Source organism: Gordonia bronchialis DSM 43247 (assembly GCF_000024785.1).
Classification (GTDB): Bacteria; Actinomycetota; Actinomycetes; order Mycobacteriales; family Mycobacteriaceae; genus Gordonia; species Gordonia bronchialis.
The window spans coordinates 1,768,903-1,825,389 of sequence record NC_013441.1; the positions used below are offsets into that span (position 1 = coordinate 1,768,903).

At 67.7% G+C, this 56,487-nt stretch carries 52 protein-coding genes, 8 pseudogenes and 1 other annotated feature (2 of these 61 cut by a window edge); of the genes and pseudogenes, 33 read left to right on the forward strand and 27 right to left on the reverse strand.

Annotation, left to right across the window (positions count from 1 at the left end; all coding sequences use genetic code 11):
• The 14 genes and pseudogenes from GBRO_RS08325 to GBRO_RS08385 all read right to left on the reverse strand — a co-directional run.
• Positions 1–813: the 5' portion of a GAF domain-containing protein gene (locus GBRO_RS08325; protein ID WP_227892864.1), read on the reverse strand. It extends 414 nt beyond the left edge of the window; 813 of the gene's 1,227 nt are visible here — the first part of the coding sequence; the start codon lies at positions 811–813; its stop codon lies off the left edge, out of view.
• A gap of 51 nt (positions 814–864) precedes the next feature.
• Positions 865–2,121 (reverse strand): annotated as a pseudogene (locus GBRO_RS08330) (bifunctional 3,4-dihydroxy-2-butanone-4-phosphate synthase/GTP cyclohydrolase II).
• Positions 2,118–2,597, reverse strand: a complete 480-nt coding sequence (locus GBRO_RS08335; RefSeq protein WP_041920339.1) for a flavin reductase family protein — start codon at positions 2,595–2,597, stop codon at positions 2,118–2,120. The pseudogene GBRO_RS08330 and the gene GBRO_RS08335 overlap by 4 nt, the downstream one beginning before the upstream one ends.
• A gap of 100 nt (positions 2,598–2,697) precedes the next feature.
• A pseudogene (locus GBRO_RS08340) lies at positions 2,698–3,787 on the reverse strand (LLM class flavin-dependent oxidoreductase).
• Between the two features lie 63 nt (positions 3,788–3,850).
• Positions 3,851–4,276, reverse strand: a complete 426-nt coding sequence (locus GBRO_RS08345; protein ID WP_012833530.1) for a nuclear transport factor 2 family protein — start codon at positions 4,274–4,276, stop codon at positions 3,851–3,853.
• Between the two features lie 20 nt (positions 4,277–4,296).
• Positions 4,297–4,698 (reverse strand): LLM class flavin-dependent oxidoreductase, encoded by a 402-nt coding sequence (locus GBRO_RS08350; protein ID WP_012833531.1) that lies wholly within the window; start codon positions 4,696–4,698, stop codon positions 4,297–4,299.
• Between the two features lie 10 nt (positions 4,699–4,708).
• Positions 4,709–4,951, reverse strand: coding sequence for a hypothetical protein (locus GBRO_RS26900; RefSeq protein WP_223375525.1), 243 nt, complete (start codon positions 4,949–4,951; stop codon positions 4,709–4,711).
• Between the two features lie 77 nt (positions 4,952–5,028).
• Positions 5,029–5,301 (reverse strand): annotated as a pseudogene (locus tag GBRO_RS26905) (AMP-binding protein); the annotation flags it as partial.
• Positions 5,249–6,040 (reverse strand): SDR family oxidoreductase, encoded by a 792-nt coding sequence (locus GBRO_RS08360; protein WP_012833532.1) that lies wholly within the window; start codon positions 6,038–6,040, stop codon positions 5,249–5,251. The gene GBRO_RS08360 and the pseudogene GBRO_RS26905, both read right to left, overlap by 53 nt.
• The gene (locus tag GBRO_RS26300; RefSeq protein WP_169309843.1) at positions 6,037–6,189 is read right to left on the reverse strand and encodes an alpha/beta fold hydrolase; all 153 of its coding nucleotides are present in this window, start codon (positions 6,187–6,189) and stop codon (positions 6,037–6,039) included. Before GBRO_RS26300 ends, GBRO_RS08360 begins: the two co-directional genes overlap by 4 nt.
• A 37-nt stretch (positions 6,190–6,226) precedes the next feature.
• Positions 6,227–6,892 (reverse strand): annotated as a pseudogene (locus tag GBRO_RS26910) (alpha/beta fold hydrolase); the annotation flags it as partial.
• 226 nt (positions 6,893–7,118) lie between these two features.
• Positions 7,119–9,182, reverse strand: a pseudogene (locus GBRO_RS26915) (LLM class flavin-dependent oxidoreductase); the annotation flags it as partial.
• Positions 9,179–10,209: pseudogene (locus GBRO_RS08380) on the reverse strand (LLM class flavin-dependent oxidoreductase). The pseudogenes GBRO_RS08380 and GBRO_RS26915, both read right to left, overlap by 4 nt.
• Before the next feature lie 89 nt (positions 10,210–10,298).
• Positions 10,299–11,474 carry a YncE family protein gene (locus tag GBRO_RS08385; protein WP_012833533.1) on the reverse strand — a complete coding sequence of 392 codons (1,176 nt, stop codon included), beginning with the start codon at positions 11,472–11,474 and terminating at the stop codon, positions 10,299–10,301.
• A 190-nt stretch (positions 11,475–11,664) separates the two neighbouring features.
• Between GBRO_RS08385 and GBRO_RS08390 the strand changes: the two genes are divergently transcribed.
• Genes GBRO_RS08390 through tsaD form a run of 12 tightly spaced genes read left to right on the forward strand, consistent with a single transcriptional unit; the run spans position 11,665 to position 22,657 of the window.
• Entirely contained in the window at positions 11,665–12,006 is a 342-nt protein-coding gene (locus GBRO_RS08390; protein WP_012833534.1) for a hypothetical protein, read from the forward strand.
• A complete protein-coding gene (locus GBRO_RS08395; RefSeq protein WP_012833535.1) occupies positions 12,003–12,995 on the forward strand; it encodes a hypothetical protein in 993 nt (330 codons plus the stop codon). Before GBRO_RS08390 ends, GBRO_RS08395 begins: the two co-directional genes overlap by 4 nt.
• Positions 12,992–13,249 carry a hypothetical protein gene (locus tag GBRO_RS08400; RefSeq protein ID WP_012833536.1) on the forward strand — a complete coding sequence of 86 codons (258 nt, stop codon included), beginning with the start codon at positions 12,992–12,994 and terminating at the stop codon, positions 13,247–13,249. The genes GBRO_RS08395 and GBRO_RS08400 overlap by 4 nt, the downstream gene beginning before the upstream one ends.
• A gap of 10 nt (positions 13,250–13,259) precedes the next feature.
• Positions 13,260–14,252, forward strand: coding sequence for a dienelactone hydrolase family protein (locus GBRO_RS08405; protein ID WP_052298242.1), 993 nt, complete (start codon positions 13,260–13,262; stop codon positions 14,250–14,252).
• A 31-nt stretch (positions 14,253–14,283) separates the two neighbouring features.
• Entirely contained in the window at positions 14,284–16,146 is a 1,863-nt protein-coding gene (gene glmS, locus GBRO_RS08410) for a glutamine--fructose-6-phosphate transaminase (isomerizing) (protein ID WP_012833538.1), read from the forward strand.
• A gap of 10 nt (positions 16,147–16,156) precedes the next feature.
• Complete coding sequence (locus tag GBRO_RS08415; protein WP_012833539.1) at positions 16,157–17,608, forward strand: NAD(P)H-hydrate dehydratase; 1,452 nt, start codon at positions 16,157–16,159, stop codon at positions 17,606–17,608.
• A complete protein-coding gene (gene alr, locus GBRO_RS08420) occupies positions 17,605–18,750 on the forward strand; it encodes an alanine racemase (RefSeq protein WP_012833540.1) in 1,146 nt (381 codons plus the stop codon). Before GBRO_RS08415 ends, alr begins: the two co-directional genes overlap by 4 nt.
• Positions 18,750–19,871, forward strand: coding sequence for an alpha/beta fold hydrolase (locus GBRO_RS08425; RefSeq protein ID WP_012833541.1), 1,122 nt, complete (start codon positions 18,750–18,752; stop codon positions 19,869–19,871). Before alr ends, GBRO_RS08425 begins: the two co-directional genes overlap by 1 nt.
• Complete coding sequence (gene tsaE, locus GBRO_RS08430; RefSeq protein WP_012833542.1) at positions 19,868–20,380, forward strand: tRNA (adenosine(37)-N6)-threonylcarbamoyltransferase complex ATPase subunit type 1 TsaE; 513 nt, start codon at positions 19,868–19,870, stop codon at positions 20,378–20,380. The genes GBRO_RS08425 and tsaE overlap by 4 nt, the downstream gene beginning before the upstream one ends.
• A complete protein-coding gene (gene tsaB / locus GBRO_RS08435) occupies positions 20,356–21,087 on the forward strand; it encodes a tRNA (adenosine(37)-N6)-threonylcarbamoyltransferase complex dimerization subunit type 1 TsaB (protein ID WP_012833543.1) in 732 nt (243 codons plus the stop codon). Before tsaE ends, tsaB begins: the two co-directional genes overlap by 25 nt.
• Entirely contained in the window at positions 21,084–21,590 is a 507-nt protein-coding gene (rimI, locus tag GBRO_RS08440; RefSeq protein ID WP_012833544.1) for a ribosomal protein S18-alanine N-acetyltransferase, read from the forward strand. Before tsaB ends, rimI begins: the two co-directional genes overlap by 4 nt.
• Positions 21,587–22,657, forward strand: a complete 1,071-nt coding sequence (gene tsaD, locus GBRO_RS08445; protein WP_012833545.1) for a tRNA (adenosine(37)-N6)-threonylcarbamoyltransferase complex transferase subunit TsaD — start codon at positions 21,587–21,589, stop codon at positions 22,655–22,657. Before rimI ends, tsaD begins: the two co-directional genes overlap by 4 nt.
• Here the strand turns inward: tsaD and GBRO_RS08450 are convergent.
• Positions 22,648–23,076, reverse strand: a complete 429-nt coding sequence (locus GBRO_RS08450; RefSeq protein ID WP_012833546.1) for a MarR family winged helix-turn-helix transcriptional regulator — start codon at positions 23,074–23,076, stop codon at positions 22,648–22,650. The two genes, tsaD and GBRO_RS08450, sit on opposite strands and share 10 nt — an antisense overlap.
• A 125-nt stretch (positions 23,077–23,201) precedes the next feature.
• Between GBRO_RS08450 and GBRO_RS08455 the strand changes: the two genes are divergently transcribed.
• The 3 genes from GBRO_RS08455 to groL all read left to right on the forward strand — a co-directional run bounded on the left by GBRO_RS08455 (position 23,202) and on the right by groL (position 26,846).
• On the forward strand, positions 23,202–24,677 hold the full coding sequence (locus tag GBRO_RS08455; protein ID WP_223375520.1) for an MFS transporter: 1,476 nt from the start codon (positions 23,202–23,204) through the stop codon (positions 24,675–24,677).
• 152 nt (positions 24,678–24,829) lie between these two features.
• Positions 24,830–25,129: a co-chaperone GroES gene (gene groES / locus GBRO_RS08460; protein ID WP_006334733.1), complete on the forward strand. Its 300-nt coding sequence runs from the start codon at positions 24,830–24,832 to the stop codon at positions 25,127–25,129.
• A gap of 103 nt (positions 25,130–25,232) precedes the next feature.
• A complete protein-coding gene (groL, locus tag GBRO_RS08465; protein ID WP_012833548.1) occupies positions 25,233–26,846 on the forward strand; it encodes a chaperonin GroEL in 1,614 nt (537 codons plus the stop codon).
• A gap of 81 nt (positions 26,847–26,927) precedes the next feature.
• Here groL and GBRO_RS08470 read toward each other — a convergent pair whose 3' ends face one another.
• Positions 26,928–27,224, reverse strand: coding sequence for a WhiB family transcriptional regulator (locus tag GBRO_RS08470; RefSeq protein ID WP_012833549.1), 297 nt, complete (start codon positions 27,222–27,224; stop codon positions 26,928–26,930).
• 556 nt (positions 27,225–27,780) lie between these two features.
• Here GBRO_RS08470 and GBRO_RS08475 point away from each other — a divergent pair.
• From GBRO_RS08475 to GBRO_RS08485, 3 genes are all read left to right on the forward strand, one after another.
• A complete protein-coding gene (locus tag GBRO_RS08475) occupies positions 27,781–28,533 on the forward strand; it encodes a hypothetical protein (RefSeq protein ID WP_012833550.1) in 753 nt (250 codons plus the stop codon).
• Between the two features lie 114 nt (positions 28,534–28,647).
• Complete coding sequence (locus GBRO_RS08480; RefSeq protein WP_012833551.1) at positions 28,648–29,235, forward strand: sigma-70 family RNA polymerase sigma factor; 588 nt, start codon at positions 28,648–28,650, stop codon at positions 29,233–29,235.
• Complete coding sequence (locus tag GBRO_RS08485) at positions 29,219–30,253, forward strand: anti-sigma-D factor RsdA (RefSeq protein ID WP_012833552.1); 1,035 nt, start codon at positions 29,219–29,221, stop codon at positions 30,251–30,253. The genes GBRO_RS08480 and GBRO_RS08485 overlap by 17 nt, the downstream gene beginning before the upstream one ends.
• Before the next feature lie 31 nt (positions 30,254–30,284).
• Here the strand turns inward: GBRO_RS08485 and GBRO_RS08490 are convergent, their stop codons facing one another.
• The gene (locus GBRO_RS08490) at positions 30,285–30,674 is read right to left on the reverse strand and encodes a DUF5319 domain-containing protein (protein WP_041920347.1); all 390 of its coding nucleotides are present in this window, start codon (positions 30,672–30,674) and stop codon (positions 30,285–30,287) included.
• A 110-nt stretch (positions 30,675–30,784) separates the two neighbouring features.
• Here GBRO_RS08490 and guaB point away from each other — a divergent pair, with 110 nt between their 5' ends.
• From guaB to GBRO_RS08510, 4 genes are all read left to right on the forward strand, one after another.
• Positions 30,785–32,296, forward strand: a complete 1,512-nt coding sequence (guaB, locus tag GBRO_RS08495) for an IMP dehydrogenase (protein WP_012833554.1) — start codon at positions 30,785–30,787, stop codon at positions 32,294–32,296.
• Positions 32,297–32,354: 58 nt separating this feature from the next.
• On the forward strand, positions 32,355–33,512 hold the full coding sequence (locus GBRO_RS08500; RefSeq protein ID WP_012833555.1) for a GuaB3 family IMP dehydrogenase-related protein: 1,158 nt from the start codon (positions 32,355–32,357) through the stop codon (positions 33,510–33,512).
• 46 nt (positions 33,513–33,558) lie between these two features.
• Positions 33,559–35,322 carry a GMC family oxidoreductase gene (locus tag GBRO_RS08505; protein WP_012833556.1) on the forward strand — a complete coding sequence of 588 codons (1,764 nt, stop codon included), beginning with the start codon at positions 33,559–33,561 and terminating at the stop codon, positions 35,320–35,322.
• 73 nt (positions 35,323–35,395) lie between these two features.
• Positions 35,396–36,205, forward strand: a complete 810-nt coding sequence (locus GBRO_RS08510) for a hypothetical protein (RefSeq protein ID WP_041919809.1) — start codon at positions 35,396–35,398, stop codon at positions 36,203–36,205.
• 7 nt (positions 36,206–36,212) lie between these two features.
• Here GBRO_RS08510 and GBRO_RS08515 read toward each other — a convergent pair whose 3' ends face one another.
• The 3 genes from GBRO_RS08515 to GBRO_RS08525 are packed head-to-tail and all read right to left on the reverse strand — an operon-like array spanning position 36,213 to position 38,109.
• A complete protein-coding gene (locus tag GBRO_RS08515) occupies positions 36,213–36,815 on the reverse strand; it encodes an energy-coupling factor transporter transmembrane component T family protein (protein ID WP_012833558.1) in 603 nt (200 codons plus the stop codon).
• Positions 36,812–37,486, reverse strand: coding sequence for an energy-coupling factor ABC transporter ATP-binding protein (locus GBRO_RS08520; protein ID WP_012833559.1), 675 nt, complete (start codon positions 37,484–37,486; stop codon positions 36,812–36,814). The genes GBRO_RS08515 and GBRO_RS08520 overlap by 4 nt, the downstream gene beginning before the upstream one ends.
• Positions 37,483–38,109, reverse strand: a complete 627-nt coding sequence (locus GBRO_RS08525; RefSeq protein WP_012833560.1) for a biotin transporter BioY — start codon at positions 38,107–38,109, stop codon at positions 37,483–37,485. Before GBRO_RS08525 ends, GBRO_RS08520 begins: the two co-directional genes overlap by 4 nt.
• Between GBRO_RS08525 and guaA the strand changes: the two genes are divergently transcribed.
• Positions 38,108–39,775, forward strand: a complete 1,668-nt coding sequence (gene guaA, locus GBRO_RS08530; RefSeq protein ID WP_223373694.1) for a glutamine-hydrolyzing GMP synthase — start codon at positions 38,108–38,110, stop codon at positions 39,773–39,775. The two genes, GBRO_RS08525 and guaA, sit on opposite strands and share 2 nt — an antisense overlap.
• A 3-nt stretch (positions 39,776–39,778) precedes the next feature.
• Here guaA and GBRO_RS08535 read toward each other — a convergent pair whose 3' ends face one another.
• Positions 39,779–39,991, reverse strand: coding sequence for a hypothetical protein (locus GBRO_RS08535; RefSeq protein WP_012833562.1), 213 nt, complete (start codon positions 39,989–39,991; stop codon positions 39,779–39,781).
• Positions 39,988–41,325 carry a PspC domain-containing protein gene (locus tag GBRO_RS08540; RefSeq protein WP_012833563.1) on the reverse strand — a complete coding sequence of 446 codons (1,338 nt, stop codon included), beginning with the start codon at positions 41,323–41,325 and terminating at the stop codon, positions 39,988–39,990. Before GBRO_RS08540 ends, GBRO_RS08535 begins: the two co-directional genes overlap by 4 nt.
• A 96-nt stretch (positions 41,326–41,421) precedes the next feature.
• Here GBRO_RS08540 and GBRO_RS08545 point away from each other — a divergent pair, with 96 nt between their 5' ends.
• Positions 41,422–42,723 carry an ATP-binding protein gene (locus GBRO_RS08545; RefSeq protein WP_083775681.1) on the forward strand — a complete coding sequence of 434 codons (1,302 nt, stop codon included), beginning with the start codon at positions 41,422–41,424 and terminating at the stop codon, positions 42,721–42,723.
• A complete protein-coding gene (locus GBRO_RS08550; protein WP_012833565.1) occupies positions 42,723–43,418 on the forward strand; it encodes a LuxR C-terminal-related transcriptional regulator in 696 nt (231 codons plus the stop codon). The genes GBRO_RS08545 and GBRO_RS08550 overlap by 1 nt, the downstream gene beginning before the upstream one ends.
• Before the next feature lie 87 nt (positions 43,419–43,505).
• Here GBRO_RS08550 and GBRO_RS26530 read toward each other — a convergent pair whose 3' ends face one another.
• The 3 genes from GBRO_RS26530 to GBRO_RS08575 form a co-directional block, all read right to left on the reverse strand.
• On the reverse strand, positions 43,506–43,811 hold the full coding sequence (locus GBRO_RS26530; protein ID WP_041919810.1) for a hypothetical protein: 306 nt from the start codon (positions 43,809–43,811) through the stop codon (positions 43,506–43,508).
• Between the two features lie 194 nt (positions 43,812–44,005).
• A protein-coding gene (locus GBRO_RS08565; RefSeq protein WP_370452859.1) for an IS3 family transposase occupies positions 44,006–45,288 on the reverse strand; the annotation gives its coding sequence in 2 pieces (ribosomal slippage) (positions 44,006–45,006 and positions 45,006–45,288; 1,284 coding nt in all).
• Positions 44,882–45,010 (reverse strand) — a sequence feature (AL1L pseudoknot). (Overlaps the previous gene by 129 nt.)
• Positions 45,255–46,673: a DUF222 domain-containing protein gene (locus GBRO_RS08575; protein ID WP_227892866.1), complete on the reverse strand. Its 1,419-nt coding sequence runs from the start codon at positions 46,671–46,673 to the stop codon at positions 45,255–45,257. The genes GBRO_RS08565 and GBRO_RS08575 overlap by 34 nt, the downstream gene beginning before the upstream one ends.
• A gap of 312 nt (positions 46,674–46,985) precedes the next feature.
• Between GBRO_RS08575 and GBRO_RS08580 the strand changes: the two are divergent.
• From GBRO_RS08580 to GBRO_RS25230, 3 genes and pseudogenes are all read left to right on the forward strand, one after another.
• Positions 46,986–47,978, forward strand: a pseudogene (locus GBRO_RS08580) (ISL3 family transposase); the annotation flags it as partial.
• A gap of 53 nt (positions 47,979–48,031) precedes the next feature.
• Complete coding sequence (locus GBRO_RS08585) at positions 48,032–49,420, forward strand: IS256 family transposase (RefSeq protein WP_012833431.1); 1,389 nt, start codon at positions 48,032–48,034, stop codon at positions 49,418–49,420.
• A gap of 63 nt (positions 49,421–49,483) precedes the next feature.
• Positions 49,484–49,720: pseudogene (locus GBRO_RS25230) on the forward strand (transposase); the annotation flags it as partial.
• A gap of 183 nt (positions 49,721–49,903) precedes the next feature.
• On the opposite strand, the gene GBRO_RS08590 reads toward GBRO_RS25230, so the two are convergent.
• Positions 49,904–51,148, reverse strand: a complete 1,245-nt coding sequence (locus GBRO_RS08590) for a serine/threonine-protein kinase (RefSeq protein WP_041919812.1) — start codon at positions 51,146–51,148, stop codon at positions 49,904–49,906.
• 78 nt (positions 51,149–51,226) lie between these two features.
• Here GBRO_RS08590 and GBRO_RS08595 point away from each other — a divergent pair, with 78 nt between their 5' ends.
• From GBRO_RS08595 to GBRO_RS08610, 5 genes are all read left to right on the forward strand, one after another.
• Entirely contained in the window at positions 51,227–52,255 is a 1,029-nt protein-coding gene (locus GBRO_RS08595) for an Rv2578c family radical SAM protein (protein ID WP_012833568.1), read from the forward strand.
• Between the two features lie 127 nt (positions 52,256–52,382).
• Positions 52,383–53,132: a hypothetical protein gene (locus GBRO_RS08600; protein WP_012833569.1), complete on the forward strand. Its 750-nt coding sequence runs from the start codon at positions 52,383–52,385 to the stop codon at positions 53,130–53,132.
• A 14-nt stretch (positions 53,133–53,146) separates the two neighbouring features.
• On the forward strand, positions 53,147–54,742 hold the full coding sequence (locus tag GBRO_RS08605) for a DNA polymerase Y family protein (RefSeq protein WP_041919813.1): 1,596 nt from the start codon (positions 53,147–53,149) through the stop codon (positions 54,740–54,742).
• Between the two features lie 33 nt (positions 54,743–54,775).
• Positions 54,776–55,126: a hypothetical protein gene (locus GBRO_RS26925; protein ID WP_227892948.1), complete on the forward strand. Its 351-nt coding sequence runs from the start codon at positions 54,776–54,778 to the stop codon at positions 55,124–55,126.
• The gene (locus GBRO_RS08610; protein WP_324608864.1) at positions 55,033–55,746 is read left to right on the forward strand and encodes an amidohydrolase family protein; all 714 of its coding nucleotides are present in this window, start codon (positions 55,033–55,035) and stop codon (positions 55,744–55,746) included. Before GBRO_RS26925 ends, GBRO_RS08610 begins: the two co-directional genes overlap by 94 nt.
• Positions 55,747–55,753: 7 nt before the next feature.
• Here GBRO_RS08610 and GBRO_RS08615 read toward each other — a convergent pair whose 3' ends face one another.
• Positions 55,754–56,487, reverse strand: partial view of an alanine racemase gene (locus GBRO_RS08615; protein WP_041920351.1) — the 3' portion only. It continues 340 nt past the right edge of the window; 734 of the gene's 1,074 nt are visible here — the last part of the coding sequence; the start codon falls outside the window, past its right edge; its stop codon occupies positions 55,754–55,756.

Sequence of the window (56,487 nt, forward strand, 5' to 3'; positions counted from 1 at the left end):
CGCCCGCACCGACGGGGTGTTGCGCACCTTGGCACTGAGCACCGGCGGCGCATCGAGCTTGAGTGCCTCGGGCGCCGACCAGGTGAGGACGTCGAAGTCGTTGTTGTAGAGGACGACGGGTTTGGCGGACAGCTCGCTCAGCAGTTGCACGACGCGCGCGATGTTGGCACCTTCGAGAACCGCGTTGGTGAGTCGGGTGTGTACGTCGGCCAGATACGCGAGAGTGGCGTTGTTGCGGGCGATTTCGGCGGCCTGCCGACGTAGCCGGGAGTTGAGCATCGCCTGGCTGATGAAAATCGCCGAGAGCCGGGCGAACAGGGTGGCGACCTCGATGTCCTCGGTGGTGAACTCGTGGCCGCGGCCGCGGCTGTCGACGAAGATGAGGCCGATCACCTCGTCGTCGAAGATCAGCGGTACACCGAGCATGGCACGCACATCCCAGTGCGCCATGGTCCGGTGATGCGGGCGGGGGTCGTTGAGAGCGTCGGTGATCACCACCGGCTGGCGGGTGGTGATCACCTCCTGGCTGAACCGATCGCCGTCGAAGCCGGACTCCTGGCGCCGCACGGCCTGGGTGATGTCGCCCGCCTCCTGGCAGTAGCCGGCGGCGCCGCGGTAGCGCCCGCTGCCGTGCCGGAGGTAGACCGAGCACCGGGTCACCCCGAGCAGTCGGCACAGCCGGCGGCCCACCAGGGTGAGCAGGTCCTCGAGCTTTGCGTCGGTGATGGCCTCGGTGGTGACCTGCGAGAAGGCCGCGATGACCGCCCGTTCCCGGCTGAGGAGGGTCGAGGGCGGATCAGCGGAGACGGTCATCCTCACCTCGGAAGTACAGCGTTGTGGTCACCATCACAGTAGCAGCGGGCCTCATGCGCCGGTGACGGCCTGATCCAGGGTGTGGCCCATCCGCTCCTGCTTGGTGCGCAGGTAGCGGACGTTGTGCGGGGTGATCACGGTCGGCAGGCCGAAGCGGCCGACGATCTCGAGGTCGAAACCCTCGAGTCCGCCGTACTTTTGCCGGGTTGTTGGTGATGAGGCGGAGCCGCCGGGCTCCGAGGTCGGCGAGGATCGCAGCACCCACACCGTAGCTGCGGGAATCCACCGGCAGCCCCAGCGCGGTGTTGGCGTCGACGGTGTCGAGACCCTGTTCCTGCAGCGCGTAGGCGCGGATCTTGTGCGCCAGACCGATCCCGCGGCCCTCATGCCGCGCAGGTAGACCACGGCGCCGCAGCCCTCCTCGGCGATTGCGGACAGGGCCTGTTCGAGCTGGCTGCCGCAGTCGCAGCGCAGGGAACCGAGGATGTCGCCGGTGAGGCATTCGCTGTGCACGCGGACCAGCGCGCCGCGGTCGGTTCGGCTCGCGGCGGCGAGATCGCCCATCAGCAGGGCGAGATGTTCGGTGCCGTCGAGTTCGCAGCGGTAGGCGACGGCACGGAAGTCGCCGAAGGCGGTGGGCATCGCCGCCGATGCCACCTGCGCGACCAGCGAGGTCGACGTACTGCGGTGGTGCACGAGGTCGGCGATACGCAGTACCGGCAGATCATGGTCGGCGGCAAAGGCGAGCAGGTCGTCGCCGGAACGCATCGACCCGTCTTCGGCGACGATCTCACCGATCACCCCGACGCCGCCGAGACCCAGATCGTCGACGCCGGCCATGGTGACCAGGTCGACGGCGGCCTCGGTGTGCCCGGCGCGGGTGAGCACGCCGCCGTCGCGTGCCCGTAGCGGGAACACGCGACCGGGACGGCGCAGATCAGTGGGGGCAGTGGCGTCGTCGGCCAGTGCCCGGACGGTGCGGGCACGGTCGGCTGCCGACACACCGGTGCCGGTGTCGACGTGATCGACGGTGACGGTGAAGGCCGTGCCGTGGTTGTCGGTGTTGTGGGTGACCATCTGCGGCAGGTCGAGGTGACGTGCCCGTGCGGCGGTCATCGGCGCGCAGATGATCCCGGTGGTGTGGCGCACCATGAAAGCCATCGCCTCATCGGTGATCAACGACGCCGCGTCGATCAGGTCACCTTCGTTCTCGCGGTCGGCGTCGTCAACGACCACTGCGAGACCACCCGCCGCGATGGCCGCGACAGCAGCCGAGACCGCCTCGGTCTGCGGGAGCACCGCGGTCATGATGCGACCTCCAGCGCCCGGTGGGTCCCGAAGATGCGCGCGTGATAGGTGAGCGGGTCGGCGGCGGCCAGAGCGGTGGCGACGACGTTGCCGAGGGCGATCACGTGATCGCCGCCGTCGACGAGGGAGGCCGTGGTGCACGCGAGCCACCCCGAGACCCCGTCGAGGCGCGGGACGCCGGCGTCGGCGGTCCAGTCGACGCCGTCGAACTTGTCGGTGCCCTTGCGCGCGAACCGCATTGCCAGCTCGGCCTGCTGGTGGGCGAGCACGTTGAGGCCGAACCGGCCGGAGTCCCTGATGATGGCGAGCAGATCCGAGCGGCGATCCAGCGACACCAGCACCATCGGCGGTTCCATCGACAGCGAGGTGAACGCACTGACGGTGGTGCCATGGGGGCGTCCGTCGTCGAAGGACGTCACGACGGCGACCGGCGTGCAGACACGCGACATCACCTCGCGGAACTCAGGCGCGATCATCGCGTCACTCGGATCACTCACGGTAACTCCTGGAGAACTCGTCGGGGGTGTGGACCGTGGCGCCGGTTCAGTGTTGTCGCCGGCGCCACGGGGTCTGGGTTCAGACGCCGACGGGCGTCTTGGCCTTCATCTTGTGGAGTTCGGGAACGACCTTCTCGCCGAACAACTTCAGGCTCTTCTCCGCTTCGGCGAGCGGCAGTCCGCCGAACGAGAACGCTGCATTGGGCATGAAGTCACCGATGAGTTCGTGCCGGTGGGCGTACTTCTCGACGATCTGCTCGGGGGTGCCGTAGACGTTGGCCTCCACGTAGGCGTCGGCCGCAGCCTCCATGCCCGCCTCGCGGATCATGTCCGCGCCGGCCTGATAGGTCTCATAGCCGGGCGTCTCACGCCAGTGCTTGCCGGCGAAGTCGTAATGCTTGATGACAGACAGGAAGTAGCGGTTGATGTGCTCGTAGGCGAGGCGTCGGGCCTCGTCGGCGTCTTCGTGGCAGATCACGAAGTCCTGGATGACCGCCGGACCGGGTTCGCGGCCCTGTGCGTCGCGGAACAGTTGCTTCCAGCCGTTGATCTGTTCGGCGTGCTTCTCGAAGGGGAACTGCATGAAGGTCATCATCTGCACACCGAGGTCGGCGACGATCGGGACGGAGTCCGGGGACATCGCGGCGGCGAAAAGTCTTCCATCCCAGCTTGTCTCCGGGTTGGGCCGGGGCCGGACCTCGATCTCGGGCTGGACGAAGTTGGGTCCCTCGCTGGAGACGAACCCCGACTTGATGCCGCATGACGATGTCGGCGCCCTCGTTGAAGCGGGACCGGGCGTCTTCCATGGGGATGCCGAAGGCCTCGTACTCCATCTTGGCCAGACCAAGTCCCATGCCGAGAAGGACACAGCCGCCGGACATCTGGTCGAGCATGATGGCCTTCTCGACCACTCGCAGCGGATCGTTCCACGGCAGGATCACCGCGCCGAGACCGAGCTTCACCCGCGAGGTGCGACCGGCGAGATAGGACAGGATCGCGAAGTTGTCCGGACACATCGAGTAGTCATCGAAGTGATGTTCGGCCGACCAGACCGAATCGAAGCCGCTCTTCTCGGTCAGTACGCCGAGCTCGAGGTCGTGGGTGAAGACCTGCTCGTCGCTGATGTTCTCGTGGTAGTTCTGGAAGACCAGAAGGACGCCGACGTCCATGTGTTGCTCCTAGTGTTCGGTATAACTGAAATCGATTGGGGGAGAGGTATTCAGTAAGTCTCGTCAGGGTGCGAGGAAGACGGCCCGGGTGTGTTCGGTGTCGAGGAACTCCTTGACCGACTCGATCTTTGAGTCGCGAACCACGAACACGAAGTGGTAGAGGTTGTTGTACACGCGGCCGTTGGTCATCTCCGCGTACGATTCGGTTTCCACGGCGACCCGTTCACCTTCGGCGGTCCAGGCGAGCGGGGTGAGCCGGATGGCGCCGGTGGTGGTCGCGGTGGACAGACTCGACAGCATCTCGCCGAACTCCGCCTTGCTCTTGGTGCCCGAGATCCCGTCGATCGTGCCGGCGACCCACCAGGTGGCGGTCGGCGAGAGGTAGGAGAGGATCGCCTCCACGTCACCCTTGGAGAACACCTTCATGAAGTCGGCGATGAGCTCCTTGTTCTGCTGCTCGAGGCTGACGTTCGCGGTACTTGTTGCCACCGATTACTCCTTCTGTGGTCTCAGCGGAAGCTGAATTCGTGTGCAGTACAAACGGTATGGCGCTCTGTGTCCTGCGTCACCATCACGTGCGGGGGCTCTTGTGGGTTGCCACAAGCCCGCTCATCGCCCACCCCCGCTGAACGAGTTGAGCACGCGTAGTCCTCGGCCACTCGGACCGGCCAGTCGAAGGTGAGGTTGCTGACGGCGATGCCGATCCGCATGCGTTCGGTGTGGGCGGCGATCGCGGCGGCGGCGATCTGCGGGGACGGGATCGATCCGTAGTCGCTGCCATGATGCTCGGCGAGCCACACCTCACCGAAGCCGAGCGATTCGGCGATCCGGATCTGTTCGAGCATCTCGTCGTAAGCACGTCGGAAGTCGCGGTCGGGGCTTTCCAGCACATAGAACACACTGAACTTCATGAAGCTCACGCTAGGGATAGGTGGCCGCCGCGGGAACGGGCTGTGAATCGGTGTTTGTGGGTTCCCACAAAAGCCCGGCCGCCTGCTCCCGTAGCGTGCGTTTGTCCAGTTTGCCGACGCTGGTGCGGGGCAGCGTGTCCACCACGAACACCCGGTCCGGTAGCCACCAGCGCGGGACGTTCTCGCGCAGATCGGCATACAGCGCGTCTGCGTCGACGGCGGGTCCGTCCTCGACGCCGACCACGCCCCGCACGACGGGCACACGATGTCGCGGATGAGTCCGGTGCTCGGGGTGGAACCACCCAGCACCAGCGCCCGACGTGAGCGCAGATCGATGTTCTCCCGCGTCGCATGGGCCACCAGGTCGACGGCGACCGTCGGCACCATGCCGGTGTAGGTGATCCGCTGCGTGGCGATGATCGTCGCGATCTCCGGTGCGCTGGGATGCGGTCCGGGAAGAACCTGGTCGGCACCGGACATCATGGCCGCGAAGGGAACTCCCCACGCGTTCGCGTGGAACATGGGGACGACGAGCAATACCCGATCGCGTTCACTGATCGCGTGGCCATCGGCGAGGCAGGCGGCAAAGGTGTGTAGATACAGCGATTTGTGGCGATATCCAACACCTTTGGGTGCGCCGGTGCCCGCCGTCGACGGGCACGGTGGCGCCGTACATGTAGGTCGCCCCGGCGACGTCAACGATGACCTGCGCGATCTCCTTGGCGGTACCAGTCCGGCCGGCCGGGATGGACGACACGATGCGGGCCCGGGCCTTCTCCGAGAGTCCGGAGGTCATGTCGGTATCCACAAAGCCGGGGACGACGAGGTTGACCCGGATGTTGCGCGGTGCGAGTTCGGCCGCCAGTACCTGCGTCATGCCGGACAATCCGGCCTTGGCCGACCCGTAGGCCACGTCGCCGGGGAATCCGCGCAAGCCCACCACCGCGCCGACATTGACGACGGCGGAGCCGGATTCGAGGATCGGCACGGTGGCCCGGCACATCTCGAAGGCGCCGGTCAGGTTGGTGGCGAGCACCAGGTCCCAGGACTCCCGACTCAGGTCGTCGATCCGGCCGCCGCGGTGCACGCCTGCCACGTTGATCAACGCGTGTGCCGAGCCATATTCCTCGGCAACGGTTTTCACCGCTCGGCGGACCGATTCGGTGTCGGTCACGTCGGTTTTGATCTCGTGTACCCGGTCGGCGTGGGTGTAGGCGGTGGTGGCCACGCCCCGGGCCATGGACACCACGCGGTCACCGCGCGCGGTGACCGCCTCCACCACGGCGCGCCCGATGCCGCGCGAACCGCCGGTGACAATCCAGACTCTCGGTTGGATACTCATGCCTCGAGGAACCCCAGCAGCTCGGCGAGATAGCGATCCCGGTCCTCCAGGAACGGTGCGTGACCACAGCCGTCGAAGGCGACCAGCCGGGCATCGTTCGCGAGTTCCGCGGCTGCCTGGGCCGCGGAGAAGGGAACCAAAGGCGTCATCGGTGCCGTGCAGCGACAGGATCAGGACGTCGATGGCGCCGAGCTCTTTGCGCAGATCGACATGGGCGAGGTCGTGCATCGAGTGGTCGCCGAGTGGTCCCATCTCCATGAACACGCCCCAGAACCAGTTCTGCACATCGTCGCTCGGCGGTTGGGCACAGATCACCGACGCGACGCCGCGGAAGGTGTCGGCCCGGTTGGCGGCCGCACCGGCGAGTACCTGCTCGACGTCGTCGACCGTGCCACCGTGCGGCCAGTCGTCGGTCGCGGTGTATCGCGGGGAGGCGCCACCGGTCAGGACCAGGCCGCCGGCACGGGAGCCGAGTTTGCTCACGGCGGCGGTCGCCACCGCACCGCCCAGCGACCAGCCGTTGATCACCGGGTTTGTCAGCGACAGGTGCTCGCAGAGCGCTACCACGTCCGATGCCAGTGCATCGATCGACACGTCGTCGAAGTCGTTGTCCGAGCGACCGCAGGTGCGCAGGTCGATCAAGATCACCTCGTGTCCGGCGGCACGCAGTGCGGGTGCGGTGTTGTCCCAGCAGAGTGTGGTGGCGCCCCAGCCGTGGATCAGGACGACGGTGCGCCCGGCACCGTGGTGGTGTTCGAAGTAGATGCGACGGTCGTTCTCGACGGCGAGATAGCTCATGGGTTGCTCCTTCTCGGTGTGGGTGGGGATCGGGGTACGGGGTGTCGAGTACATCGGCGTCGAAGCCGTTGTGTCCGAACGGATGTGAATGTTGGGAAAGGGTGCGCGCGATGACCGGTGGCGCGTCGGCGAAGACCGGCATCACATGCTCGGCGAGCAACTCCATCGATTCGACGACGTGCTCATGTGCCATGCCGCCGAATCGCATCCAGCAGATCAGGTGATCGAGCCCGGTTTCCGCGCGCAGGACCTCGATCTCACGGACGAGTCCCTCTGGATCGCCGACGTAGCAGACGCCGCCCTCGCGCAGCCCGTCGATGCTCATCGCCCCTTCATCGGCGGCCGCGGCGAGTTCGGCATAGCGCTCGTATCCGGGGGTGTCCGGACCGTGCGGGATGGCCGACATCACCGTCTCGAAGTACCAGCGCAGCGGCTCGCGCGACCGCTGCACGGCGGTGTGCTCGTCGCCGGCGAGATGGATCTGCCAGTTCATGGGGAAATCGAGGGAGGCAAGGTCGCGGCCCCGGTCGAGCAGCGCTTGTTTGGCGCGCACCACAAAGCTGTTCAGTTCGGGCAGGGTCATCAGGGTGGGCGTCACGAGCATGTTGTGGCCACCCTCGGCGACGAGATCAAAGGTCTCCGGACTGATCGAGACGACGTAGAGCGGTGGCGTCGGTTGCTGGACGACGGCCGGTCGGCAGTCCGCCTCGATCACCTGAAAGTGGTTGCCCACAAAGGTGTATGGCTCGCCCACCGGCTTGGTCCACAGCCCGCTGATGATCTGCAGGGCCTCGTCGAAGACCTCCCGGCTGACCCCCTGGAGATCCTGGGTGCCCATCGCCCGGAACTCATGCGGCTGGTACCCGCGGCCCACCCCGAGATCGAGGCGTCCACCGGAGAGGACGTCGACCATCGCGTAGTCCTCGGCCACTCGGACCGGCCAGTCGAAGGTGAGGTTGCTGACGGCGATGCCGATCCGCATGCGTTCGGTGTGGGCGGCGATCGCGGCGGCGGCGATCTGCGGGGACGGGATCGATCCGTAGTCGCTGCCATGATGCTCGGCGAGCCACACCTCACCGAAGCCGAGCGATTCGGCGATCCGGATCTGTTCGAGCATCTCGTCGTAAGCACGTCGGAAGTCGCGGTCGGGGCTTTCCAGCACATAGAACACACTGAACTTCATGAAGCTCACGCTAGGGATAGGTGGCCGCCGCGGGAACGGGCTGTGAATCGGTGTTTGTGGGTTCCCACAAAAGCCCGGCCGCCTGCTCCCGTAGCGTGCGTTTGTCCAGTTTGCCGACGCTGGTGCGGGGCAGCGTGTCCACCACGAACACCCGGTCCGGTAGCCACCAGCGCGGGACGTTCTCGCGCAGATCGGCATACAGCGCGTCTGCGTCGACGGCGGGTCCGTCCTCGACGCCGACCACGCCCCGCACGACGGGCACACGATGTCGCGGATGAGTCCGGTGCTCGGGGTGGAACCACCCAGCACCAGCGCCCGAAGTGTGCGCAGATCGATGTTCTCCCGCGTCGCATGGGCCACCAGGTCGACGGCGACCGTCGGCACCATGCCGGTGTAGGTGATCCGCTGCGTGGCGATGATCGTCGCGATCTCCGGTGCGCTGGGATGCGGTCCGGGAAGAACCTGGTCGGCACCGGACATCATGGCCGCGAAGGGAACTCCCCACGCGTTCGCGTGGAACATGGGGACGACGAGCAATACCCGATCGCGTTCACTGATCGCGTGGCCATCGGCGAGACAGGCGGCAAAGGTGTGTAGATACAGCGATTTGTGGCGATATCCAACACCTTTGGGTGCGCCGGTGGTGCCGGAGGTGTAGCAGAGCGCGGCAAGATCGTCCTCGTCGCGGCGAATCGGAGCATCCAACGGGGCGGCGCCGGCGATGATCTCCTCGAATTCGCCGTCGTCGAGGAGCACCACCGCCATGTCCGGGCGCCGTTGTCGGGCGGTCGTGAGGAGATGCTCGAGTGACGGGTCGGCAAACACGAGCACATCGTCGGCGTGGTCGACGATGTAGGCGATCTCGTCGGCCTCGAGCCGGATGTTGATGGTGTGCAAGACCGCCCCGGCCAGCGGGATCGCCAGGTACAGCTCGAGGTGGCGGTGGTGATTCCACGCAAGCGTGCCGACCCGGTCCCCGGGACGGACGCCGCGAGCCACCAGCGCCGCGGCCAGACGCAGGACCCGGTCGGTGTAGGTGCGGTAGTCGTAGCGCATCGTCTCGACGCCGTCGACGTGATCGATGATCTGCTTGTCCCCGAACATGTCTCGTGCCCGGTACAGGAAGTCGGTGATGACCAGTGGCTGCGACGATCCGGTCATGCATGCACCCCCGCGACCTCGGCGTCGGCGACCCGGGCGCGGACTCGCGGGATCACGTCGGTGGCCAGCAATTCGATTCGCGCGCTACCGGATTCGACCGGCTCTCCGGGAAGCTGCGCCCAGAAGTGGACGTCGACGATCTCCGGGGTGGAACTCAGCAGGGTGCTGAGCTCGGTCACCGCGGTGTCGGGATCCCACAGCGTGTACGAGCCGGCCTCGATCAGTTGCGACGGCTCGGTGAACTGCGGCATCGGGCCGAAGGCGCCCATCTCGATGTACTTGTTGATCTGATAGAGGGCGTGCCGGCCGATCCGCGCCCATTCGGCCTCCGGGTCGTCGGCGATGATGACCCATTGACCGGCGTAGATGCGGGCCGCCGAACGCCGGCCGAGCCGGTCCATTGCCGCGAGATATGGTGCGTGGTGGACGTTTTGGGTGCTGAGGAAACCATCGGCGATTCGCGCGGCCCGTTCGATGGCGGGATCGGCCATCGCGCCGACCAGCAGCGCCGGTACCGACTCGGGTGTCGGGCTCACCGCCAGCGCCGGTTTGCTCAGCCGCCGTCCGGTGAATGCCTCGTCGGAGCCCGACCAGCAGCGCCGGATGATCTCGACGCCCTCCTCCAGGAGGCTGGGCCGATTGCGGACGCTGCGCCCGAAGGCAGCGAATTCGGGCTCCCAATAGCCCTGCCCGACACCGAGTTCGAATCGGCCGTCGGTGAGCAGCGAGAGGGTGGCGGCGTCTTCGGCGAGGCGGATCGGGTTGTGTAGCGGCGACACGATCAGATTGGTGCCGACCGCAACCGCTCGGTGCGTTCACCGATCGCGCCGGCGATGACGAAGGGCGACGGGGTGTAACCGTCGTCCATGAAGTGATGCTCGGTCAGCCACACCGAGTCGATGCCCAACGACTCGGCCCACACCATCTGATCGAGCACCTGCCGATACAGCGTGGTGAAACCACGGGTGGTGCCGGCAGGGTCAGCCGGGTTGCGGAGGTCGTACCAGAGACCGAAGTGTGTGCTCATGCCTTGACTGTGGCTGGAGTCACAGTCGCGAGGGAACCCGCCGCTCGACGGCGCTTGTCGGAAACCCCAAATCTGTCGGAAACCCCAAATCAGGGCAGCGCGCGCACCTTCCACACCCGGTCGACGCCACGGTTCTGTTTGTATCCGCCGTCGAGGATCACGCTGGACTTGTCGATGACCAGGAAGGTGTCGGGTTTCCAGCCGAGGAGTTGATTTGGCAGCAGGCCGGTGGTGAGCAGCCGGCGCACACCCAGGGTGTTCTGGTCGATGACGGAGATGTAGCCGCCGAAGTAGTTCGCCGCATACACCTGACCGCGGAAGATCAGCAGCGAATTGGTGCCCGGGCCGGTGACGACGTCACGAACATGCGCTCCGGTCCGCAGGTCGTACACCTGGACCAGGCCGAGATAGAGGTGATTGACGTAGACCCGGTTGTGCCGGGTATCGGCGGCGACGCTGCCGTGTCCGTCGGGACCGGGCTGGCGGGTCGACCACGTGACGCGGCTGCGCACCTGTCCACCCGGCCGGGTGACGCGGAACTGGGTGAGGCTCGAGTAGTACGACGGGACGGTCACCGTCGCACCGGCGGCCGAGTCGTCGGTCAAGGCGATCCCGGCCCCCATCTGCTGACCGTCGCCCGGCATGACCGTCCGGCCCAGCGGCTGCAGTGTCCGCATGTCGAACAGCGCGATCCCGCCCGGCCGGGCCATCGACACGATTGCCACGCCGATGCCCTCGGCGAAGACCACTCCGTGGGCGTGGTTGACACCGCTGAACGTCTTGAGCAGCCGACCGGTGTTCTTGTCCCAGACGTTGACCTCGTTGACGGCGGCCGCGGTGGTCCAGACGGTGTTGCCGGTCTTCGGGACGCCGATCTCGTACTGGGCGGCGATCGTGCCGTGACCGTTGGTGTCGGCCTGTTTGGTGATGCGGATGCGCTTCTCGAGACGCATGGTGTACGGATCGACGCGCAGGATCGACGACTCCGACGGCCCGTCGAAAGGGGAGACGTTGGTCAGCCACAATTTGCCGGTCTGCGCGTCGATCGCGCCGCGATAGTTGCCCTTGCCGACGTTGTAGCCGGTGATCCGGTAGCCGGGCTGCTGCGGCACCGTCGGCGCCGGGAGCGATTCCCACATCCGGGCGGCCGGATCGGACTGCGGAGCGGCCTGCGCCGGCGCGGTCCCGGCTACCAGCCCGATGGACAGTGCGAATCCGATTCCGAGAGCTGCGAACCGCTGGGTGCGGGCGAGGCGGGTCATCATGCGGATGAGGTTAGCCTAAGCGGGGGAGGCCCCTAGGGGCAGCGTCGATCCGCCGCCTCTCCACGGCATTCCGCTGGTGCGAGGCCGCTCGCTGGGAGAGAATCGCCGAGAATCGGAACCGGATCGGGGCCGCGTGCGTCCAAGGAACAAGTGACCCGTACGCGCACCGGGGTGTCAGGGAGGGGAGTCGATGGATCGCATCGTTGTCGACGCCGATCAGATCTCGCAGGTCGCCGCGTTCTACCGTCGGGCCTCACTCGTCGTCTACGCGGTGTCGCAGGACCTGTCGTCGCACGTCTTCGGCACCTGGGCGCGAGGTCAGCCCGAGGGCGACGACGTGATGAGTTCGCTCGCCGCCCGTTACGCGACCATGGGCGCCCAACTCGCGACCCGGCTGAGCGCACAGTCGCAGGCGGCGGCGGTGCTCGCGTCGACGCTGGGTCGGGGGAGTTCGGAACTGGCGGCCGGCGATGCCGCGGCGGCCGCGATGATCCCGGTGATCGGGGACACCAGGTTCGGGGACACCAGATGAGGGGATCGCAGGACTCGCTGGCGGCCCTGCGTGCCGAGGCGGGCGCCGGGGTGGATCGGCTGCTGGAGTACCTCGCGGTCGGCCGCACCTTCGGGATGAACCTGCCGCCGGACACGCAGATCCGCACCCGGATGGCCACCATTGACCGGTTCGACATCGCCGCCCTCGCCGCCGACAGCCGCTGCCTGGTGGCCGCCCATCGCGCGGTGTCCGAACAACTCCACCAGCTTCCCGAACAGCAGATCCGCCTGGACCGCGGGTGGCAGGGGGCCACCGCCACCGAGGCCGTGGTGGCGGTGATCAACCATCAGCGCCGGGCCGAATCCGACCTCGATGTGCTTCGCACGCTCACCGATGCCACGGCTGCGGCGGCCTCCGGCATCGACCGTCTGCTGCGGACCTTCCTGCTCGCGGTGGCGCGTGCGGGTGAACCGACCGTCGCCGGGTGTCCGATCGCCGAGCTACCCGGTGCGGTTCTCGCCGGCCGCGTGCCGATACACGTGGTCATCGCCGACATCCAAGCGCGTGTCGCGCTGTTCACCGTCGGCGCCGACGCCGTGGTCGGTGGCATCGGAGCGATCCTGCAGATCCTGAACCGCTCGACCGCCGGCCTCGACACCGAGCCCTATCCCGCCGATACGCGCACACCGGGCAACGCCACCCTCACCCCGTCGCGCAGTGATCTCGCCGCCGGACCGGACGGTACCGGCATCGTCACGACGGTGGAACACGAACACGACGACCACCGGCCGACCGAGAAGCCACCGGCCACCGCGGCCACCACCGCACCGGGACCGATCGAGAGCGCGTCGGCGCGCATCGTGCCCACCCCCGACCCGGTCGAGCGTGGCCCGGTCGAGGACGGCGATGTGCCGCTGCGTCTCGGTGGCACCGGAACGGCGGCCACCACCGGTGTCGCGCCGGGACCTCGGCCGTCCACGGCAGCCGAACCGTCCGCCGGCGATCTGGCGCTCGCGGGTGACCAGTGAATCTCGCCGATCAGATCGAAGCAGTGGCCCGGGCGGCCACCGCGGAGGTCGCCGCCGCCTCGCGAGCCTTCTCGCTCACCCGGCGCGACCTCGCCGATGCGCTCCGTGCCCACCAGGCCTCGACGCCGGACGCCGTCGCACGTGCCCGCGCCGACCTCGAGGACGACGCCGACGCCGTCGACGCGACACCCGGCATCCTGTTGCCCGCCGACCGCGCCGAGACCAGTCCCCATCTTCCCGGCGCGGAGCATTAGGCTGTCTGCTGTGCCAGGCAAGAAGCGCAAGCCATCACATTCGCCCGCGCAACTGATGTCGCGACTGTCGCGTCGCGGCCCGCATCACGTCCTTCGCGGTGACCTCGGCATCGTCGGGGTTCCCGGCGAGGTGTACACACCCGACGAGGGCAAACACCTTCCCGCGATCGCCTTCGGGCACGGCTGGATGAACCAGACCGCCCGGTACCGCGACCTCGTCCATCACCTGGCGTCCTGGGGGATCGTCGTCGCACTCCCGGCCGGCCAGGGCGGCGTCCTGGCCTCCGACGTCGGTCTGGCCGCCGATCTGCGGTCCACACTGTCCATCGTCTCCAACGTGCCGCTCGGGTTCGGCCAGATCACCGTCGACCCCGAACGCGTCGGCGTCGCCGGTCATGGCTTCGGCGCGGCAGCCGCGATCCTCGCCGCATCCGATGCCACGCTGCTCGGTCAGGCCCGCCCGCCCATCCGTGGCGTCGCGGCACTGTTCCCGGCGCCGACCACCCCGGAACTGCTGCCCGCGGCCCGCACCGTGGATGTGCCCGGCGTCATCGTTGCGGGCGCCGACGATATCGACACCGTCGCCGGGAACGCACTGCCGCTGGCGGTGGCCTACGGCCGTCGGGCCGGTGACAGCGCGGCCCGCGGGGATGTGGTGTTGCGCACCCTGCCCGGCGCGACCGCCCGGGGTCTCGTCGAACGCCAGACGCTCAAATCGCTGATCGGCAGTCACGGCGCCGACCCCAAGACCCATCAGTTCGTGCGGGCGCTGTGCACCGGTTTCTTCCTGCACACCCTGACCGGCGATCCCGACTATCAGGCGTTTGTCGACCCGAACACCGTGCTGGGCACGTCGGTGGTCGTCGACCTCGACGACCTGCCGACCCAGCCGCTGGACAAGGTGTCGATGCTGCTCGGCGCGAAGGCGCGTAAGCGCTCGCCGATCACCAAGCTGGCCGCGGCCGCCCTCGCCCGGTCCGACGGGCCCGCACGATCGGCCTGATCGAGCGGCCGCACAGGTACGCTGACTAGCTATGTGCGGAATCATCGGATACGTCGGGCAGCGTGATGCCCTGGACATCGTCGTCGAGGCGCTGCGGCGGATGGAGTACCGCGGCTACGACTCGGCAGGGGTCGCCATCCTCGACGGTCAGGGCCATACCTCGATACAGAAGCGGGCCGGCCGGCTGGAGAACCTGGACAAGCAGATCGCGACCGTGGGCCGCGAGACGCTGGCCGGGTCCACCGGCATGGGGCACACGCGGTGGGCCACCCACGGCAAGCCCACCGACCGCAACGCCCACCCCCACTCGAGCACCGACGGCAAGATCGCGGTTGTCCACAACGGCATCATCGAGAACTACGCCGTCCTGCGGACCGAGCTCGAGGAGTCCGGCATCGAGTTCACCTCGGATACCGACACCGAAACCGCGGTGCACCTCCTGGAGCGCGAGTACGCGAGCGGTGCGGCGGCGGGGGATTTCGTCGCGAGTGCCTACGCGGCGCTGCGCCGCCTCGAAGGTGCGTTCACGCTGGTCTTCACCCACTCCGATCACCCCGGCACCATCGTCGCCGCCCGCCGCTCCACCCCGCTGGTGGTCGGTGTGGGCACCGACGAGATGTTCGTCAGCTCCGATGTGACCGCGTTCATCGAGCACACCCGCGACGCCGTGGAACTCGGCCAGGACGAGGTGGTGGTGATCACCGCCAACACCTACGAGATCACCGACTTCGATGGAAACCCCCGCGCCGGCAAGCCTTTTCACATCAACTGGGATCTCGCGGCGGCGGAGAAGAGCGGCTACGACTTCTTCATGCTCAAGGAGATCGCCGAGCAGCCGCGCGCCATCGCCGACACCCTGCTCGGTCATCTCGAGGGCGGCCGGATCGTGCTCGACGAGCAGCGGCTGACCGATCAGGATCTGCGCGACGTGGACAAGGTGTTCGTGGTCGCCTGCGGCACCGCCTACCATGCCGGGCTGCTCGCGAAGTATGCCATCGAGCACTGGACGCGGCTGCCCGTCGAGGTGGAGCTGGCCAGCGAATTCCGTTATCGCGATCCGGTTCTGGACCGGTCGACGCTGGTGGTGGCCATCTCGCAGTCCGGGGAGACGGCCGACACGCTGGAGGCCGTTCGGCACGCCAAGGATCAGAAGGCGCGTGTGCTGGCGATCTGCAACACGAACGGCGCCCAGATCCCGCGCGAGTCCGACGCGGTGCTCTACACGCACGCCGGCCCGGAGATCGGGGTGGCCTCAACCAAGTGTTTCCTCGCGCAGATCGCCGCCGCCTACCTCGTCGGGCTGGCCCTCGCGCAGGCGCGCGGCACCAAGTACGCCGACGAGGTGGCACGCGAGTTCGCGGCGATGGAGGCGATGGCCGACGCCGTGGCGCAGGTCCTCGGCACGATGGAGCCGGTGCGTGATCTCGCTCGATCGCTGGCCCACCACAACACGGTGCTGTTCATCGGCCGCCACGTCGGCTACCCGGTGGCTCTCGAGGGCGCGCTCAAGTTGAAGGAACTCGCCTACATGCACGCCGAGGGCTTTGCCGCCGGTGAACTCAAGCACGGTCCCATCGCGCTGATCGAGGACGACCTGCCGGTCATCATCGTGATGCCGTCGGCCCAGGGCCGCGCGGTGCTGCACTCCAAGATGGTCAGCAACATCCGGGAGATACAGGCCCGGGGAGCGCGGACCATCGTGATCGCCGAAGCCGACGACACCGCCGCCCGCGCGGTGGCCGACGAATTCGTCGAGATCCCCAAGGTGCCCACCCTGCTGCAGCCGCTGGTGACGACCGTGCCGCTGCAGGTCTTCGCGGCGAGTGTCGCGCAGGCCCGTGGCTACGACGTGGACAAGCCGCGCAACCTGGCCAAATCGGTGACGGTGGAATAGCTTCGGCGGCATGCCGACCCCCTATCTGTCCGCCGAGCAGGTCCGGGCCGCCGAACGTGCCACCGGCCACCTGCTGACCGACGGCACCCTCATGCGCCGCGCCGCATACGGCGTCGCGCAGGCGGTCGCCGCCGAGCTGAACCGCAGCGGCGGGTGCTACGGCCGGTCGGTCGGTCTCGTCGTCGGCGCCGGCGACAACGGTGGCGACGCGCTCTATGCGGGGTCGTTCCTGGCCCGTCGTGGGGTTGCGGTGTCGGCGATCCTGCTCTCCCCGGAGCGCGTGCACCGCGGTGGCCTCGACGCGCTGCGAACCTCGGGAGGTGTTGTCGTAGAACATCTTCCGTCCCGACTCGATGTGGTGGTCGACGGTGTGGTCGGCATCGGTGGCCGCGGAGGGTTGCGTCCCGCCGCCGCGCAGGTGTTCGCCGGCGTGGGCGGGCAGACCACGGTGGTGGCGGTCGATCTGCCCTCCGGTGTCGATGCCGACACCGGAGAGGTCCACGACCCGGCGGTATGCGCCGATGTGACGGTCACCTTCGGCGCATACCGCAACGCTCACCTGCTGGCGGCGCCGCAATGCGGGCGGGTTGTGCTGGTGGACATCGGATTACCGGGCACCCTCGGAATTGCGGGTACACCGCTGCTGCGTTCGCTGACCGATGCCGAGGTCGGTGAGATCTGGCCGGTACCCGGGCCCGCCGACGACAAGTACTCCCAGGGTGTGATCGGGATCATCGCCGGCTCGCACCGCTATCCGGGTGCCGCGATCCTGTGCACCGGTGCGGCGGTGGCCGCGACATCGGGGATGACCCGCTACGTGGGCTCGGCCCATGCCGAGGTGGTGTCGCATTGGCCGGAGGTGGTCGCGGTGCCCGACCTCGCCGATGCAGGTCGCGTGCAGGCATGGGTGATCGGGCCGGGTGCCGGCACCGATGACGCCGCTCTCGGTGTCCTTCGGGAGATCCTCGCGACCGATCTCCCGGTTCTTGTCGACGCCGACGCACTGACCCTGGTCTCCGCGAATCCCGATCTCGTCCGTGGACGTACGGCACCGACGCTGCTCACCCCGCACGCCGGTGAGTTCGCGCGGCTGACCGGAGACGAGGTCGGCGCCGACCGGGTGACAGCGGTCACCGGACTCGCCCGCGACTGGGAGGTATCGGTGCTGCTCAAGGGGCGGATCACGCTGATCTCCGATCCGGCAGGCCGGGTCTACGGCAACGACGCCGGGTCGTCGTGGGCGGCCACGGCGGGGGCCGGTGACGTGCTCTCCGGGATCGCCGGTTCACTCCTCGCCGCCGGACTCGAACCGGCGGTGGCCGGTGCGGCCGCGGCGCGGATGCACGCGCGGGCCGCGGCGATCGCGAGTGATGGATCGCCGATCGGGGCGTCGGCGCTGCTCGGTGCGGTGCGGCCGGCGATCCGTGGGTATCGTGCGATCTGGGACAATGGTCGGCGATGACCTCAGCTGCCCTGACCGCGACCGTCGACCTCGACGCGATCGCCCACAACATCTCCGTCCTGCGTGAGACGTCGCGCACCGACGTGCTGGCCGTCGTGAAGGCCGATGCCTATGGGCACGGCGCGGTGCCGGTCGCACGCGCGGCCCTTGCTGCCGGCGCGGCGGAACTCGGCGTCGCGGTGATCGGCGAAGGTCTCGCGCTGCGCGCCGCCGGGATCGACGCCCACATCACCACCTGGCTGCACACCAACAGTGCCGATTTCGCCGCTGCCATCGCCGCCGACCTCGACCTCGCGTTGTCGTCGCGCCGGCAGCTGGCGGCCGTGGTCGCCGCTGCCCGGTCGGCCGGTACCACCGCCACCGCCTCCGTCAAACTCGACACCGGTCTCGGACGCAGCGGGGTGGCCCCCGACGAATGGGCGGACTTCGCCGACGATCTGGCGAAGGCGGTCGCCGAGGGCGCGGTGCAGGTCCGCGCACTCATGTGTCACCTCGCCCGTGGTGACGAACCAGATCATCCGCTGAACTCGCAGCAGGCGGCGCGCCTGGATGACGCGCGCGCCGATCTCGTCCGGGTCGGGGCTGCGCCGGAGATCATGCACATCGCCAATTCGCCTGCGGCGCTGACCCGTCCGGACCTCGCACGCGACCTGGTCCGGCCCGGTATCGCGATCTACGGTGGTGCGCCGATCCCCGGACGCGACTTCGGGCTCATCCCGGCCATGACGCTGCGCGCGCAGGTCGCCCTGGTGAAGCGAATCGCCGCCGGCCAGGGAGTGTCCTACGGCCACACCTGGGTGGCCGATCGGGACACCACGATCGCCGTGATCCCGGCCGGCTACGCCGATGGGGTTCCGCGGCCCGCATCCGGCCGGTTGCGTATCCGGATCGGCGATCGCGTCGTCGACCAGGTCGGCCGGATCTGCATGGACCAGTTCGTGATCGACCTCGGACCCGAGGCCGGCGGCATCGCCGAGGGCGACTGGGCGGAACTGTTCGGTACCGGGGCCGACGGCGGTCAGCGGGCCCAGGACTGGGCCGATGCCGTCGGCACCATCGACTACGAGATCGTGTCCGGTATCGGGGCCCGCGCGGTGCGGGAATACGTGGGCGCCGCCGCTGATCGGTTGGGGTTGCGGTAGTGGAGAATTCGGAACGGATCGGCTGGCTGGCCGGGCTGACCGGCGTGGCCGGGCTCGGTGGGGTCGCCGCTCTCGGTGCCGCCCGCAACGTCGCGCGCAATCGGGTCGTCGGCCGGAGCGACCCGTACGCCGACGTGGATTTCACCACCATCTACGACGACGACGCGTCCACGGTGACCACCGACGACGGACTCGAACTCGCGGTACGCACAGTCGATCTCGGTGCTGTGGCCGACGGCGCCCGACCCGAGCTGACAATCCTGTTCGTGCACGGATTCAGCCTGCGGATGGCGGCCTGGCATTTCCAGCGCGAGCAACTCGCACAGGACTGGGCCGACCGGAACTTCCGCATGGTCTTCTTCGACCACCGCGGCCACGGCCGAAGCGACCCGGCCCCGGACGACACCTGCACGATCACCCAGATCGCCGACGACGTCGCCGCCGTCATCCGGGCCACCGTACCGGTGGGACCGGTTGTGCTGATCGGACATTCGATGGGCGGTATGTCGCTGATGGCGCTCGCCCGCCGGCACCCGGAGTTGTTCACCCACACCGGTCCGGTGGCAGGGGTCGGTCTCGTCGCGACCGCGTCGCGTGGCCTCACCGAGGCCGGACTCGGTGAGGGGCTGGGCAATCCGATCGTCGACGCGTTCCGGTTGTCGGTGCGCCGCGCTCCGCGGCTGGTGCAGGCCGGGCGCGGCGTCACCCGCGCGGCACTCGAACCGGTGCTGGTCGCGGCCAGCTTCGGGCCGTCGTTCTTCAGCCCGAAAGCCGGTCGGGCGGTGGAGAAGATGATCCAGAACACCCCGATCGACACCATCGTGAACTTCCTGCACGCACTGGAGACCCACGACGAGTCGACGGCCCTGCCGATCATCGCGCAGGTCCCCACCTGCGTGGTGTGCGGTAGCCGCGATCGCCTGACCCCGATGGCCAATTCGGTGCGCATGTACTCCGAGTTCCGGCTCGACTCCCGTCTGGTGGTGGTCAAGGGCGCCGGACACATGGTCCAGATGGAGCAGCCACGGCTGGTCAGCGACGCCATCGAGGATCTCGTCGACCGCGCCCGCGTCGCCCTGCCCGCACCACGGTCCAAGTGGTGGAAGCGGATCCGGGTATGAGTGAGGTGACGAACGGTATCGGGTCTGGGGATGACGGATCCGGAGGCATCGGGTCTGGGGGCACCAGGTCTGGGGGTTCGCGCGAGTTGCCGGAGGTGAGCGACACCGAGGCCTTCGGCGCCGAGCTGGCGACCTGCCTGCGCGCCGGCGATCTGGTGATCCTCGACGGTCCGCTCGGTGCCGGCAAGACCGCACTGGCCCGCGGGATCGGTGCGGGACTGGGGGTCCGCGGCCGGATCACGTCGCCTACCTTCATCATCGCCCGCGAGCATCGCCCCGCCGAAAGCGGCGGGCCGGGCATGGTGCACGTCGACGCCTACCGACTCGGCGGTCTCGACGAACTCGATGCCCTCGATCTCGACACCGACCTCGCCGACGCCGTCGTGGTGGTGGAATGGGGTGACGGTGTCGCCGAGCGGCTCGCCGACCATCATGTGCGGGTGCGGTTGCGACGCGACCCCGACACCGATGTGCGCCACGTGGAATGGGAGTGGGTGACGGGCCGGTGAACCCAGCGACCGGGAGTTCGGGCGGGAGCCGAAGGGGCACGACGGTCCTCGCCATCGACACGGCTACCGAGGCGGTGGTCACCGGACCGGCCGTCGTCGGTGACGACGGAACCGTCGAGGTGCTCGCCCAGCGCGTCGTCACCGACCATCGGCGGCATGCCGAGCTGCTCACCACCCTGATCGCCGAAACCCTTGCGGAATCCGGTGTCTCACGCTCGGACATCGACGCCGTGGTGGTCGGGACGGGTCCCGGGCCGTTCACCGGGCTCCGGGTGGGGATGGCGACCGCGGCGGGGTTCGCCGACGCCCTGGGCGTGCCGGCGTACGGCGTGTGCTCACTCGACGCGATCGCCGCTGCGGCCGATCGGCGGGGCACGATCGTCGTGGTCACCGATGCGCGACGCCGTGAGGTGTACTGGGCGCGCTACCTCGACGGCCGTCGTGTACACGGACCGCAGGTGGCGGCACCGTCGGCCGTGCAGGCCGAACTCAACGGTGTCGCAGTCGATCTCGCGCTCGGTTCGCCGACGCACGTGGAATCGGTCGGGCTGTCGGCGGGGGAGATCGCCGTGCCGTCGGTGTCGGGACTCGTCAGCAGTGCGGCTGACGCGATCCGGGCCGGCGACGAACCGCCCGCGCTGGTTCCGCTCTATCTGCGGCGTCCGGATGCGGTGGAACGCAAGGCAACCGGGGTGGTGCGCGGATGACCGCCGCCGAAGTGATCATAGACGGTCTCACCTACGCCGACATCCCGCGCTGCGCCGCGCTGGAGAAACAGATGTTCGCCGAGGATTCCCCTTGGCCGCCAACGGCTTTCCGCGCCGAACTGAACGCCCCCTACAACACCTACTTCGCCGCACGGGCCGAGCCCGGCGGTGAGGTGATCGGTTACGCCGGCATCTCGACACTGGGCGGACCCGGTGAGTACGAATGTGAGATCCACACCATCGCCGTGGCCCCCGATCACCGGGGCGCCGGTCTCGGGCGCGCTCTGCTCACCGCGATGCTCGACGTCGCCGATGCCTGTGATGCCCCGGTATACCTCGAGGTGCGCACCGACAACGAGGCCGCCATCACGATGTACTCGCGGCACGGCTTCACCACGTCGGGCATCCGGCGACACTACTATCAGCCCTCCGGTGCGGACGCGTTCACCATGATGCGTCCGCCCGCCTCGGGCCGCCAGTTCGACGAGGAGGGTCCCGCATGACCGACGAGAAGGCACGTGAATTCGTCGTCCTGGGGATCGAGAGTTCCTGTGACGAAACAGGTGTGGGCATCGTGCGCTGGACGCCCGCCGACGGTGACGCACCCGGGTATGCGACGTTGCTCGCCGACGAGGTGGCCTCCAGCGTCGACGAACACGCCCGCTTCGGCGGGGTGGTCCCGGAGATCGCATCCCGCGCGCATCTCGAGGCGATCGTCCCGACGATGCGCCGGGCCCGCGAGGCCGCCGGTATCGACCGGCCCGACGCCATCTCGGTGACGATCGGGCCGGGTCTGGCCGGTGCGCTGCTCGTGGGGGTGGCCGCGGCCAAGGCGTACGCGCTGGCGTGGGATGTGCCGCTGTTCGCGATGAATCACCTCGGCGGGCACGTCGCCGTCGACACGCTCGAGCACGGGCCGATGCCGGAATGCGTTGCCCTGCTGGTCTCCGGAGGACACACCCACCTGTTGCACGTCACCGATCTGTCGCAACCGATCGTCGAACTCGGTACCACCGTCGACGACGCCGCTGGGGAGGCCTTCGACAAGGTGGCGCGTCTGCTCGATCTCGGTTTCCCGGGCGGGCCGGCGCTGGATTCTGCTGCCCGGCAGGGAGATCCGCACGCCATCGCGTTCCCACGCGGGATGACCGGCCCACGCGACGCGCGCTACGACTTCTCTTTCAGTGGCCTCAAGACCGCCGTTGCCCGGTTCGTCGAGAAGTGCGATCGCGACGGCGTCGAGCGTCCCGTCGCCGACATCGCCGCATCCTTCCAGGAGGCCGTCGCCGATGTCCTCACCATGAAGGCCGTACGGGCCTGCACCGACCTCGGCGTCGACACCCTGGTCCTCGGCGGAGGCGCCACCGCCAATTCCCGTATCCGGTCGATGGCCGACGAACGCTGTGCCGCCGCGGGGATCACCCTGCGCGTGCCGAAGCCGCGGTTGTGTACCGACAACGGGGTCATGATCGCGACCCTCGGCGCGCATGTCATCGCCGGCGGCGCTGAGCCGTCGCCGCTGACCGTCGCGTCCGACCCGGGATTGTCGGTGCAGCTCAGTCAGCTCTGATCGACGGAAGGTCCCTGGCGCAGCATCTGAGGGCAGCCGCCGGACTCCTCGGCGAGGATGGCGCGCTGCGTCGGGCGGGCCTCGATGTAGCGTCGCTCGCCGGCGGGGGTCAGCGCGGTGAACACGGAACGCCGGTCGGCGGTGCACATGGTCCGCTGCACCAGGCCGTCCTTCTCCAGGCGGGCCACCACGCGGGACAGCGCACTCTGACTGAGGTGCACCGCACCGGCGAGATCACTCATCCGCAACTTGTGATCCTCGGCGTCCCAAAGGAGTTCGAGAACCTCGAACTCGCTCGACGAGATCTGATGGCCGGCCTGCAACTCACGATCGAGCGCGCAGAGCACACGGTGATAGCTGACAGAGAGTTCATGCCACGCAGCGGCGAGGTCATCGTGGTCCCTCGCATCGCCGGTCATGGCCGCATCCTACCGGTGACCCAGAGTGAATGCAATCACATCAAATTCGTCAGAAAATTATGTGGACGCATTGAATGCATGTGCATATAGTTTCCGGCATGACGCAATCGACAACGCATGTGCTCATGGACGGGCGACCGGAGCGGTCGCAGGCTGGGGACTTCGCCCCCACGCATCTCACGAGTGCTTCGGGCTGGTCGGCACGAACCTGGTTGCTCCTCGTAGTGCTCGCGGGGGCTCTGTTCCTCGACGCGCTCGATGTGTCGATGGTGGGCGTGGCCCTGCCTTCGATCGGGGCGGATCTGGGCATGGATCAGGCGAGTCTGCAGTGGATCGTGAGTGGATACGCGCTGGGTTACGGAGGCCTGCTCCTGCTCGGCGGACGGGCGAGCGACCTCTTCGGCAGACGACGCGTCTTCCTCACGGCGCTCGCGGTCTTCGCGGTCGCATCCGTGTTCAGTGCGCTGGTGGACGTCAACGCACTCATCGTCGTGCTGAGATTCGTCAAGGGCGTCGCCGCCGCCTTCACCGTCCCGGCGGGACTGTCGATCATCACCACCACCTTCGCCGAAGGGCCCGCCCGGAACCGGGCACTGTCGATCTACACGGTGAGCGGGGCGAGTGGCTTCTCGCTGGGACTGGTCTTCGGTGGTCTGCTCACCGAGATGTCGTGGCGCGCAACGCTGATCTTTCCCGGTCCGGTCGCGTTGCTCCTGCTGTTGGCCGGAACGCGGGTCATCCCGCGATCGCACGCCGCGCGGGTCAACTGGGCCCACTTCGACGTCGCCGGGGCAGTGACCAGCACCGGATCGCTGCTGCTCCTGGTCCTCGGCGTGGTGCGCGCGCCGGACGTGGGGTGGGCGGCACCGCAGACCATCGGGGTGCTCGTCGCGTCGGCTGTGTCGGCCATCGCGTTCGTGGTCATCGAGCAACGACACGGCCATCCACTGGTCCGGCTCGGCGTGCTGCGCTCAGTGTTGCTCGTACACGCCAACATCTCCGGCGCCCTGATGTTCGGCGGGTACGTCGCCTTTCAGTTCGTCGTGACCCTCTATCTGCAGGATTCGCTGGGATGGTCGCCGATGGCGATGGCACTCGGCTTCCTGCCGGCCGGCCTGATCGTCGCCACCAGCGCGATCAAGATGGACAAGGTGCTCGACCGGGTCGGTACGCCGGTGCTGATGATCGCCGGTTTCGTTGCCTTCCTCGGCGGATATCTGTGGTTCTCGCGCGCCGAACCCGGTATGGCCTACGCGATCTTCCTCCTGCCGACGATCGTGCTGCTCGGGGTCGGTTTCGCGCTGACGTTCCCGTCGATCACCTCTCAGGGCACCGCGGGTGTCCACGACGACGATCAGGGTCTCGCCTCGGGGCTGGTCAACACCAGTGTCCAGGTCGGCGGTGCGGTGATGATGGCCGTTGTGACCGCGATCCTGGCCAGTGCCCATCGTGCGTCGGAACCGGGCGAGTTGCTCGGCGGGATGACCACGGCCATCTGGGTGGTCAGTGGACTGTCGGTGATCGGCCTGCTCGGTGCGATCGGCGTGGCATGGTGGTCGAGGGTCAGGGCACGCAGTGTTTCGCTCGGCGTGAACGCCTGATTTTCGCAGCCGCCGCCCTTGAGTGCTGGCACTCGCATGTATAGAGTGCTAGGTGGCACTGAACAAGCCTCGGCACCCGCGACGACGAGGTTTTGTCCCAGGGCCATGAACGTGCAGATTCTTTCTCAGTACGAAAGTTGAGGACTCACATCGTGGCGAGCGTGAACATCAAGCCGCTTGAGGACAAGATCCTGGTGCAGGCCGTCGAGGCCGAGACGACCACCGCCTCGGGCCTGGTCATTCCGGACACCGCCAAGGAGAAGCCCCAGGAAGGCACCGTCATCGCAGTCGGCGAAGGTCGCGTGACCGAGCAGGGCAACCGCGTCCCCGTCGACGTCAAGGAAGGTGACACCGTCATCTACAGCAAGTACGGCGGCACCGAGATCAAGTACGCCGGCGAGGAGTACCTGATCCTGTCGGCACGCGACGTGCTGGCTGTCATCGGCAAGTAAGACCCGCGAGACCCTCGCGTGTCCCACCGCCCCGGCGGCCCGTCAAGGGCTCCGGGGCGGTGTGTATTCGCAGGGGACGCAATTCTTCCGAATTAGGAGACATATGCCCAAGCAGATCGAATTCGACGAGAACGCACGGCGCGCGCTCGAACGCGGCATCAACCAGCTCGCCGACACCGTCAAGGTGACGCTGGGTCCGCGTGGCCGCCACGTCGTCCTGGCCAAGTCCTTCGGTGGTCCCAACGTCACCAACGACGGGGTGACCATCGCCCGCGACATCGACCTCGAGGATCCCTTCGAGAATCTCGGCGCCCAGCTGGTCAAGTCGGTGGCCACCAAGACCAACGACGTCGCCGGTGACGGCACCACCACAGCCACCGTGCTCGCCCAGGCGATGGTCCGGGCCGGCCTGCGCAACGTCGCCGCCGGTGCCAACCCCATCGCACTCGGTGCCGGTATCGGCAAGGCCGCCGACGCGCTGAGCGATGCGCTCGTCGCCGCGTCCACCCCGGTCGACGGCGAGAAGGCGATCGCGCAGGTCGCGACGGTCTCGTCCCGTGATGAGGAAGTCGGTGAGATGGTCGGCAAGGCGATGACCGTCGTCGGCGCCGACGGTGTGGTGACCGTGGAAGAGGGTTCCGGACTCCACACCGACCTCGAGGTCACCGAGGGTGTGCAGTTCGACAAGGGCTTCCTCTCGCCCTACTTCGTGACCGACGCCGACAGCCAGGAAGCGGTCCTCGAAGACGCCCTGGTGCTGCTCTACCGCGACAAGATCAGCTCGCTGCCGGACTTCCTGCCGTTGCTGGAGAAGGTTGTGGAGGCCGGTAAGTCGTTGCTGATCATCGCCGAGGACGTCGAAGGTGAACCGCTGTCGACCCTGGTGGTCAACTCGATTCGCAAGGCGATCCGCGCGGTCGCCGTCAAGGCACCGTTCTTCGGAGATCGCCGCAAGGCGTTCCTGGAGGACCTCGCCGTGGTCACCGGCGCGACCGTGGTCACCGCGGATGTCGGCCTGAGCCTGTCGACCGTGGGTCTCGAGGTGCTCGGTTCGGCTCGCCGGGTGGTGGTCACCAAGGACGCGACCACCATCGTCGAGGGTGCCGGCACCAAGGAGGCCATCGCCGATCGGGCCGCGCAGCTGCGTCGCGAGATCGAGCAGAGTGATTCCGACTGGGATCGCGAGAAGCTCGCCGAGCGGCTGGCCAAGCTGTCCGGCGGAGTCGCCGTCATCCGCGTCGGTGCGGCCACCGAGACCGCGCTCAAGGAGCGCAAGCACCGCGTCGAAGACGCCGTCGCCGCGGCCAAGGCGGCGGTCGAGGAGGGCATCATCCCCGGCGGGGGTTCGGCCATCGTGCAGGCGGCCACCGTTCTCGATGATCTCGCCGCCGGCCTGCCCGACGAAGAGGCACTCGGTGTGCGCGTGGTTCGCGATGCGGCCCGTGCACCGCTGTTCTGGATCGCGGCCAATGCCGGTCTCGACGGTGCCGTCGTGGTGGAGAAGGTCGCCGCCGCCGAGAAGGGGACCGGTTTCAACGCCGCCACCCTCGGCTACGGCGATCTCGTCGCCGACGGCATCATCGATCCGGTAAAGGTCACCCGCTCGGCGGTGGTCAACGCCGCGTCGGTGGCCCGGATGGTGCTCACCACCGAGACCGCGGTGACCGATCGGCCGGCGGAGGCCGACGCGCACGCCGGTCACGGCCACGCGCACTGAGCCCGGTCTCCCAGCGCATCGACCGACGACATCGGGGCTCCCACTCGTCCGAGTGGGAGCCCCGATGTGTGTCCGGTGGATTCAGCTGGCGATCCGGCGCCCGACGCCACGCTTCATCAGGATGCTGCGTTCGGACTCCGAGAGCCCGCCCCAGATGCCGTAGGGCTCGGCGACGGCCAAGGCGTGCTCACGGCACTGGGCGATGACCGGGCACTGATGGCACATCTCCTTGGCGCGTCGCTCGCGCTGGGCGCGTGCTCGCCCGCGCTCACCGTCGGGGTGGAAGAACATCGATGAGTCGACTCCACGGCAGAGACCGTGCATCTGCCACTCCCAGATGTCCGCATTCGGGCCGGGAAGGTGATTGGGCTGGGGCATGGCAGCTACTCCTTGTTCAAAGTGTCCCCGATAGGGGATCGCTCGAAAGCAATGGCGCGTCGATTCGTAGGTCATTCCGCAGCAACGCAAGGCACACATTAAGCGGGGTCGAGAAAGCGAGTCAATACCGTCGAATTCGGGTCTGACCAGGGTGAAAATCTCCAAATTGTTAACGGCAGGTGAGGTAAGCGGACCGCGCTACCACATCTGTGGGGAACCGGTGTACACACCCTCATCAGGGTGTCGCACAGGGGCTTTGAACAGGCATTTCCGGAAATCTGACCGCTGCGTGAGCGGGTGTGTCAGATGTGGTGACGTGTGGAGATGACTGTGTTTGATTTACCTGGACGAAATCTATGGCTCATCTGCCGGTGATGTGGCATCGGAATTAACGTTTGTGACCGTTGGTTAAATTCATACAAACCGGAACTGAACGACGTGAGCCAGACCACTTCTTGAGGGGGACGACATCACTTCTGAACTGCGACGACACCGCGCCGCGGATGATCTCGCCGACGACTGGCGGGCAGCCGTCGAGGCCGGCGGCCGGGGAGAGGTGGCGGCGGCGCTGACCCGGCTGGGCGAGATGCGCGCACGCTGCGGCGCACGTGACGACCTGCGGTCCCTCGCCTGGAGCACCGCGGCCTCCCTCCACCGGCAGGCCGGACGACACCGTGCGGCCCACATCCTCGACGGACGCGCGCTCGCCGCGGCCGCGCCGTTCGTGGCGCCGCAGTGCCGTGTTCGTCATGATCTGGGCCGGGCCGCCCTCAGCGACGCGCTCGTCGGCCTCGCCGCGGACAACCTGGGTCTGATGCGGCTGACGGCGTCGCAGCGACTCCTCGACCGGTGTGATGTGCTGCTCGCCGACCTCGATACCGAACATCCCGGACGCTGGGATCACCGGCAGTGGGAGACCGGGGGACGCGGATGGCTCCGATCCCGATGGGTGCGGGCCGAACTGGCCATGTACTTCGGCGTCGGCACCCAGGCCGTCGAGATCTCGGGTGCCGCGGTGGCGGCGACTGATGAGATAACCGACGGCATCACTCCTCGGCACCGCATCAAGACCCGCCTGATCGCCGCGGCCGCCGATGCCGCGGCCGGTGACCTCGACCGGTCGGCCGCTCGCGCGCGCCAACTCGCCGATCACGCCCGAGAAGAAGGACTCGGCCCGCTGCAGTGGGCTGCACTGTCTCTACTGGCGGGGACCGGCGCTGCGTCGCAGATCGAACGAGACCTCCTGGTGAACCTGCGTGATCGGCTCCGTCGGCAGGGCATGCCGTTGTCGAGCGCGGACGATCGCTAAGGTGACTAATGGCTTGCCGTAGTTCGAACGCCACGCCGTAACGGTGTGCGGGGGGTCATATCAGGACCGGTACGTCCGGTCAACCGACATGTAACACGGGGATTCCGACTGACGATGAAGCTGACAGGTGGTGAGTTGGACGACGCGGTCCGTGCCGCAAGGCAAGGGGACCGCGCCGCTCTCACGTCAGTTCTCGAAAGTGTGCAGGACCCCATTCTGCGCTACTGCCGAGGGCGTATTGGAGCCGGAGAACGCCACTTGTTCTCCGCCGATGACATTGCGCAGGAGGCGTTGATGGCGGTGATGACTGCCCTGCCCCGGTATCAGGACCAGGGCAAGCCGTTCATGGCGTTCGTCTACGGCATCGCCGCACACAAGGTCGCAGACGCGCTCCGTGTGGCGGGCCGGGTGAAGGCCGATCCGACCGATGACGTGCCCGAGGTCACCACACTCGCCGGTGGACCGGAGCAACTGGCTCTCGACGCCGACGCCAGCCGCCGCATGCGAGCCCTGCTCGAGATCCTCCCGGAGAAGCAACGGGAGGTCCTGGTCCTGCGTCTCGTCGTCGGGATGTCGGCCGAGGAGACCGCCGACGCCGTCGGCAGCACGCCCGGGGCGGTCCGGGTCGCACAGCACCGGGCGCTGGCGAAGCTGAAGAACGAACTCAAGAGGACAGGAGGGGCAAATGAACGACGCGCATGACTGGCGGCACCGCCGCGCGAACGCCGGACGTGACCCTCTGTCCGGAGACACCCCCGAGATGACCGGACCCGTCGACTGGCCGACCGAGGCCGGCGACGGAGCGCCTGTCGATCTCTCCCAGGTCGCCTTCGACGACCGATTCCTCGACGCGCTCTCGCGTGACGTCCCAGTGGAGACCCGCGACGACGGTGAGTACGAGCTCGCCGCACTCCTGTCGGGTTGGCGCCACGGCGCACTCGACGCGCCCCCACCCGAACTGCCCTCGGTCGACGAGGTCGAACGCGCCATCGCGGCCTCCGAACGGGTCAGCCGCGGCAAGCGTATGGTCCGCCACCTGCGGGTCGTCTCGGGTGCGGCGGCCATCGTCGTCGTCGCGGCCGCCGGTCTCACGGTCCTCTCCGAGGGCTCGCAACCGGGCGACGCGTTGTGGCCGGTCAAGCGGGTCGTGTTCGCCCAGGCTGCGTCGGAGACGCAGGCCGCCCACGATGTGCGATCAAATCTGGAGAGCGCCGAGGCCGCCATGGCCGCCGGGGACACCGTGGCCGCGTCCAGTCTCATCGCCAAGGCCGAGAGCCAAATGGGCCCGATGCGCGACGGTGACAAGCGCAATGAGATGAACGACTGGATCGCACGGCTGCGGGCCGGAACCGGCAAGGCGACCGAGACCAACGTGTCGACCTCGCCGTCGGCGCCGGGTTCGGGGACGACCTCGCCGAACGAGAACACCACATCGCCTGATCCACGACTGCGAACCAGGTCAGAGCAGCAGACGACCCCGCCCGGTTCCACCGATAATCGCAGCACGGCGCCTCGGACCACTCCGCCGCCGAGCGGGCCGGTCACCACCGAGCCGAGTGTTCCGCCCACGCGGCCGACCAACCCGACGACGAGTCAACAGCAGCCGGTACCGACCACGACCACCACGTCCTACACGGTCACGGTGCCGACGCAGACACCGCCGCCGGCGAGTACCGACGTGCCCACCGTCACGACCACGACGACCGTTCCGTCACGCTGATCGAAGCGAGGCGCGTTGAGCGGTCGTCCGTTCAGCGGCCGTCGGAGAACTGATTGTGCGCATCCGCGAAGCCGCGGCAGTAATCCCACGTGACGTAGGCGTCGGGACGCGGATCGACGGCGGGCTCGTGGGGACGCACGGTGCCGTCGATCAACAGCTGAAGTAGGTTGGCGCGGAGCATGTCCCAGTCGTGGTAGTGATCCTCGTGACAGTCGTCGCAGACGACGACGAGTCCGCGCACCCCGCGATGGGCGAGTAGTGCCTCATAGACGGCGAGATCGGCGAGATCTTCTTCGACGGCCAGGCGCTCGTTCTCGTCGAGCGGGGCGCCGGGCTCCACCGAGTCCAGTGCCGAGGCGGGATCGCTCGGGTCGTCGGCAAACGGGTCCGGCGGAAGGCCGGGTGGAAGGTGATCGCGCACACCACCACCGTAGCGGATACCGGCCTGGTTGCACCGCACGCGTCCACAACGTTTCGCCGTCACGAGGTCGGCAATTTCAGACGCGCGAGCGCAGTCGATACCATGGACAGATGACGAATGTTCGTACCGGTGGGGACGACCCCGGCAAGGTCGCGATGCTCGGCCTGACCTTCGACGATGTGCTGTTGCTGCCCTCTGCGTCGGACGTGATTCCCAGCGAGGTCGACACGTCGTCGCGGGTGACCAAGAACATCTCGCTTCGTGTGCCACTGGTGAGTTCGGCGATGGACACCGTCACCGAGGCCCGGATGGCCATCGCGATGGCCCGCGCCGGCGGTATGGGGGTGCTGCACCGCAACCTGTCCATCGAGGATCAGGCGGGACAGGTCGAGACGGTCAAGCGGTCGGAGGCCGGGATGGTCACCGACCCGGTCACCTGCTCGCCGACCAACACCCTCGCCGAGGTCGACGCGATGTGTGCGCGCTACCGCATCTCCGGCCTGCCGGTGGTCGATGACCGCGGCGAGCTCGTCGGCATCATCACCAACCGCGACATGCGCTTCGAGGTCGACCAGGACCGTCCGGTGTCCGAGGTGATGACCAAGGCGCCGCTGATCACCGCGCAGGAAGGCGTGTCCGCCGAGGCGGCGCTGGGACTGTTGCGGCGCAACAAGGTCGAGAAGCTGCCGATCGTCGACGGCAACGGCCGCCTCACCGGCCTGATCACCGTCAAGGACTTCGTCAAGACCGAACAGCACCCGCTGGCAACCAAGGATGCCGACGGCCGGCTGCTCGTCGGTGCCGCCGTCGGCACCGGAGATCCGCAATGGGACCGGGCCATGGCGCTGGCCGATGCCGGCGCCGACGTCATCATCGTCGACACCGCACACGCCCACAATCGTCTGGTGCTCGACATGGTGTCCAAACTCAAGGCCGAGGTCGGTGACCGCGTCGACATCGTCGGCGGCAACGTCGCGACCAGGGAGGCCGCCCAGGCGTTGATCGACGCCGGCGCCGATGCGGTGAAGGTGGGGGTGGGGCCCGGTTCCATCTGCACCACCCGCGTGGTCGCCGGGGTGGGAGCGCCGCAGATCACCGCGATCCTCGAGGCCGTCGCCGTCTGCAAGAAGGCCGATGTGCCGGTGATTGCCGACGGCGGTCTGCAGTACTCCGGCGACATCGCCAAGGCACTGGCCGCGGGTGCGTCGACCGCGATGCTGGGATCGCTGCTCGCGGGTACCGCAGAGGCTCCCGGCGATCTGATCCTGGTGAACGGCAAGCAGTTCAAGAGCTACCGCGGCATGGGGTCACTCGGCGCGATGCAGGGGCGCGGCCAGGCCAAGTCCTACTCCAAGGACCGCTACTTCCAGGACGATGTCCTGTCCGAGGAGAAGCTGGTGCCCGAGGGCATCGAAGGGCGCGTCCCGTTCCGTGGCCCACTGTCGCAGGTGATCCACCAGCTCGTCGGCGGCCTACGCGCGGCGATGGGGTACACCGGCTCCAGTTCGATCACCGGACTGCAGGACGCCCGCTTCGTGCAGATCACCGCGGCCGGTCTCAAGGAGTCCCATCCGCACGACATCACACTCACGGCCGAGGCACCCAACTACTATTCCCGATGACCGGCGCCCGCCACGCGGGCCGCATCGTCGGAGTTAATTGAAGGAGAAAGGCGCAGCGGTGCGTGATCTCGTCGAAATCGGCATCGGCCGAACAGCGCGACGGACCTATGAGCTCGACGACGTCAGCATCGTGCCGTCGCGTCGGACCCGGTCGTCCAAGGATGTGTCGACCGCCTGGCAGATCGACGCCTATCGGTTCGAGTCGCCGATCCTGAGCCATCCGACCGACGCGCTGGTGTCGCCGTCGATGGCGGTCGAGCTCGGTCGGCTCGGCGCGCTGGGTGTCATCAATGGTGAGGGCCTCTGGGCGCGGCATCGTGACGTCGAGGCCAAGATCGCCGAACTGATCGCGATCGCCGCCGACGACCCGGATCCCTATGCGGCCGTTCGGCATCTGCAGCAGTTGCATTCCGCGCCCCTGGACAGCGGGCTGCTCGGTGAGGCCGTCGCGCAGGTCCGCGAGGCCGGCGTGACCACCGCGGTGCGGGTCAGTCCCCAGCACGCTCCGGAACTGACCCCGGCGTTGATCGCCGCGGGGGTGGAACTGCTCGTGGTGCACGGCACCATCATCTCGGCCGAGCATGTGGCCCGGGATGATTCCGGCGGCTCGACCCGGGAACCGTTGAACCTCAAGACCTTCATCGCTGAGCTGGACATCCCGGTCATCGCCGGCGGCGTCCACGATCACCGCACCGCCCTGCATCTGATGCGGACCGGCGCGGCCGGTGTGATCGTCGGCTACGGGTCGGCGACCGGGGCCACCACGACCGGTGAGGTACTCGGCATCGGGGTGCCCATGGCCACCGCCATCGCCGACGCCGCCGCCGCGCGCCGCGACTACCTCGACGAGACCGGCGGACGGTACGTCCACGTGATCGCCGACGGTGACATCCACACCTCGGGTGATCTGATCAAGGCCATCGCGTGCGGTGCGGACGCCGCGGTGCTGGGCACCCCGCTGGCCGCGTCTGCGTCGGCGCCCGGCCGCGGCTGGTACTGGCCGTCGGCGGCCGCGCATCCGGATACGCCGCGCGGGGCGCTGCTGCAGGTCGCCGTCGAGGATGACCGGCCGTCGCTCGAGCGGGTGCTGAACGGGCCGTCCGACGACCCCTTCGGCGAGCTCAATTTGGTCGGTGGCCTGCGACGGGCCATGGCCAAGGCCGGTTACTGCGACCTCAAGGAATTCCAGAAGGTGGGCCTGTCCGTTCACCGTTAGTGGTCCGGGTCACGGTATGTGACAACGTACGTTAGTATGGTTGTCCATGGCAGCCCACCATGAACCCACGCACTTCGACGTGCTCATCATCGGATCCGGTTTCGGCGGCAGTGTCAGCGCGCTGCGTCTGGTCGAGAAGGGATACCGGGTCGGCGTCATCGAGGCCGGACGGCGCTTCGAGGACGAGGATTTCGCGAAAACCAGCTGGCGACTGAACAAGTGGCTCTGGGCACCCAAGCTCGGCCTCTACGGCATCCAGCGCATCCACGCGCTCAAGGACGTCATGATCCTCGCGGGCGCCGGGGTCGGCGGCGGGTCACTCAACTACGCCAACACCCTCTACAAGCCGCCCACCCCGTTCTTCACCGACCCGCAGTGGCGCGACATCACCGACTGGTCCGACGAACTGTCGCCCTACTACGAGCAGGCTCGGCGCATGCTCGGCGTGGTGACCAATCCGACGGTGACCGAGTCGGATCGGGTGATGCGCGAGGTGGCCGAGGAGATGGGGGCGGCCGACACCTTCACCGCGACGCCGGTCGGGGTGTTCTTCGGTGCGAAAACGGGTTTCGCAGGTGAACCCGGTCAGAAGGTGCCCGACCCGTACTTCGGTGGCGTCGGACCGGAGCGCACCGCCTGCACCGAATGCGGCGCCTGCATGACCGGTTGCCGGGTGGGCGCCAAGAACACCCTCATGAAGAACTATCTGGGTCTGGCCGAACGTGCCGGCGCCATCATCATCGATCGGACGACCGTACAGAGCCTGGAGCAGTCATCCGACGGCACGTGGCTCGTGGGCACCCATCGTTCCTCGTCCTGGGGTCCGGTGGGCCGCCGGGCGCGTACCTTCACCGCCGGCCAGGTGATCGTCGCGGCCGGTACCTTCAACACCCAGCGTCTGCTTCATCACGCGAAACATTCGACGCTGCCGCAGATCTCGGACGCGATGGGTGTGCTCACGCGCACCAACTCCGAATCCATCCTGGGTGCGGCCGCGAGCCACTACGACCCGAGGCACGACTACTCGCACGGTGTCGCGATCACGTCGTCGTTTCACCCGGATCCGACCACCCACATCGAACCCGTCCGATATGGCAAGGGCTCCAACGCGATCGCCTATCTGCAGACCCTGCTCACCGACGGTGGTACCCGGGCCAACCGGTTCGGGCAGTTCCTACGTCAGGTGGCCCGCAATCCGCTGCTGCTGGTGCGACTTCTGGTGGTGCGCAAATGGAGTCAGCGCACCGTCATCGCCCTGGTCATGCAGAACAACAACAACTCGTTGACCACCTTCGTGCGCAAGCGGGGACCGTTCCGGTACATCACCAGCAAACAGGGTCACGGCGAACCCAACCCGACCTGGATTCCCAAGGGCAATGAGGCCACTCGCCGCATCGCGAGCAAGCTGCCGGGCGGAATGGCGGGCGGCACCTGGGGTGACATCATGAACATGCCGCTCACCGCGCATTATCTCGGCGGGTGCGCCATCTCCGACGACCCGGCCACCGGCGTCATCGACGCCTATCACCGGGTGTGGAACTACCCGACACTGCACGTCACCGACGGCGCGGCGGTCTCGGCCAACCTCGGGGTCAATCCGTCGCTGACCATCTGCGCGCAGGCCGAACGCGCAATGGCGTTGTGGCCCAACAAAGGTGAGCAGGATATGCGGCCCGCACAGGGTCGACCCTACGAGCGGATCAGCCCATGCCCGCCGGTCGCGCCGGTGGTCCCCGCACAGGCGCCCGGTGCGCTGCGGCTGCCCATCACGCCTGTCGAGCATCTCGCCGAGAGAACATCCGTCGGGTGAGCACGAGTCGGCCGGACAGAGTCTGGTGGTGACACCGTCGGGCCTGCTTCCGGTCCGAAGGCATGATCGTCGCGTGAGTACCGGATCAATCATCGGCCTCGTCCTGTTCTGCCTGTTCATCGCCGCGATCGGGGCGATGTGGATGGTCGGCCGACGCAAAGAGGTGGCCGAGCGCACCGCCTACGCCACCGATCGGGGATGGACCTTTCAGAGCTACGACGCGGCGCTGACCTGGTTCTCCGACGGCCCGCCCTTCGGCCGCGGCGAGAAGCGCAAGTGCCATGATGCCTTTCGCGGAGTCATCAACGACCACGACTTCGTCGCCTTGGAATACGAATATGAGATCACCGACCCCGAGGAGTGGGAGCGTGGCGGGCGGCGCCACCACATGGTGGTCGCCATCCCGGCTCCGTCGGACGGCAACGCGCTGCAGGTGCAGGAGGAGACGCTGGTCGGCCGGGCGCTGGAGTACATCGGCGTCACCGACATCCAATTCCACGATCCCGAGTTCGACAAGCGATTCCGGATCACCACCAACAATCCGGAGTTCGCGACCGCGGCACTGACCGAACCGACCCGCCGCGGCATGCTCGGCGACCCGTGGCTCGGGGTCTGGTCGATGCGCATCGAACCGGGTCAGATGCTGCTGTGGCGCAAGGGGGAGATCAACCTCGACGACATCGAACCGGCAGTTGCCCGCCTCATCGACACCCGGTGTGCGATACCGGAGTCGGCGTGGCGAAGTCAGCCCCCGGCGCTGGGGATCGGCAGCATACGAACGGTGTTCGGAAGCGATTCTCCGCTGGGGGAGTCGGTCTTCGGGGCGGTCTCCGGCGTGAAGAACCGGGGCCGGTCGGTGATCGGCAGGCGCTTCGGGGTCTGACGGCGAGTTAGTCCAATCCGCGCGCGGTGAGGGTGTCGGCGAAACCGTCGGCGGTCCGCAACGCGGCGAGCACGATGGGTGCGACGAGAATCCTTGGCCCGGGACGTAATCCGCGGGCCTGGCGGGCCTCGTCGACCTGCCGGATGATCTCGACGAGCAGCGGGATGGAGCGGATGGCCAGCGCCAGGGCCATCGCGAGAACCTCGACCGGGACGCCGACGCGGCGCAGCGGGGACATTGCCCGGGTGATGGAGTCGAGCATGTCGGTGGTGCGGGTGGTCAGCGTGACCACCGCGGCCAGTGCCACCGACAACACCAGTACCCCGCAGACCACCACGGCCCGTTGCCAATCGGTGAAGATCACCTGGAAGACGAAGATGAACACCGTGATCCACAGCATCGGGCGGATCTGCCGCCACGCGGCCACCGGTCCGATCCCGCCGAGCGCGAACACTGCCGCCACCACCAGGACGGCGACGCCGAGCGCGCCCATCGAACGGACCGTCACCGACATGGCGACGATCCCGGCCCCGAGCGCGATCAGCTTGGCACCCGGTGAGAGACGATGCAGCACACTGTTTCCGGGGCGGTAGACGCCGAGCGTGCTCATGCCATCAGCTCCCGGTAGGCCGCCAGCGCGGGGCCGGGTGCGTCGTCGGCGACCACCACACCGTCGTCGAGCACGATGACGCGGTCGAAGTCGTCGACGAGGTCGAGGTCGTGGGTGACGACGACGAGTTGCTCGTCGAGGCCGGCGAAGACGCGCCGAAGCATGCGGCTGTTGCGCAGATCGAGCAGGGTGGTCGGTTCGTCGGCGACGATGATCGTCGGTTCGGTCACGAAGATCGCGGCCAGCGCCAGCAGTTGTTTCTGCCCGCCGGACAGGCGTTGGGCCGGGTGGTCGGCGTGATCGGCCAGACCGAAACGCGCCAGCACGGTACGCGCCCGCTCGGCCCGCTCGGCCTCCGACAATCCGGTGCGGCGCAACGACAATTCGATGTCCTCGATCACCGTCGGCATGATGATCTGCCGATCCGGGTCGGAGAAGATGAAGCCGACCTCGCGTCGAATCCGGCGCTTGTGTTTGGCGGCGTCGACGCCGTTGACGGTCACCGTGCCCGCATCCGGGGTGACCAGGGCGTTGATCATCCGGGCCAGCGTCGATTTCCCGCTGCCGTTGGCGCCGACGATGCCCACGCGACGTTCGGCCAGGGTGAGGGTGATGTCCCGCAACACCACTCGGCCGTCATAGGCATGGCCGACGCCGGTGAACTCGATCACGGCGAGGCGGCGCGGCGGCGCCGGCGCAGTGGCTCGATCAGTCCGGGCCAGCCGCGATGCACCTGCGATGCGACGAGCGCGGTGACGACGGCCTTGGCGAGGTCACCCACCAGGTAGGGCCCGTTGGTGGTGATCGCCGCCCACACGGTGAGATCGGTGCGGATCATCAGGCCGATCACCCCGCACGTGTAGATGACGAGCACTCCGCCGATGAGGTTGGCGACGATGCCCCAGAGCACCCGGTAGCGCGGCATCATCAGCGCCGTGAGCAGCCCGACGACGATCACGCCGGGCAGGAACCCGAGGAAATAGCCGCCGCGAGGAGAAGCCAGCGAGGCCTGCCCGTTGACGCCGCCGGCGAGGATCGGCAACCCCACGATGGCCAGCACCATGAAGATGGCGACGGCCAGTGTTCCCTTCTTGGGACCCAGGATCGCCCCGGCGAGCATGACGCCCATCGTCTGCAGGGTGATCGGTACACCGCCGGGAAGATTGATCGCGCCGGGCAGTCCGAGGGCGGCGATCAGGGCGGCGAAGACCGCGGCCTGGGTGATGTCGAGGATCGACAGCGACCATGGTCGAGGGGAGGGTGGCCGGGCGGAGGATTCGGTGGATGCGTCCATGACGCAACGGAGTATCCCACGCGCTACCGCCGCGCCGTCCGGCCCTAGAATTGCTGAGGTGACCGATTCTTCCGCAGAGAATGCCAGCGCTGAGGATCTCATCGAGGGGCCGCGGCCGGTTCTCGTCGTCGACTTCGGGGCGCAGTACGCGCAGCTGATCGCGCGGCGCGTCCGTGAGGCGCGGGTGTACTCCGAGGTCATCGCGCACGACGCGGCGACAGCGGAGTTCCGGGACAAGAACCCGGTGGCCATCATCCTGTCCGGCGGCCCGGCCTCGGTGTACGCCGACGATGCGCCCGGGCTCGACCCGGAGATCCTCGAGCTCGGTGTGCCCGTCTTCGGCATCTGTTACGGATTCCAGGCGATGGCACGTCAGCTCGGTGGCGACGTCGCCAACACCGGCGGCCGCGAATTCGGCCGGACCACGTTGTCGGTGAACGGCGAAGGCATCCTGCATCAGGGGCTGACCGAGACCCAGCCGGTGTGGATGAGCCACAACGACGCGGTGCAGAGCCCGCCCGAGGGATTCGTCGTCACCGGGTCCACTCCGGGTGCGCCGGTCGCCGCCTTCGAGTCCCTGGAGCGACGGATGGCCGGTGTGCAGTACCATCCCGAGGTCCTGCACACCCCGCACGGCCAGCAGATCCTGACCCGCTTCCTTTACGAGATCGCCGGTCTCGAGGCCACCTGGACGGCCGCGAACATCGCCGACACCCTCATCGACGCGGTCGCCGATCAGATCGGTGACGGCCGGGCAATCTGTGGCCTGTCCGGCGGTGTCGATTCCGCGGTGGCGGCGGCACTGGTGCAACGCGCCATCGGTGACCGGCTGACCTGTGTGTTCGTCGACCACGGGCTCCTGCGCGCCGGGGAACGCGAACAGGTGCAGCACGACTTCGTCGGCGCGACCGGCGCCAAGCTGGTGACCGTGGATGCCGCCGAGACCTTCCTCGGTGAACTCGCCGGCGTGAGCGACCCGGAGACCAAACGCAAGATCATCGGACGAGAGTTCATCCGGTCCTTCGAAGGTGCCGTCGCCGATGTGCTCGGCGACGGTGCCGAGGCCGGCGAGAAGGTGGAGTTCCTCGTGCAGGGCACGCTGTACCCGGACGTGGTGGAGTCCGGCGGCGGCAGCGGCACCGCGAACATCAAGAGCCACCACAACGTCGGCGGGCTGCCCGAGGATCTCGAGTTCAGCCTCGTCGAACCCCTGCGCCTGCTGTTCAAGGACGAGGTCCGCGCGGTGGGTCGCGAACTCGGGCTGCCCGAGGACATCGTCGGCCGACAGCCGTTCCCCGGACCCGGTCTGGCGATCCGCATCGTCGGCGAGGTGACCGCCGACCGGCTGGCCATGCTGCGCAAAGCCGATCTGATCGCCCGGGAGGAACTGACCGCGGCCGGCCTCGACGCCCAGATCTGGCAGTGCCCGGTGGTCCTGCTGGCCGATGTCCGCAGCGTCGGCGTGCAGGGCGACGGACGCACCTACGGTCATCCGATCGTGCTGCGGCCGGTGTCCAGCGAGGATGCGATGACCGCGGACTGGACCCGAGTGCCCTACGAGGTACTCGAGGTGATCTCCACCCGCATCACCAACGAGGTGCCCGACGTCAACCGCGTGGTCCTCGATGTGACGAGCAAGCCGCCGGGCACCATCGAGTGGGAGTGAGGCTCAGCGTTTCGAGCGCGCCCCGGTGACGATGAGCAGCAACCCGATCACGAGTCCGACGGCCACCACCAGCCACCCGAGGTTCGACGGGTCGGGCAACTCAGGGCCATCGGCCAGTCCCCAGGCGGCGACCGCGAGCGCGACGATCCCGAAGATGACGAGGCCGGGGGAGCGATGCCGCTCGATCTCACGGCCGGTCTGATCGGTCCGGTTCATCGCACTACCTCCACTTGACCCATGCCGGTGTGGGCATCGATGGACAGCACCGGACCCTCGGTGCCGTTGCGGCCGCCGTCGAGGCCGTCAGGGCAGGTGTACTCACCCACCCCGGTGCTGCAGTCGGCACGTACGTTCATCTCGGGGCCCACCTTGACCGTGATCTGACCCAAGCCGTTGCGGAGCGTCACGTGCCGGTCGGCGGTGAGGTCGACTTTCGTCAGATCGAGGACCATGTTGCCCCCGCCCAGGGTGTATTCGCTCTTGATGTCGTTCTCCGTCAACGGTTTCCAGTCGCGGTCACCCAGGCCTCCGGCGGGTAGACCGGAGAATCCGGCGGCCGTCGTGGTGATCACGGTGGCGACGCCGACGGCAATGGCGATCGGAACCAGCCCGGAACTGTGCCGTCCCGAACTCCGCCGCCGCATCCCCGCGTAGATCAGGCCGCCCCCGATGACCGCAAGCGAACAGGCCAGGATGCGTCCGACGGTGAACCACTCGATGCCGGCCTGACGTGCGGCGGTACCCACAGCACCGACCAGGACCGCGAGTCCCACGACGATCAGCGTGGTCGGCGATCGCCGGTCGCGCAGCGGCTCGGGGTCGCGGGACGGCGCGGGCTCGGGCAGATCCCAGGCGAACGGTGCGGTCCCCAGCGGATCCCAGGCCGGCGGCGTCGGTTCGGCAGGGGTCTCCTTGAGCAGGGACGGACGTGCCTCGTCGGAGGTGGCGTCGACCGGGCGGGGAGTGGGCGGATGACCACCCGGGATCATCGGAGTCGTCATGGCGCGGGGTATCCATCTCTCGAACTGGCCGGCGCTCGCCGCGCCGGCGGGGTGGGCAGAACCGACGGTGTAGGTGGCCGCCACCGGCTGGGTGTCCACCGATGTCGCGGGCGGAGGCGTCGGCGTACGCAGATAGAGCAGCCACCATCCGGCCAGCATCAGGATCGCCCCCACGACGCCGCCCGACCCCCAGGTGCTGTTGGGGCCCAACGAGCTGACGATGACGATCGCGAGGACCACGAACAGGATGATGCGCGGATTGTGCAGTGCCATCCGGCCGTGTACCGGACGTCCGCGGGCCGCGGCCGAACGTGCCTTGGCCGCACCGGGAAACGCGATCCAGGCCGCGAGGTAGAGCAGCACACCGCTGCCGCCGAAGAGTGCCGCCACCACGAAGGCAACTTTGACCAGAGTCGGATCGACGCGATAGCGCGCGGCGATCCCGCCGCAGACGCCGGCGATGGTCCGCGGGTCGTCGGGCCGCACCGGTCGGGTGGCCCACAGGTCGGCGACCTGCTGTTGGAGCTGCTTGGTGTCCATGGTGACCATCGTGGCGTCCCGGCCATGTCTGTCACATCGGGTATGACCCTGAGTTCTGCCCCCAAACCCGGACCCGCGACACCCGAGAATCGGGGACCGACCCTGATGCCGGGGCGGCACCGTCGTGCCACTATCGGAAGAGTGAAGCACTCCCAGGACTCGACGCCGGTCGGTCCCGCACCGCGACTGGTGCGACGCGACGGCGGCCGGGTGATCGCCGGTGTCGCCGGCGGGATCGCCGATCATCTCGGTGTCGACGTGTTCCGGGTGCGGGTCGTCTTCGTCGTATTGGCCGCGCTGGCCGGTGCCGGGGTGATGGCCTACGGACTGCTGTGGTTCTTCTGCCCGCCGGGAAACGACACCGAACCACCACCGCCGGGTGTCCGCCGCCAGTCGTGGGGATTGGCGCTGATCGGTCTGGTGGCGATGGCCGTCGTCGGCTTCTCGGCATCGGGAACACCGGCCGCCTATCTGGTCCCGTTCGTGTTCATCGCCATCGGTGCCAGTCTGGTGTGGCGTGAGTTCGACACCTCCCGGACCGCACCACGCACTCCGCTGCTGACCTGGACGCGACTGGCCGGCGGGGTCGTGCTGGTGATCGGCGGACTGGTCGTGGTGGTGCTGGCCGGAACCCGCAGCTTCGGCGGACTGAGCACCACCATCCTCGCCGTCGCGGCCACCCTCATCGGCGTCGTGCTGCTGACGGTGCCGCTGTGGATGCGGATGTGGCGGGCGCTCAACGAAGAACGTGCCGCCCGGATCCGCAACGCCGAACGTGAGGAGATCGCCTCGCACCTGCACGATTCGGTCCTGCAGACCCTCGCGCTCATCCAGAAGCAGGCCAACCGGCCCGAGGAGGTGGCCCGGCTGGCCCGCAGCCAGGAAAGAGAGCTGCGGACATGGCTTTTCGGCGACCCCGCCCAGCGCAGCGGATCGCTGGCCGCCGCCCTGCAATCGGTGGGTGCCGAGGTCGAGGACGCCTACGGCATCGAGGTCGAGGTGGTGACGGTGGGCGATCTGCGCCCCGACGGCAACGGTGACGGCAAGCGTTGGTCGGCGGTGGTCGGGGCCACCCGCGAGGCACTCGTCAACGCCGCCAAACACTCCGGTGAGCGCACCGTGGACGTGTACTGCGAGATCACCGACGACGAGGTGGAGGTGTTCGTACGTGATCGCGGTACGGGATTCGACCCGGCTACCATCGCCGATGACCGGCAGGGGATCGCCCGCTCGATCCGGGCGCGGATCGAGCGCGCCGGCGGCACCGTACGGATCGACTCGGTACCCGGGCGCGGCACCAACGTCCGTCTGGTGATGCCGCGGATCGTCGGCGACGTCGACGGCGTACGTGACGAGCACGCGAGAGTTCTTGGAGCAGAAGCGGATCAGGAGGGTGAGAAACACTGATGGACCAACCCGCGACCGATGGTGAACCGGCCGTCGAGACCATCCACGGTGTCTTCCTCGTCGACGATCACGCGGTCTTCCGGTCCGGTGTGCGTGCCGAGTTGGCCGGTGAACCCGGTCTACGGGTGGTCGGCGAGGCGGGCACGGTCGGCGAGGCGGTGGCCGGCATCGTGGCCACCGCACCCGATGTCGTCCTGCTCGATGTCCACATGCCTGCCGGCGGCGGGGTCGCGGTGCTCCGCGGCGTCACCGACGCGATCGGCGAATCGGCACCGGTGTTCTTGGCGCTCAGCGTGTCCGACGCCGCCGAGGATGTGATCGCGACGATCCGCGCCGGCGCCCGTGGTTATGTCACCAAGACCATCAGCGGCGCCGACCTCGCCGACGCGGTCCGCCGGGTCGCCGACGGGGACGCCGTGTTCAGTCCCCGGCTCGCCGGGTTCGTCCTCGACTCCTTCACCGGGAAGTCGAGCGCTCCCGAGCCGCCGCTCGACCCGGAACTCGACTCGTTGACCCGCCGCGAACTCGAGGTCTTGCGACTGCTCGCCCGGGGGTACACGTACCGGGAGATCGCCGAGGAACTGTTCATCTCGATCAAGACGGTGGAGACGCATGCTTCGAACGTTCTCCGCAAGACTCAGCAATCGAATCGCAATGCTCTGACCCGATGGGCGGCGACACGCCACATCGGGTGACCGCGATCCGACGACCGCCTCTGCTCGTGTTGCCGGCGGTCTGCGCGCGAAGCGGTGAATGGTTCCCGGGTCTGATGGCCTGGTGGGTCAGAACGGTGGTGCGGGTCCGTTGTCGTGTAGTCGCCTGAGTTGGTGGTCGTGTTCGGTGCGCGTGCGGCGGTTGCGCATGCGTTCTTGGTGGCGGCGAGCGTGTTTGGCGGTGGTGCGGGTGTGGCGCCGTGGTGTGTCGGGCCCGAGGATGATGCGGGGTCGGTGGGCGGTGTCGGGGTCGCGGAAGCGGATGCGGCCGAGAGCGGGGATGACGTCGATGACCGAGTCGGCGCGGCCGGGCAGGGTCAGTCCTTCGGGGGTGGTGAAGGTGGTGTGTGGTCGGCCGTGACGGTCGAGGGTCATGTCATCGAGGAAATCGGTGAACGTTTTGAGCAGGTGGTGAAATCGGCATTTGTCGGCGATCTCGGACGGGTGAGTTTGTCCACCGGCCGCCGGGTCGTCGTGGTTGTATTCGCGGATGTGGTCGAGGTCGCAGGACCAGGCGGGTTTGGTGCAGCCGGGTACGGTGAATCGCCCCGGGTTTGCTGGAGGCTCGGTTAGTTGGTTCCGGCCTCTGCTGGGACCGGGTTCTCACGGTAGCTGGTGACCGTGTGGGCCGCCCAGTAGGCGGCCTCGTACTCGACCGGCGGGACGTGTCCGATCTCGCCGTGCAGACGGCGGTGGTTGAACCACTCGATGTACTCGGCGACCGCGATCTCGACGTCGCCGACACCGCCCCACCCGCTCTTCGGGCGCATGATCGGGTTGCGGATACATTCCGCCTTGAATAACGAGTTGAACGCCTCGGCCATCGCGTTGTCATACGAATCACCCTTGGAGCCAACCGAAGTCACCGCTTCAGCTTCGGCGAGACGCTCGGTGTAACGAATCGCTCGATACTGCACTCCGCGGTCCGAGTGGTGAATCAGTCCGGCCACATCCTGGCCGGCACGATCACGCGCCCACAATCCCATGTCTAAGGCGTCCAATGCGAGGTCGGTGTGCATCGTGGTCGAGACCTGCCAGCCGACGACCACGCGCGAGTACACGTCGAGGATGAACGCCGCGTACACCCACCCGGAGTGGGTGCGGATGTAGGTCAGGTCCGCCACCCACAAGGTGTTCGGCGCCTCGGCGGTGAACTGCCGGCCGACTCGGTCGGCCGGTTGCGGGGTTTCGGCGCCATCGCTGCGGGTGGTCCTGCGTGTCTTCAACCTCGGTATCCCTTGCAGTCCATCGGCTTTCATCAATCGTTCGACAGTGCAGCGCGCCACGTCGATATCCTTTCTGCGTAGTTCGGCGTGGACCTTGCGGGCACCGTAGACGCCGAGATTGTCGGCGTGCACGGTGCGGATCTCGCCGAGCATCTCCCGGTCACGCACCGTGCGTGGCGCCTCGGTCTTGTTCGCACTCAGGTGGGCTCGTACCGTGGACGGAGCGATCTGGGCGGCCGTGTCGCGTAGGGCCGCGCAGATCGGATCGACTCCGTGTTCGTCGCGAGAAGCGGCGACGAACTCCACGATCAACGCTGTGGGCGGTCGATCTCCGCGGCAAAAAAAGCCGACGCCTGCTTCAAGATCGTGTTCGCCCGCCGCAGCTCGCGGTTCTCCCGCTCGAGCTGCGCGATCCGCTCGGAATCGCTGCTCGTGGTACCCGGCCGCTGCCCGCCATCGATTTCGGCTTGCTTGACCCAGGTGCGTAGCGCCTCCGGGTGCACACCGAGTTGATCGCCGATCCGTTTGAACGCTCCCGGCCGTGTGGCCGGGTCCTTGCGGGCTTCCACCGCCATCCGCGTCGCTCGCTCCTTCAGCTCAATGCTGTACTTCCGAGGTGCTGCCATGCTCTCCATCCTTCACAGGTTCGAGAGCCTCCGACGAACCCGGGGCGGTTCACGGTGCACCGGCCGTCGCGGGAGTGGATGTAGTCGGTCAACGCCGTGGTGGGCCGGTAGGGGTTCGACGGTAGGTGTGCTGCCAACCCCCGCCCATGCCCGGTAGTGGTGGCTGTGGGTTCGACCGCAAGGTCAGCAACCTCGGCTTCGTGTTCGGTCTCGGCCTCGGGTGCAGGCATGCCGTGGCGGGAGCCACGTGGCTCCGGATCATCCTGGGTGGGCTCGGATTCCGCTGTCGTGGCCGGGATCTCGTCGGTGGGTGCGGGATGGTGCTCGGCGGCCACCGGCGTTGCCGGTTCGGTCGGTGCCGGTTCGGTGGTGGCCGGTCGGGTCGATTCGGGTGCGGTGGGTGGGGGGTTGATGGGCCGGGTCACGGTGTCGGGGCGGTCGGCGAGTTCGCGGGTGTGGTCGGCAGAGATGACGCCGTAGCCGTTCATATAGCCGGGGGTGGTGTCCTCGGGGTCGGTGAGGGTCTTCTCGTCACACACGACGTGGATGACGATGCGGGCCTGTGCGGCCGGCAACATCCCTGCTTCGGGGATGACCGCGTCGCAGTCGGTGCGGCCGCAGAGACATTCGAAGCGGGTGCCGGTCAACAGTGCGAACGAGGCGTCTGAGCCGCGGGCTCGTGTGCTGCGCGGGTCGTGCCGGCAGGCACATGCCGCCAACTCGTGAACGGCGGCGAACGCGATCTGGGTGTTTTCGGCAGTCATCGACGCCGACAGCACCGCCATGCCGTCACCATCGTCATCGACCCAGATGGCGCGGTCTTCTGTGGCGCGTCGACGCCGTTCGCGCACGGCATCGGGGTCGTGGCGGAACACGATGCGGTCGGTGAGGTCGCGGATGGCTGCTCGTGACCACACCCCGTCGCGGCAACGGACGGCGTTGGCGATCGCCGCGTCGACCGCGCCGGCGTAGGGTTGGCCCTCGCACAGGTCGGTGCCGGTGATGATGGTCGATACTTTCCCGGGGGTGAGCAGACCGTCGCGTAGACATTCGGCGACCCTGGGTAGCCGGTCACGCAGGGCGAGCGCTTCGCGCAGCAGCTTTTCGGCGGTGGCGTGCGAGATCGCCAGCGAGATCGCGATCCGTGCCGCGCATTGGGCGTAGGCGTCGATACCGCGCAGGTCGGTATCTGCGACCGGCGCCACCAGCCGGGTATGCAACTCGGCGGCAACCTGAAATGTGTACCAGGATAGAAAGCACTGACCGCGTTCGGCCTGACCCAACGACACCACCAGATCATTCACCACAGCCGGTTCGGGAATGTCGGGGGAGATGCCGTTGAGATCGGGTAGACCCAACACTCCCGGCGGAATGTCTGTCCACATCACCGACATCACTCCCCCCTTCTGATGTGGTGCTGTTCTGCAATTCTGATGCCTCGAGGCTATATCAGGGCACCGACAATTCTTTTCCCCACGGTTGTTGCTGTATCACCCCAGCACCTCGTGTGATTCCCGAATTGGGTGAGGTGTGAAACTGCGCGTACTGCATTGTTGCCAGCTATTCGTATCAGGGGCTACCGACACTTTTGGGCACTTGTGACGTAGTTGTGGGTTGTTTCGGCGTGGCGTAGGGCGCAACGCCGTTGTCCTGCTTAAGGTTTGGTTTGCGAAGACTAAACCTGAGGAGTTCCGGCGTTGCGCATGTCCAGTGTAGTGCAGAAGGTGTTGACCATCGATGCGATCGTCGAGGATGTCACGCTCGAGGAGACAACTGTCGATCCCGACGGGATGGTTGTGGTCAGTGTCCGTGCCTATGCGCGTGATCGGTCCCGGTGTGGCGAATGCGGGCGGCGGTGTCCGGGCTATGACCAGGTCAGTGCGCGGCGGCGGTGGCGGCATCTGGATGTGGCCGGGCGTCGGTGCGTGCTGGCGGCGTCGCTGCGTCGGGTGCGCTGCACGGTCCATGGCGTGGTCACCGAGGCGGTGCCGTGGGCGCGGCCGCGGGCGCGGTTCACCCGGGCCTTCGACGACATGGCGGCGTGGTTGGCAGCCCATGCCACCGTCTCGGCGGTCACGCAGTTCCTGCGGGTGGCCTGGCGCACGGTGTCGGGGATCGTGGAGCGGGTCGTCGACGATCATTTCGCCGGCATCGACCGGCTCGACGGTCTGGTCAACGTGGGTATCGATGAGATCGCCTATCGCAAGGGCCATCGTTATCTGACGGTGGTGATCAACCATGACACCGGCCTGATCGTGTGGGCGAAAGAGGGCCGCGACAGTGCGGTGCTGGGCGAGTTCTTCGATGCGTTGGGTGCCGAGCGGGCGGCGATGATCGAGAAGGTCTCTGCTGATGGCGCCGAGTGGATCTGGTCGGCGGTCACCACCCGCGCTCCGCACGCCATCCAGTGTTTGGATGTGTTTCATCTGATCCAGTGGGCCGGGGCCATGGTCGACAAGGTGCGCCGGCGTACCGTGGCCACCCACGGTGGCGGCAAGGGTGCGATGTGGGCGGTGCGCAAGAGTCACGGCGATCAGTCACCCGAGCAGCGGGGGATCGTCGAGCAACTACGTGCCGACAACAGTGACCTGTATGAGGCGTACATGCTCAAAGAGCAACTCCGCGAGGCCATCCGCAGCAAGGGTCGTCGGCGGTTGGTGCTGCTGACCGGGGTGCAGGCGTGGGCCCGGGGGGTGTCAGATGGTCTGTGTAAGTCCAGTGCTCATCAGTGAGAGGAAGATCTATGAGCATGGCGTTAGACGACAAGCAGCAGGGCCACGACGATCATCAGTTGCCTGAGCTGGCCGAGCCACGTTCGACTGCGGAGGTGGCCGAGGCGTTGGCGGCTTCGGGCATGGTCGATGAGTTGTTGGCCCAGATCGATACCGGGCAGGTTCAGATCACCGGGGACGGTGGCCTAATTCCGGGTCTGATCAAACTCGCCCTCGAACGTGGGCTGAAAGCCGAACTGACCGATCACCTCGGCTATGACAAGGGCGACCCGGCCGGTCGGGAACTGCCGAATGCCCGCAACGGGTCGACCCCGAAAACGGTCGCCTCCGAAGCCGGTCCGGTCGAGCTGAACGTCCCTCGTGACCGTGACGGCACGTTCACCCCACGTCTGGTCCCCAAGGGGTCGCGCCGGCTCGGTGGCCTCGATGACATCATCATCTCGCTCTATGCCGGCGGCATGACGTTGCGCGATATCCAACACCACCTCGCATCCACAATCGGCACCGATCTGTCCCACGAGACGATCTCCAAGATCTGCGACGAGGTCCTCGACGCGGTCGACGAATGGCAGAACCGGCCGCTGGAGGCGCTGTACCCCGTCATCTATCTCGACGCGTTGGTGGTGAAGGTCAAAGACGGCGCCCACGTCCGAAACAAACACGCCCACATAGCGATTGGCGTCGACATGGCCGGTATCAAGCATGTGTTGGGGATCTGGATACAGGCCGAAGAGGGCGCGAGGTTCTGGGCCGGGGTGTGCGCGAATCTGGCCAACCGCGGCGTCAAAGACGTGCTGGTCGTGTGCTGTGACGGGCTCACCGGATTCCCCGAGGCGATCGAGGCGACCTGGCCGCTGGCCACCGTGCAGACGTGTGTGGTGCATCTGATCCGCAACGCGATGCGGTTCGTCAACTACAAAGACCGCAAGGAGGTGGCCCGGGCGATCAAACCGATCTACACAGCCCCGGATGTCGAGGTCGCCCGCCTCGAGTGGGAGGCCTTCCGCGACTCGGAGTTGGGTGTCAAATACCCCAGTGCAGCACAGGCTTTCGACCGGGCGTGGGACCGTTTCATCCCCTTCTTGGCGTTCCCACCCGAACTGCGCAAGGTCATTTACACCACGAACTCGATCGAGTCGCTGAACTATCAATTACGTAAGGTCATCAAGAACCGCGGCCATTTCCCGAATGACGTCGCGGTCCGCAAGCTGCTGTGGCTGGCGATCTGCGACATCGAGGACAAACGCGCCCGGCAACGCGAGAAGGAACGCGGCAAGCCCGCCGCCACCCGCAAAGCCCCCGGACGACTCGTCGAGGGACAGGTCGTGACGAACTGGAAACAGGCCCTCGGCCAACTCGCCCTGGCCTACCCCGACCGCATCGAACCCCACCTCACCTAGACCGCAACAGCAAGCACACAAAAATCAGGAGTCACGTTCTTACACAAACATCTTGACAAGCTCTGGGCCCGCGCTAGTGATATTCCTGAAATCGCCGCGTTGGGAAGGACTCTGGATCTTTACAACACACGTATCCGCAACGCCCTGCGCCACAACATTTCTAACGCGCGCAGTGAGGCCACCAACACCCACCTACGCGCATTGACCAAGCGGGCCTACGGATTCCACACTCCCGAAGCACTGATCGCGATGGCCGAACTCACCCGCGGCGGCGCGTGCCCGGAGTTGCCGTGGTCGTAATCCACCCACAAGAAGGTCAGTAGATCCCACTTTTGGACGGTTCCGAATACGGTTGTCTCACCAACACTCCTCGCACCTGAAGAGGCCGGTTTTCGGCTCAGTGGTCGGTCGTGGGCCGCCGTTCTCGGGCCATCTTCACGGCTTCGGGGTCAGCTGGAGCAGCGCGGCGAGCCGCGTGAGGGATCAGCGCAGGAGGGCGATCACGAGGACAGCCACCACGGCGAGGGCGACGAAGAAGCCGAACACGGCGAGCGCGAGCGGACCGCTCGACGACTTGCGCGGTGGGACCGGCGCATACACGCCCGGATACGGCGCCGGTGTGTGAACCTGTTGCGGCACCGGCTGGTAGGCGCCGCTCGGCGGTAGCGGCGGGGTGCGCGGGGACACCCGGGAGCCCGACGGCGGCGGCGTCATCGTCGGCGCGAAGGCCGCCGAATCACGCGACGGCGGATGCGCTCCCGTCGACGGGCCGCGGGGGGCTGTGCTGCCGGAAGATGCGGCCCAGATCGGTGCTCCGCCACCGGGTTTGGTGATCTTGCCGGTGAGGACCTGCGCGGTGGTGAGATGGCTGCCGGCGGCAACCTCGGCGAGTGCGTCGCGGGCCTGTTCCATCGTCGGCCGCCGGGCCGGGCTCGGTTCGAGTAGGCGCATGAGCACCGGTTCGAGGGCGCCGGCCCGCTGCGGCCGGTTGATCTTGGCGCGGGCCACCCGATGTAGCAGCACCAGCGAGTTGTCATCGGTCCCGAACGGGGGCTGCCCCTCGACCATCGTGTACACCGTGGCGCCGAGGGAGTAGACGTCCGACGGCTCGCCCGGTTCGACGCCGCGCGCCACCTCGGGCGCGAAATACGCTGGGGTACCGGTGATCACGCCGGCCTGGGTCAGCGTCACGTCGTCCTTGGCGCGAGAGATACCGAAGTCGGTGATCTTGACCAGTCCGGCGTTTCGGGCGCCGGTGGCGATGAGGATGTTGCCCGGCTTGATGTCGCGGTGCACGATGCCCGCGGCATGCGCCTCGGCCATCGCGTCGGCCACCTGTGCGCCGATCTGGGCGGCCTCCTGCACTCCGAGAGTGCCTGCGCTGTGCAGGATCTGGGCGACGCTGCGGGAGGGTAGGTACTCCATCACCAGCCACGGTTCGCCACTGTCGAGGGCTACGTCGTGCATGGCGATGGCATTGCGGTGGGAGAGTTTGGCGGCGATCCGTCCCTCCCGCATCGCGCGCTGGCGGATGTTGTCGGCCGATTCCTCGGTGAGGCCCTCGGTGGACACGACCTGTTTGACCGCCACCTCGCGGTCGAGCAGTTGATCGCGGGCAAGCCACACGGTGCCCATGCCGCCGCCACCGATGCGCGACAGCAGGCGGTAGCGTCCGGCCACCAGGTACTGCGGTCCCGGCATGCGGCGACTACCCGGCTCGATGGACATACGGCGATGATAGCGGCACGCCGAGTCGATGGTCCGTTGCGCTTGACATTCACCTCGCACGCATGTTCGACTCGCGATATGCGATGGGCGGACCAGTCGGTGGATGCCGACGACGGGGCATTTCCCGGCTTCGCGCGTTCGGGACTCGTGCGTTCGGTGCGGACCCCGGAGTTCGAGGGGATCACGTTCCACGAGGTGCTGGCCAAGAGTGCGCTCAACCGCGTTCCGGAGGCGTCGCACCTGCCGTTTCGCTTCACTGTCAATACTTTTCGAGGTTGCACTCACGCTTGCCGTTACTGTTTCGCGCGGCCGACCCATGAGTACCTGGACCTCGATGCGGGTCGCGACTTCGACACCCAGGTCGTCGTCAAGCTGAATGTGGCGGCGGTGTTGCGCCGCGAATTGCGCCGCCGGTCGTGGTCACGCGAGGTGGTGGCGCTGGGTACCAACACCGATCCCTATCAGCGGGCCGAGGGGCGCTACCGGCTGATGCCCGGCGTCATCGGGGCGCTGGCCGAGTCGCGGACGCCGTTCTCGATCCTCACCAAGGGCACCCTGCTGCGCCGGGATCTGCCGCTGTTGCGGCAGGCGGCCGGACAGGTTGCGGTGAGCATCGGCATCTCACTGGCCTTCTTCGACGCGGATCTGCAGAAGCAGATCGAACCGGGCACGCCGTCGCCGCAGGCACGGTTGTCGTTGATCCGCGATATCGCCGACGCCGGCTTCGCCCCGCACGTCATGGTGGCGCCGGTGATCCCGTATCTGACCGATTCGACCGCGCACCTCGACGATCTGCTGGGCGCTCTCGCCGAGGCCGGGGCGTCGGGGGTGACGGCGTTCCCCATGCATCTGCGTGGGGCGACCAAACCGTGGTTCATGGAATGGCTGGCCGCCGAGCATCCGGCGCTGGTGCGCCGCTACCGCGGACTCTACGGCCGGGGTGCCTATGTGACGGCCGAGTACTCGGCATGGTTGCGTGACCGCATGCTGCCGTTGGTGCAGCAGCATGGGCTCGCCGGGTCCGGCGGCCTGCGTCGGCCCGAATCTGGGACCGAAGATGCAATTGTCGCCAAACCCGAACTGCAACAAGCACTTACGCTGTTCTGAGACCCGTCGGGTTGACGTTTGTCGGTGACCGGTTCTACGATGGAAAATGTCGAAAACACGTTCGAGTGATCGATGGCGCGCACCTTCCCGGCTCGCTTGAGTACCACCGCTGGACCTGGAGGGTGCAATGAGTATTTCGTCGGGACGCGACGCTGCGTTGGCCGGTTTGCGGCGGCAGATGGCAGTGATGTCCGGGCGGCCGGACACGCCGGCGGTGGCGCTCGCCGATCGCTCGTCGGATGCGATCCCGGTGCCGGAGCCGTTGTCGGAGATGTTGCCGCACAAAGGATTGGCGCGCGGAACGGTGACCCGGTTGTCCGGTGTGAACTCGGTCCTGATCGCCGTGATCGCCACGGTCACCCAGAACGGTGGACAGGTCGGGATCGTCGGCCTGCCCCGCCTGGGTCTGCTGTCCGCGGCCCAGATGGGGGCTGATCTGTCCAGGATCGCGACGGTGCCATCGCCCGGGACGGACCCGGTGGAGGTGGCGGCGGTGCTGCTCGACGGCATGGATCTGGTGGTACTGGGCACACGCGGAGTCGATGTCGCACCCTCGCGCAGCCGGGTGGTGATGGGGCGGGCGCGTAAACAGTCCTCCGCACTGCTGGTGGTGGGCGGCACCTGGCCCGGTGCGCAGACCACCATCGACACCGAGGTGCTCACCTATCGGCACCTCCCGGCCGGCGACGATCTCCGGGAGGCGCGCAGCGGATTCGGCCGGATCGGGGGGATGCGGTTGCGGATAACGGTTTCCGGACGATCACAACGTGCGGAGACGTCCGAGGCCGATCTCCTCGTGCCGGGTCCGGGACCGGTCCGGCCGGTCACGCTGGTGCGTGCCGGCCAGGCCCGCCCGCAACTGGCGGTGGCCAACTGATGGCAGCCCCACTGATGACCCAGCGCACCGTCACGCGTCGGGTTCTGGCGCTCTGGTGTCCGGACTGGCCGGCCACCGCGGCTGCAGCCGACGTCGATCTGTCACCGGAGCTGCCCATTGCGGTGTTGTCGGCGAATCGGGTGATCGCCTGCTCGGCGTCGGCTCGGGTGCTGGGGGTCCGCCGGGGTATGCGTAAACGGCAGGCGCAGTCCACCTGTCCGGAGATGACCCTGGTGGCCGCCGACGAGCATCGCGATGCCCGATTCTTCGAGCCGGTCGCCGCCGTGGTGGCCGAGGTGGCACCCACCCTGGAGGTGCTACGTCCCGGACTGGTGGTGGTCCCCGGTGACCGGGCCGTCCGCTATTTCGGTAGTGAGGAGGCACTGTCGGAGGAGATGGTCGACGCGGTCTCGACGTGCGGTGTCGAATCCCAGGTGGGGATCGCCGACGAACTGTTCACCGCGGTGCTCGCCGCCCGACGCGGTCACCATGTCGAACCGGGTGGCGATCGCCGCTATCTCGCCGACCTGCCGATCGCGCATCTGGCCCTCGAGCCGAGCCTGAGCGATCCCACCCGCACCGAGCTGGTGGATCTGCTGCGTCGTCTCGGCATCACCACCATCGGCGCGTTTGCCGCGCTGTCGGCCGCGGATGTCGCGACGCGCTTCTCCGCGGACGCGGCGCTGGCGCACCGGCTGGCCAACGCGCAACCGGGGCGGGTGCCGTCGGGCCGGCGTCACCCGGTCGACATGGCCGTCGATCACGTCTGTGACCCGCCGGTCGATCGTGTCGATGCCGCGGCGTTCCTCGGACGTCAGCTAGCCGACGCCCTACACCGGCGCCTGCTCGACGCGTCGACGGCGTGCACGCGGCTGACCATCGAGGCGACCACCGAACGCGGACAACGGCATTCGCGTACCTGGCGATGTGCACAGCCACTGACCCCGGAGGCGACGGCCGATCGTGTCCGGTGGCAACTGGAGGGCTGGCTGACCGGTGGCCGCGGAGCCGGGGTGAAACCCGATTCGCCCATCGCCTCGCTGCGGCTGGAACCGGTGGAACTCGTCGATGCCGGTGCGCTGCAGTACGGACTCACCGGTGCCGGCTTGCCCGGCGATCAGGACACCGACGACCGCGCCCACCGGTCCCTGGTGCGCATCCAGGGCATCCTCGGCGGCGACGCCGTGAAGATCCCGGTACTCAGTGGCGGGCGGGGACCCGCCGAACAGATCACCATGGTGGCACTGGGGGATGAGCGGGTGCCGCAGCACGACCCGAGCGCCCCTTGGCCGGGCCGGTTGCCGCAACCCGCGCCCGCGGTGCTGGTGGATACCGAGATCATCGTTCTGGACGGTGCTGGGCAACCGGTGTCGGTGAGCGCCCGTGGCGCGTTCACCACCGAACCGTCGACGATTCGGATGGCCACGGTCGGACGCCATCCGGCGGGCCGCGCCATGGCATGGGAGGTGTGCTGGTGGGCCGGACCGTGGCCGACCGGGACCGACGAGCGCGGGATCATCGCCCGCGCCCAGGTTCTCCTCGACGACTCGCGGGCGTTGCTGCTGTGCTATCGAGGTGGTGGGTGGATCGTGGAGGGCGTGTACGAGTAACGCACCACCCCGGATCGTCTACGGAGGTATCGCATGACTGAGGCATCTCGCGCCATCGATGTGCATGCGCACGTCTATCCCGCCGTCTATTTGGACCGGCTGGAGGAGATCGGAGTGGACCCGGCGACCACCGCCATCGCTCGCGATCTCGGTGCCGACTCCACCGATGCAGACATGTCGGCACGCCTGAAGCTGATGGGCCAGGCCGGCGTCGAGACCCAGGTGCTGGCAGTGACGCCACAGTGTCCGAGCGGCGTCGAGCCCGCCCGTCCCTGGCCGCCGCACGATGGATCAACGATGAGTACGCCCGGCTGGTGCGTCGTCACGACGGGCGATTCCTCGCCTACGGCGCGCTTCCGCTGCCGCATGTCGATGCGTCGCTGACCGAGATCGACCGCATCGTCGACGAGTTCGGTTTCGTCGGTGTCTCACTTCCCGCACTGCTGCCGGGTGGCACGTCACTCGCCGACCGGAGGTTCGACCCGGTCTGGGCGGCACTCGACGAGCATTCAGCCATTGTCAACCTCCACGCGACCGGTTCCGGCGCCATGTCACGACTGCTCGTCGATCACGGGCTGGTCTGGGTGAACGGGGCACCTGTCGAGGACGCGATCTGTGTGCTGCACCTACTCAAGGCCGACATTCCGCGTCGATTTCCGCGAGTCCGATTCCATGTGGCTCATCTGGCCGGAGACCTGCCGTTTCTGGCCCAGCGCTTGGAAGACAACTTCGAAGACTGGGGAGCGTTTCCGGAATCGCCGTTGACCGCTCTGCGGCGTATGTGGTTCGACGCGGCGAACTTCCACGAACCCTCGCTCGCGATGACGGTGGAAACCCTGGGCGAGCAACAAATCATGGCCGGCTCCGATCACCCGTATTTTCAGGGGGAGAAGTACGTCAGGGCATTTGACTACATCCGCACCTCACGCCTTTCGCCCACCGAGATCGATGCGGTGCTGACCGGGAACGCGAACGATCTCTATCGGGTTGTCACCAAGGATTGACGCCGGTTCAACTGTTGCGTCCCCGCGCGGCCACCGGCCAGCGCACGTCGTCGACGACGAGTTCGTCGACGAGGTTGACCGCCGAGCAGACGTGGTTGGGGACCACGCGCACCACACTGCCCAGCGCGGGAACTGCGGCGTCGGCCGGGAAGTCGATGACGGCGTGATGTTCGGAGAGTGCGGTGATCCGCGCCTCGGGATGCTCGAGGAGCCGGCCGAATCCGCTGGCCCAGGCGGGGCGATCGGCACCCAGGATCTTGCTCCCGGCATCGACGACGATGCGAGATCCGTTGCGGTGCACCACCGTCGAGGAGGAGGTGAGCGCCACGTCGTCGAAGGTGCACGAGCCGATCTCGACCTGCTGGGCGTCGTTGAACGGATACACGCCGGGCCGGATCTCGGTGAGTACGCCGGCGGCGAGTTGCCCGGTGAACCCGACCGTCGGCGTGGAACCTCCGCTGCGCACTCGGGGTTCGATTCCGTTGGCGCGCAGACCTTGGGCGGCCTCGGCCAGTGCGGTGATCTCCTGGTCGGCGGCCCGCGCCCGGGTGTCACCCGGGCCGTATGAGTGGCCGGGGAACGTGAAGACCCCGACGACGTCGAGTCCCGCGTCTACTGCGGCCCGGGCCACCTCACCCGCGACCCGCGGGGAGGTACCGGTGCGGTGCTGGCCGGAATCGATCTCGACGACCACCTCGAGCGGGGCTCCGCCGTCGCCGGCCTCGTGGAGTGAATCGGCAA

What these genes read in the sequence shown, in the direction of transcription:
- guaB (WP_012833554.1), top strand. Translation starts at nt 30,785, where the DNA reads ATGACGAATGTTCGTACCGGTGGGGACGACCCCGGCAAGGTCGCGATG.
- GBRO_RS26925 (WP_227892948.1), top strand. Translation starts at nt 54,776, where the DNA reads ATGACTGAGGCATCTCGCGCCATCGATGTGCATGCGCACGTCTATCCC.
- GBRO_RS08390 (WP_012833534.1), top strand. Translation starts at nt 11,665, where the DNA reads ATGGATCGCATCGTTGTCGACGCCGATCAGATCTCGCAGGTCGCCGCG.
- GBRO_RS08550 (WP_012833565.1), top strand. Translation starts at nt 42,723, where the DNA reads ATGGACCAACCCGCGACCGATGGTGAACCGGCCGTCGAGACCATCCAC.
- tsaB (WP_012833543.1), top strand. Translation starts at nt 20,356, where the DNA reads ATGGGAGTGGGTGACGGGCCGGTGAACCCAGCGACCGGGAGTTCGGGC.
- groL (WP_012833548.1), top strand. Translation starts at nt 25,233, where the DNA reads ATGCCCAAGCAGATCGAATTCGACGAGAACGCACGGCGCGCGCTCGAA.
- GBRO_RS08540 (WP_012833563.1), bottom strand. Translation starts at nt 41,325, where the DNA reads ATGGTCACCATGGACACCAAGCAGCTCCAACAGCAGGTCGCCGACCTG.
- GBRO_RS08535 (WP_012833562.1), bottom strand. Translation starts at nt 39,991, where the DNA reads ATGAACCGGACCGATCAGACCGGCCGTGAGATCGAGCGGCATCGCTCC.
- GBRO_RS08395 (WP_012833535.1), top strand. Translation starts at nt 12,003, where the DNA reads ATGAGGGGATCGCAGGACTCGCTGGCGGCCCTGCGTGCCGAGGCGGGC.
- GBRO_RS08385 (WP_012833533.1), bottom strand. Translation starts at nt 11,474, where the DNA reads ATGATGACCCGCCTCGCCCGCACCCAGCGGTTCGCAGCTCTCGGAATC.
- GBRO_RS26300 (WP_169309843.1), bottom strand. Translation starts at nt 6,189, where the DNA reads ATGACGCCTTTGGTTCCCTTCTCCGCGGCCCAGGCAGCCGCGGAACTC.
- GBRO_RS08470 (WP_012833549.1), bottom strand. Translation starts at nt 27,224, where the DNA reads ATGCCCCAGCCCAATCACCTTCCCGGCCCGAATGCGGACATCTGGGAG.
- GBRO_RS08515 (WP_012833558.1), bottom strand. Translation starts at nt 36,815, where the DNA reads ATGAGCACGCTCGGCGTCTACCGCCCCGGAAACAGTGTGCTGCATCGT.
- GBRO_RS08485 (WP_012833552.1), top strand. Translation starts at nt 29,219, where the DNA reads ATGAACGACGCGCATGACTGGCGGCACCGCCGCGCGAACGCCGGACGT.
- GBRO_RS08575 (WP_227892866.1), bottom strand. Translation starts at nt 46,673, where the DNA reads ATGTGGACAGACATTCCGCCGGGAGTGTTGGGTCTACCCGATCTCAAC.
- GBRO_RS08415 (WP_012833539.1), top strand. Translation starts at nt 16,157, where the DNA reads ATGCCGACCCCCTATCTGTCCGCCGAGCAGGTCCGGGCCGCCGAACGT.
- tsaE (WP_012833542.1), top strand. Translation starts at nt 19,868, where the DNA reads ATGAGTGAGGTGACGAACGGTATCGGGTCTGGGGATGACGGATCCGGA.
- GBRO_RS08545 (WP_083775681.1), top strand. Translation starts at nt 41,422, where the DNA reads ATGCCGGGGCGGCACCGTCGTGCCACTATCGGAAGAGTGAAGCACTCC.
- alr (WP_012833540.1), top strand. Translation starts at nt 17,605, where the DNA reads ATGACCTCAGCTGCCCTGACCGCGACCGTCGACCTCGACGCGATCGCC.
- GBRO_RS08595 (WP_012833568.1), top strand. Translation starts at nt 51,227, where the DNA reads ATGCGATGGGCGGACCAGTCGGTGGATGCCGACGACGGGGCATTTCCC.
- GBRO_RS08480 (WP_012833551.1), top strand. Translation starts at nt 28,648, where the DNA reads ATGAAGCTGACAGGTGGTGAGTTGGACGACGCGGTCCGTGCCGCAAGG.
- GBRO_RS08505 (WP_012833556.1), top strand. Translation starts at nt 33,559, where the DNA reads ATGGCAGCCCACCATGAACCCACGCACTTCGACGTGCTCATCATCGGA.
- GBRO_RS08605 (WP_041919813.1), top strand. Translation starts at nt 53,147, where the DNA reads ATGACCCAGCGCACCGTCACGCGTCGGGTTCTGGCGCTCTGGTGTCCG.
- guaA (WP_223373694.1), top strand. Translation starts at nt 38,108, where the DNA reads ATGACGCAACGGAGTATCCCACGCGCTACCGCCGCGCCGTCCGGCCCT.
- GBRO_RS26530 (WP_041919810.1), bottom strand. Translation starts at nt 43,811, where the DNA reads ATGACCCTCGACCGTCACGGCCGACCACACACCACCTTCACCACCCCC.
- GBRO_RS08590 (WP_041919812.1), bottom strand. Translation starts at nt 51,148, where the DNA reads ATGTCCATCGAGCCGGGTAGTCGCCGCATGCCGGGACCGCAGTACCTG.
- GBRO_RS08360 (WP_012833532.1), bottom strand. Translation starts at nt 6,040, where the DNA reads ATGAGTATCCAACCGAGAGTCTGGATTGTCACCGGCGGTTCGCGCGGC.
- GBRO_RS08600 (WP_012833569.1), top strand. Translation starts at nt 52,383, where the DNA reads ATGAGTATTTCGTCGGGACGCGACGCTGCGTTGGCCGGTTTGCGGCGG.
- GBRO_RS08455 (WP_223375520.1), top strand. Translation starts at nt 23,202, where the DNA reads ATGGACGGGCGACCGGAGCGGTCGCAGGCTGGGGACTTCGCCCCCACG.
- GBRO_RS08585 (WP_012833431.1), top strand. Translation starts at nt 48,032, where the DNA reads ATGAGCATGGCGTTAGACGACAAGCAGCAGGGCCACGACGATCATCAG.
- GBRO_RS08525 (WP_012833560.1), bottom strand. Translation starts at nt 38,109, where the DNA reads ATGGACGCATCCACCGAATCCTCCGCCCGGCCACCCTCCCCTCGACCA.
- tsaD (WP_012833545.1), top strand. Translation starts at nt 21,587, where the DNA reads ATGACCGACGAGAAGGCACGTGAATTCGTCGTCCTGGGGATCGAGAGT.
- rimI (WP_012833544.1), top strand. Translation starts at nt 21,084, where the DNA reads ATGACCGCCGCCGAAGTGATCATAGACGGTCTCACCTACGCCGACATC.
- GBRO_RS08450 (WP_012833546.1), bottom strand. Translation starts at nt 23,076, where the DNA reads ATGACCGGCGATGCGAGGGACCACGATGACCTCGCCGCTGCGTGGCAT.
- GBRO_RS08350 (WP_012833531.1), bottom strand. Translation starts at nt 4,698, where the DNA reads ATGAAGTTCAGTGTGTTCTATGTGCTGGAAAGCCCCGACCGCGACTTC.
- GBRO_RS08335 (WP_041920339.1), bottom strand. Translation starts at nt 2,597, where the DNA reads ATGATCGCGCCTGAGTTCCGCGAGGTGATGTCGCGTGTCTGCACGCCG.
- glmS (WP_012833538.1), top strand. Translation starts at nt 14,284, where the DNA reads ATGTGCGGAATCATCGGATACGTCGGGCAGCGTGATGCCCTGGACATC.